53 protein-coding genes (1 of these 53 cut by a window edge) are annotated in these 54,628 nt (G+C 71.3%); 26 read left to right on the top strand and 27 right to left on the bottom strand.

Annotated elements, in window-relative coordinates:
* Positions 1-421: the 5' portion of a Maf family protein gene (locus GXW74_RS15000; RefSeq protein WP_338148244.1), read on the bottom strand. Its footprint begins 191 nt before the window's first position; the window shows 421 of its 612 coding nt (coding positions 1-421); its start codon is at positions 419-421; the stop codon falls past the left edge of the window.
* On the bottom strand, positions 418-1,320 hold the full coding sequence (locus GXW74_RS14995) for a pyruvate, water dikinase regulatory protein (RefSeq protein WP_211847327.1): 903 nt from the start codon (positions 1,318-1,320) through the stop codon (positions 418-420). Before GXW74_RS14995 ends, GXW74_RS15000 begins: the two co-directional genes overlap by 4 nt.
* Positions 1,321-1,620: 300 nt before the next feature.
* Between GXW74_RS14995 and hemE the strand changes: the two genes are divergently transcribed.
* Positions 1,621-2,679, top strand: coding sequence for a uroporphyrinogen decarboxylase (gene hemE / locus GXW74_RS14990; protein WP_211847326.1), 1,059 nt, complete (start codon positions 1,621-1,623; stop codon positions 2,677-2,679).
* A 371-nt stretch (positions 2,680-3,050) separates the two neighbouring features.
* Here hemE and dnaQ read toward each other — a convergent pair whose 3' ends face one another.
* The 3 genes from dnaQ to GXW74_RS14975 all read right to left on the bottom strand — a co-directional run bounded on the left by dnaQ (position 3,051) and on the right by GXW74_RS14975 (position 5,263).
* Positions 3,051-3,752, bottom strand: coding sequence for a DNA polymerase III subunit epsilon (dnaQ, locus tag GXW74_RS14985; RefSeq protein WP_211847325.1), 702 nt, complete (start codon positions 3,750-3,752; stop codon positions 3,051-3,053).
* Positions 3,753-3,818: 66 nt separating this feature from the next.
* The gene (gene coaE / locus GXW74_RS14980; RefSeq protein WP_211847324.1) at positions 3,819-4,421 is read right to left on the bottom strand and encodes a dephospho-CoA kinase; all 603 of its coding nucleotides are present in this window, start codon (positions 4,419-4,421) and stop codon (positions 3,819-3,821) included.
* Complete coding sequence (locus tag GXW74_RS14975) at positions 4,418-5,263, bottom strand: shikimate dehydrogenase (protein WP_456306984.1); 846 nt, start codon at positions 5,261-5,263, stop codon at positions 4,418-4,420. Before GXW74_RS14975 ends, coaE begins: the two co-directional genes overlap by 4 nt.
* A 121-nt stretch (positions 5,264-5,384) precedes the next feature.
* Here GXW74_RS14975 and GXW74_RS14970 point away from each other — a divergent pair, with 121 nt between their 5' ends.
* Positions 5,385-5,726 (top strand): hypothetical protein, encoded by a 342-nt coding sequence (locus tag GXW74_RS14970; protein ID WP_211847323.1) that lies wholly within the window; start codon positions 5,385-5,387, stop codon positions 5,724-5,726.
* 140 nt (positions 5,727-5,866) lie between these two features.
* On the opposite strand, the gene GXW74_RS14965 is transcribed toward GXW74_RS14970, so the two are convergent.
* Positions 5,867-7,117 carry an MFS transporter gene (locus GXW74_RS14965; protein ID WP_211847322.1) on the bottom strand — a complete coding sequence of 417 codons (1,251 nt, stop codon included), beginning with the start codon at positions 7,115-7,117 and terminating at the stop codon, positions 5,867-5,869.
* 81 nt (positions 7,118-7,198) lie between these two features.
* On the opposite strand from GXW74_RS14965, the gene GXW74_RS14960 reads away from it, so the two are divergent.
* The 3 genes from GXW74_RS14960 (at position 7,199) to GXW74_RS14950 (ending at position 12,212) form a co-directional block, all read left to right on the top strand.
* Positions 7,199-8,020, top strand: a complete 822-nt coding sequence (locus GXW74_RS14960; RefSeq protein ID WP_246523384.1) for an AraC family transcriptional regulator — start codon at positions 7,199-7,201, stop codon at positions 8,018-8,020.
* Between the two features lie 471 nt (positions 8,021-8,491).
* Positions 8,492-10,723, top strand: coding sequence for a polyribonucleotide nucleotidyltransferase (gene pnp / locus GXW74_RS14955; protein WP_211847320.1), 2,232 nt, complete (start codon positions 8,492-8,494; stop codon positions 10,721-10,723).
* A gap of 88 nt (positions 10,724-10,811) precedes the next feature.
* Positions 10,812-12,212 (top strand): NAD(P)H-dependent flavin oxidoreductase, encoded by a 1,401-nt coding sequence (locus GXW74_RS14950; RefSeq protein WP_211847319.1) that lies wholly within the window; start codon positions 10,812-10,814, stop codon positions 12,210-12,212.
* A gap of 99 nt (positions 12,213-12,311) precedes the next feature.
* Here the strand turns inward: GXW74_RS14950 and trpS are convergent, their stop codons facing one another.
* Both trpS and GXW74_RS14940 read right to left on the bottom strand, forming a co-directional pair.
* Positions 12,312-13,313: a tryptophan--tRNA ligase gene (gene trpS, locus GXW74_RS14945; protein WP_211847318.1), complete on the bottom strand. Its 1,002-nt coding sequence runs from the start codon at positions 13,311-13,313 to the stop codon at positions 12,312-12,314.
* 72 nt (positions 13,314-13,385) lie between these two features.
* Positions 13,386-14,069 carry a YggS family pyridoxal phosphate-dependent enzyme gene (locus tag GXW74_RS14940; protein WP_211847317.1) on the bottom strand — a complete coding sequence of 228 codons (684 nt, stop codon included), beginning with the start codon at positions 14,067-14,069 and terminating at the stop codon, positions 13,386-13,388.
* A 433-nt stretch (positions 14,070-14,502) separates the two neighbouring features.
* Here GXW74_RS14940 and GXW74_RS14935 point away from each other — a divergent pair, with 433 nt between their 5' ends.
* The 7 genes from GXW74_RS14935 (at position 14,503) to holA (ending at position 24,030) form a co-directional block, all read left to right on the top strand.
* Complete coding sequence (locus GXW74_RS14935) at positions 14,503-16,536, top strand: tetratricopeptide repeat protein (RefSeq protein ID WP_211847316.1); 2,034 nt, start codon at positions 14,503-14,505, stop codon at positions 16,534-16,536.
* Positions 16,529-17,188, top strand: a complete 660-nt coding sequence (locus tag GXW74_RS14930; protein ID WP_338148243.1) for a thiamine phosphate synthase — start codon at positions 16,529-16,531, stop codon at positions 17,186-17,188. The genes GXW74_RS14935 and GXW74_RS14930 overlap by 8 nt, the downstream gene beginning before the upstream one ends.
* A gap of 173 nt (positions 17,189-17,361) precedes the next feature.
* Entirely contained in the window at positions 17,362-18,747 is a 1,386-nt protein-coding gene (locus tag GXW74_RS14925) for a porin (RefSeq protein WP_211847315.1), read from the top strand.
* A gap of 112 nt (positions 18,748-18,859) precedes the next feature.
* A complete protein-coding gene (locus GXW74_RS14920) occupies positions 18,860-19,408 on the top strand; it encodes a DUF3576 domain-containing protein (RefSeq protein ID WP_246523382.1) in 549 nt (182 codons plus the stop codon).
* A gap of 348 nt (positions 19,409-19,756) precedes the next feature.
* The gene (leuS, locus tag GXW74_RS14915; RefSeq protein WP_211847314.1) at positions 19,757-22,363 is read left to right on the top strand and encodes a leucine--tRNA ligase; all 2,607 of its coding nucleotides are present in this window, start codon (positions 19,757-19,759) and stop codon (positions 22,361-22,363) included.
* Positions 22,364-22,475: 112 nt separating this feature from the next.
* Positions 22,476-22,997, top strand: a complete 522-nt coding sequence (gene lptE, locus GXW74_RS14910; protein WP_211847313.1) for an LPS assembly lipoprotein LptE — start codon at positions 22,476-22,478, stop codon at positions 22,995-22,997.
* Between the two features lie 7 nt (positions 22,998-23,004).
* The gene (gene holA, locus GXW74_RS14905) at positions 23,005-24,030 is read left to right on the top strand and encodes a DNA polymerase III subunit delta (protein ID WP_211847312.1); all 1,026 of its coding nucleotides are present in this window, start codon (positions 23,005-23,007) and stop codon (positions 24,028-24,030) included.
* Between the two features lie 238 nt (positions 24,031-24,268).
* On the opposite strand, the gene GXW74_RS14900 is transcribed toward holA, so the two are convergent.
* The 6 genes from GXW74_RS14900 to GXW74_RS14875 form a co-directional block, all read right to left on the bottom strand.
* Positions 24,269-25,123 carry a ParB/RepB/Spo0J family partition protein gene (locus tag GXW74_RS14900; RefSeq protein ID WP_246523380.1) on the bottom strand — a complete coding sequence of 285 codons (855 nt, stop codon included), beginning with the start codon at positions 25,121-25,123 and terminating at the stop codon, positions 24,269-24,271.
* A complete protein-coding gene (locus tag GXW74_RS14895) occupies positions 25,120-25,932 on the bottom strand; it encodes a ParA family protein (RefSeq protein ID WP_211847311.1) in 813 nt (270 codons plus the stop codon). Before GXW74_RS14895 ends, GXW74_RS14900 begins: the two co-directional genes overlap by 4 nt.
* Positions 25,919-26,527 (bottom strand): 16S rRNA (guanine(527)-N(7))-methyltransferase RsmG, encoded by a 609-nt coding sequence (rsmG, locus tag GXW74_RS14890; protein WP_338148242.1) that lies wholly within the window; start codon positions 26,525-26,527, stop codon positions 25,919-25,921. The genes GXW74_RS14895 and rsmG overlap by 14 nt, the downstream gene beginning before the upstream one ends.
* A complete protein-coding gene (mnmG, locus tag GXW74_RS14885; protein ID WP_211847310.1) occupies positions 26,524-28,392 on the bottom strand; it encodes a tRNA uridine-5-carboxymethylaminomethyl(34) synthesis enzyme MnmG in 1,869 nt (622 codons plus the stop codon). The genes rsmG and mnmG overlap by 4 nt, the downstream gene beginning before the upstream one ends.
* A gap of 91 nt (positions 28,393-28,483) precedes the next feature.
* On the bottom strand, positions 28,484-29,803 hold the full coding sequence (gene mnmE, locus GXW74_RS14880; protein WP_211847309.1) for a tRNA uridine-5-carboxymethylaminomethyl(34) synthesis GTPase MnmE: 1,320 nt from the start codon (positions 29,801-29,803) through the stop codon (positions 28,484-28,486).
* Positions 29,804-29,900: 97 nt separating this feature from the next.
* Entirely contained in the window at positions 29,901-30,254 is a 354-nt protein-coding gene (locus GXW74_RS14875; protein ID WP_408903877.1) for a (2Fe-2S) ferredoxin domain-containing protein, read from the bottom strand.
* A 139-nt stretch (positions 30,255-30,393) separates the two neighbouring features.
* Here GXW74_RS14875 and GXW74_RS14870 point away from each other — a divergent pair, with 139 nt between their 5' ends.
* Both GXW74_RS14870 and GXW74_RS14865 read left to right on the top strand, forming a co-directional pair.
* Positions 30,394-30,906, top strand: coding sequence for a methylated-DNA--[protein]-cysteine S-methyltransferase (locus GXW74_RS14870; RefSeq protein ID WP_211847307.1), 513 nt, complete (start codon positions 30,394-30,396; stop codon positions 30,904-30,906).
* Complete coding sequence (locus tag GXW74_RS14865) at positions 30,903-31,877, top strand: quinone oxidoreductase family protein (protein ID WP_211847306.1); 975 nt, start codon at positions 30,903-30,905, stop codon at positions 31,875-31,877. The genes GXW74_RS14870 and GXW74_RS14865 overlap by 4 nt, the downstream gene beginning before the upstream one ends.
* A 314-nt stretch (positions 31,878-32,191) precedes the next feature.
* On the opposite strand, the gene zigA is transcribed toward GXW74_RS14865, so the two are convergent.
* The 3 genes from zigA to GXW74_RS14850 form a co-directional block, all read right to left on the bottom strand.
* Positions 32,192-33,394, bottom strand: a complete 1,203-nt coding sequence (gene zigA, locus GXW74_RS14860) for a zinc metallochaperone GTPase ZigA (protein ID WP_211847305.1) — start codon at positions 33,392-33,394, stop codon at positions 32,192-32,194.
* Entirely contained in the window at positions 33,391-34,026 is a 636-nt protein-coding gene (locus GXW74_RS14855; RefSeq protein WP_211847304.1) for a DUF1826 domain-containing protein, read from the bottom strand. The genes zigA and GXW74_RS14855 overlap by 4 nt, the downstream gene beginning before the upstream one ends.
* Positions 34,027-34,095: 69 nt before the next feature.
* The gene (locus GXW74_RS14850) at positions 34,096-34,491 is read right to left on the bottom strand and encodes a zinc-ribbon domain-containing protein (RefSeq protein WP_211847303.1); all 396 of its coding nucleotides are present in this window, start codon (positions 34,489-34,491) and stop codon (positions 34,096-34,098) included.
* 80 nt (positions 34,492-34,571) lie between these two features.
* On the opposite strand from GXW74_RS14850, the gene GXW74_RS14845 reads away from it, so the two are divergent.
* From GXW74_RS14845 to GXW74_RS14830, 4 genes are read left to right on the top strand one after another with little or no spacing between them, the layout of a single operon-like run.
* Positions 34,572-35,246 (top strand): cell division ATP-binding protein FtsE, encoded by a 675-nt coding sequence (locus GXW74_RS14845; protein WP_211847302.1) that lies wholly within the window; start codon positions 34,572-34,574, stop codon positions 35,244-35,246.
* Entirely contained in the window at positions 35,239-36,096 is an 858-nt protein-coding gene (locus GXW74_RS14840; protein ID WP_211847301.1) for a cell division FtsX domain-containing protein, read from the top strand. The genes GXW74_RS14845 and GXW74_RS14840 overlap by 8 nt, the downstream gene beginning before the upstream one ends.
* A complete protein-coding gene (locus tag GXW74_RS14835; protein WP_338148241.1) occupies positions 36,093-36,728 on the top strand; it encodes a YdcF family protein in 636 nt (211 codons plus the stop codon). The genes GXW74_RS14840 and GXW74_RS14835 overlap by 4 nt, the downstream gene beginning before the upstream one ends.
* Complete coding sequence (locus GXW74_RS14830) at positions 36,725-37,459, top strand: lysophospholipid acyltransferase family protein (protein WP_211847300.1); 735 nt, start codon at positions 36,725-36,727, stop codon at positions 37,457-37,459. The genes GXW74_RS14835 and GXW74_RS14830 overlap by 4 nt, the downstream gene beginning before the upstream one ends.
* 198 nt (positions 37,460-37,657) lie before the next feature.
* On the opposite strand, the gene GXW74_RS14825 is transcribed toward GXW74_RS14830, so the two are convergent.
* On the bottom strand, positions 37,658-38,233 hold the full coding sequence (locus GXW74_RS14825) for a gamma-glutamylcyclotransferase (protein ID WP_211847299.1): 576 nt from the start codon (positions 38,231-38,233) through the stop codon (positions 37,658-37,660).
* Positions 38,234-38,292: 59 nt separating this feature from the next.
* On the opposite strand from GXW74_RS14825, the gene GXW74_RS14820 reads away from it, so the two are divergent.
* Both GXW74_RS14820 and GXW74_RS14815 read left to right on the top strand, forming a co-directional pair.
* Positions 38,293-39,420, top strand: coding sequence for a DUF2125 domain-containing protein (locus GXW74_RS14820; RefSeq protein WP_211847298.1), 1,128 nt, complete (start codon positions 38,293-38,295; stop codon positions 39,418-39,420).
* Between the two features lie 255 nt (positions 39,421-39,675).
* The gene (locus GXW74_RS14815; protein WP_211847297.1) at positions 39,676-39,900 is read left to right on the top strand and encodes a hypothetical protein; all 225 of its coding nucleotides are present in this window, start codon (positions 39,676-39,678) and stop codon (positions 39,898-39,900) included.
* A gap of 16 nt (positions 39,901-39,916) precedes the next feature.
* Here GXW74_RS14815 and metW read toward each other — a convergent pair whose 3' ends face one another.
* Both metW and metX read right to left on the bottom strand, forming a co-directional pair.
* The gene (gene metW / locus GXW74_RS14810) at positions 39,917-40,519 is read right to left on the bottom strand and encodes a methionine biosynthesis protein MetW (RefSeq protein WP_211847409.1); all 603 of its coding nucleotides are present in this window, start codon (positions 40,517-40,519) and stop codon (positions 39,917-39,919) included.
* 44 nt (positions 40,520-40,563) lie between these two features.
* Positions 40,564-41,718, bottom strand: coding sequence for a homoserine O-acetyltransferase MetX (metX, locus tag GXW74_RS14805; protein ID WP_211847296.1), 1,155 nt, complete (start codon positions 41,716-41,718; stop codon positions 40,564-40,566).
* A 100-nt stretch (positions 41,719-41,818) separates the two neighbouring features.
* Between metX and GXW74_RS14800 the strand changes: the two genes are divergently transcribed.
* The 3 genes from GXW74_RS14800 to GXW74_RS14790 are packed head-to-tail and all read left to right on the top strand — an operon-like array spanning position 41,819 to position 44,626.
* Positions 41,819-42,661 (top strand): chorismate mutase, encoded by an 843-nt coding sequence (locus GXW74_RS14800; protein ID WP_211847295.1) that lies wholly within the window; start codon positions 41,819-41,821, stop codon positions 42,659-42,661.
* Positions 42,658-43,746, top strand: a complete 1,089-nt coding sequence (gene hisC, locus GXW74_RS14795; protein WP_211847294.1) for a histidinol-phosphate transaminase — start codon at positions 42,658-42,660, stop codon at positions 43,744-43,746. Before GXW74_RS14800 ends, hisC begins: the two co-directional genes overlap by 4 nt.
* A complete protein-coding gene (locus tag GXW74_RS14790; protein WP_211847293.1) occupies positions 43,739-44,626 on the top strand; it encodes a prephenate/arogenate dehydrogenase family protein in 888 nt (295 codons plus the stop codon). Before hisC ends, GXW74_RS14790 begins: the two co-directional genes overlap by 8 nt.
* 4 nt (positions 44,627-44,630) lie before the next feature.
* Here GXW74_RS14790 and glpD read toward each other — a convergent pair whose 3' ends face one another.
* The 3 genes from glpD to accD all read right to left on the bottom strand — a co-directional run bounded on the left by glpD (position 44,631) and on the right by accD (position 48,514).
* Positions 44,631-46,115, bottom strand: coding sequence for a glycerol-3-phosphate dehydrogenase (gene glpD / locus GXW74_RS14785; RefSeq protein WP_211847408.1), 1,485 nt, complete (start codon positions 46,113-46,115; stop codon positions 44,631-44,633).
* A 172-nt stretch (positions 46,116-46,287) separates the two neighbouring features.
* Entirely contained in the window at positions 46,288-47,571 is a 1,284-nt protein-coding gene (locus GXW74_RS14780) for a bifunctional folylpolyglutamate synthase/dihydrofolate synthase (protein WP_211847292.1), read from the bottom strand.
* A 22-nt stretch (positions 47,572-47,593) separates the two neighbouring features.
* Positions 47,594-48,514 (bottom strand): acetyl-CoA carboxylase, carboxyltransferase subunit beta, encoded by a 921-nt coding sequence (gene accD / locus GXW74_RS14775; RefSeq protein ID WP_211847291.1) that lies wholly within the window; start codon positions 48,512-48,514, stop codon positions 47,594-47,596.
* A gap of 196 nt (positions 48,515-48,710) precedes the next feature.
* On the opposite strand from accD, the gene GXW74_RS14770 reads away from it, so the two are divergent.
* Entirely contained in the window at positions 48,711-48,992 is a 282-nt protein-coding gene (locus GXW74_RS14770; RefSeq protein ID WP_211847290.1) for an antibiotic biosynthesis monooxygenase family protein, read from the top strand.
* A 69-nt stretch (positions 48,993-49,061) separates the two neighbouring features.
* Here the strand turns inward: GXW74_RS14770 and GXW74_RS14765 are convergent, their stop codons facing one another.
* The 3 genes from GXW74_RS14765 to GXW74_RS14755 form a co-directional block, all read right to left on the bottom strand.
* Complete coding sequence (locus tag GXW74_RS14765) at positions 49,062-49,529, bottom strand: transcriptional repressor (protein ID WP_211847289.1); 468 nt, start codon at positions 49,527-49,529, stop codon at positions 49,062-49,064.
* A gap of 240 nt (positions 49,530-49,769) precedes the next feature.
* Complete coding sequence (gene katG / locus GXW74_RS14760; protein WP_211847288.1) at positions 49,770-51,980, bottom strand: catalase/peroxidase HPI; 2,211 nt, start codon at positions 51,978-51,980, stop codon at positions 49,770-49,772.
* On the bottom strand, positions 51,967-52,104 hold the full coding sequence (locus GXW74_RS14755) for a hypothetical protein (protein WP_211847287.1): 138 nt from the start codon (positions 52,102-52,104) through the stop codon (positions 51,967-51,969). The genes katG and GXW74_RS14755 overlap by 14 nt, the downstream gene beginning before the upstream one ends.
* A 186-nt stretch (positions 52,105-52,290) precedes the next feature.
* On the opposite strand from GXW74_RS14755, the gene GXW74_RS14750 reads away from it, so the two are divergent.
* Both GXW74_RS14750 and GXW74_RS14745 read left to right on the top strand, forming a co-directional pair.
* On the top strand, positions 52,291-53,241 hold the full coding sequence (locus GXW74_RS14750) for a LysR substrate-binding domain-containing protein (RefSeq protein WP_211847286.1): 951 nt from the start codon (positions 52,291-52,293) through the stop codon (positions 53,239-53,241).
* On the top strand, positions 53,238-54,050 hold the full coding sequence (locus tag GXW74_RS14745) for an EcsC family protein (RefSeq protein ID WP_211847285.1): 813 nt from the start codon (positions 53,238-53,240) through the stop codon (positions 54,048-54,050). The genes GXW74_RS14750 and GXW74_RS14745 overlap by 4 nt, the downstream gene beginning before the upstream one ends.
* 367 nt (positions 54,051-54,417) lie before the next feature.
* Here the strand turns inward: GXW74_RS14745 and GXW74_RS14740 are convergent.
* Positions 54,418-54,628 (bottom strand): transposase (locus tag GXW74_RS14740; protein WP_211847284.1); only part of this gene is annotated, 211 nt, incomplete at its 5' end.

Below are 54,628 nucleotides of genomic sequence, written 5' to 3'. Positions count from 1 at the left end.
AGAAGACGCGCATCGTCAGTCGCGGGACGGCGACGTGCTGCCAGACCCGACCGCCATGACGATGGCAGACCACAGCGGTCACCAGATCATGCGGCCTGCCACGCAGCGCCCGCAGGTGCGACCGCGCTGCGGCGACATCCGCCGGTTTGTCGAACCAGGCCCCCTCGCAGACCAGCAACTGGTCGCAGCCGATCACCAGCGCCTCGGGGTCGCGCCGCCCGATGCGCTCCGCCTTGGCATCGGCCAGCATCAACGCGGCCTCGGCCGGCGGAATGCCCTCCGCCTGCGCAGCTTCCTTGATCGCGGACTCGTCCACCGCCGCCGGCCGCGCCTCGAAGCGCAGCCCCGCGCCCTCCAGCACGGAACGGCGGGCCGAGGACGCGGAAGCGAGGATGATCCGCGGGACCTCCGCCTGGATCACGGTCCACGCCCCGGCGTACCGAGCACCGCGGCGGCAGGATCCTCCGGCGTGTGCGTCGGCGCTCCGTCCTTCCGGCGCGCGTGCCATGCCTCCATCAGTTGCAGCACCGTCGCCGCCGTCTCCTCGATGCTGCGCCTCGTCACGTCGATCACCGGCCAGCCACGGGAGCTGCAGAGCCGCCGCGCGGCGATGATCTCCGCCTTCACCGCCTCCGGATCGATATAGTCGCTGGCGTCGTGCCGCACTCCGGCGGCGCCGATGATCTTCAAGCGGTGGCGGCGAATGTCGATCAGCGCATTCGCCTCGATGTGCAACCCGACGACAGGGCAGGGCGGATCCTCGAGGGCCGTCGGCAGGGCCGCCCCCGGTACGAGCGGCACGTTCGCAGCCTTGATGCCGCGGTTCGCCAGATAGAAGCAGGTCGGTGTCTTCGACGACCGCGAAACTCCCACCAGCACCACATCCGCGTCCCGGATGCCGAGCGTGCCTTGCCCGTCATCGTGCGACAGCACGTAGTGCATGGCATCGATGCGGCGGAAGTAGTCGGCGTCCATCACGTGCTGCGCCGCCCGCTTCTCCTTGGCGCGAGCGCCGATCGCGCCCTGCAGCAGGTCCATCACCGGATCGAGAGGAGAGAAGCACTGCACGCCGACCCGCCCGCAGGTCTCCTCCAGCGCCAGGCGCAGGCTGGAATCGACCAGGGTATAGAGCACGGGTCCGGGTTCGTGCTCGATCCCTTCCAGCACCCGATCGAGTTGCAGGCGCGACCGCACCAGCGACCACCGGTGGTGGATCACATGATGATTGTCGAAGCGCGCAAGCGTCGCCCGCGCGATCGAATTGAGCGTTTCCCCGGTGGAATCCGAGACGAGGTGGAGGTTGATCTGTCGCTGCGGCATCGCCGGGGAGAATAGCGTGAATCACTGTGGATGACGGGGACTGAATCCACGCGCCGACAGGCCAGCGGGGATGAAGGACCCGGATGTCCGCGGCCGGCCGGACCGGGGACGATCCGCCGGCACCCCACCGGGAAGCCGTGGACATCGCCGCGCGGCCAAGGCCCGCCGCGGTGTCTGTGATCACCGGGCCTGTGGACAACGCCGTGGGTCGGAGGAGGATGGACTGCGTCCCCGCCATCCACAGGCCCAACCCCTATCCCAGCCTTCCTTGAATCCTGAATCTTTGCGAGAGGGAGGGCCATGGACAGTGATCGCGCCGCCGTGCCGGCCAAGCCTCTCCTGCGAGCCCTGGGCGGAGAGGCGGTCTGGCCGCCCCCGGCCTGGCTGATGCGCCAGGCGGGCCGCTACCTGCCGGAATACCGGGAGATCCGCGCGCGCGCCGGGGACTTCGTCACGCTGTGCACGACGCCCGAGCTTGCCGCCGAGGTCACCTTGCAGCCCATCCGCCGCTATGGGATGGAGGGCGCGATCCTCTTTTCCGATATCCTGATGGTGCCCTGGGCGCTCGGGCAGCCGTTGCGCTTCGCGGAAGGCGAGGGCCCCTTGCTCGAACCGCTGCGCAGTGCGGAGGCGATCGCCGCGCTGGATCCGTCCCGTCTGGTCAGCCGTGTTGCGCCGATCCTGGAAACGGTCGCCCGTGTCCGCGAAGGCCTCGCGGCCGAGGCACCGCGCACGGCGCTGATCGGCTTCGCCGGCGGCTGCTTCACGGTTGCGTGCTACATGCTCGAAGGTCGCGGCAGCAAGGAATTCGCGGCTGCGCGAGGCCTCGCCTATGCCGATCCGCCGCTGTTCGGGCGGCTGATCCGCACCTTGCAGGAAGCGACGACGGAATACCTCGTCGCCCAGGTCGAAGCAGGTGCCGAGGCACTGATGATCTTCGATTCCTGGGCGGGCATGCTCTCCCCCGGGCAGTTCCGCCGCTGGGTGATCGAACCCACCGCTGCCATCGTCCGGACCCTGCGCCGACGTTGCCCCGGCGTTCCGCTGATCGGCTTCCCGCGCTTCGCTGGACCGCTGCTGGCCGACTATGCGGCGCGGGCCGGCATCGATGCCACGGCCATGGACACCGCCATGGATCCGCGCTGGGCGGCCCAGGCGGTGCCTCCGGCCATGGCGCTGCAGGGCAATCTCGACCCGCTGGCGCTCGTGGCCGGAGGAGCGGCATTGGAAGCCGAGACGCGCTCGATCCTCGCGGCGATGCGAGGAAGGCCCTACGTGTTCAACCTCGGGCACGGAATCGTACCGCAGACCCCGCCGGAACACGTGACGGCGCTGATGCGGATACTGCGCTCGGCCTAGAGCAGATCCCGATCAGGTGGAATCACCTGATCGGGCAAAGATGCTCGCGAAAACAAGAGGCTGGAGCGGTTGCCGTGAGGCAAGGTGCGCGGCAGCCGCTTCCAGCAAGGCGACGGAAGCGCGTCGGTGCGGCCGCGGCGAGGAGGTTCCGCCCGGCTCGGATCCTCGCCGCCAGGCTCCAAGAGGACCTTGGAAACCGAGATCTGCGTGGAACCCTGGAAAGAAGAGCAGCCCTGATCGGGGGTGCGCGAAGTTTCGAACTGCTCCCTTCGGCTGACACGGCGCAATAGCCGGTATGACGACCGAATTCCGCCGAAGGTGCAGGAAGCCGAGTTTCTTGCCGGGTGTTCGAGGGGGAGGGCCCCGACGGTTCACCCATCCTTCCCTGGAGCGAAGGGCGGCTGCAGCCAGAGCGCCTCCTTCACCTTGCTGCCGACGAAGGCGGCATGCGCCACCGCGCGTTCCTCCGGCACCAGGATCGGGCGAGGTGTCCAGCTCACGGTCTCCGCGGCCAGCACTGGCCCCGCCGTCCGGATGGACGCCGCCAGTTCGAGTCCTGGCTGCTTGCCTCCCATCAGTTCCAGGTAGACCTGTGCAAGCAGCCTGCAGTCCAGGATCGCATTGTGCGAACTGCGCATCGAGTTGTCGATGCCGAGGCGCCGGCACAGTGCGTCCAGGCTGTTGGGCATGCCGGGGTAGCGTTCCTTGGCGATGGCCAGGCTGTCGACCATGCGGGTCCGGTCGAGCGGCGGGCGGCCGGCGCGGGTCAGTTCCGCATCGAGGAAGCCGAAATCGAAGGGCGCATTGTGGGCGATGATCGGGGCATCACCGAGGAAGGCGAGCATGTCTTCCGCGATCTCGGAGAATTTCGGCTTGCCGGCCAGGTCGCCATTGGTGAAGCCGTGGACTCGGGTGGCCTCGGCGGGAATGTCGCGCTCCGGGTCGACCAGGCAGTGGAAGGTGGCGCCGGTCGGCAGCAGGTTGACCAACTCGACAGCGGCGACTTCGATGACACGGTCGCCCTGGGAAGGTTCCAGGCCCGTGGTTTCGGTGTCCAAGACGATCTGGCGCATGCGGCGAAGCTAGCAGGAAACGGGCCGGGGCTCTGCCCCCGGACGCCATCGGGGCCCGGAAAGCCTTCAACGGATTGGAGCGGCGCCGCGCAACCGCAGCACCAGCCGACGGATCGCCGCCTGGGCGAAGTACCGGCTGATTCCCGCCTGCACCACGTGGTCGGCCCGGCGGCGCTTCTCGCGGTCGGGCATCTGGCGGGCACGGATGGCGGCGAGGCGTTCCTCCGTCATGCCGCCGCGCTGCAGGACTCGCACGCGTTGCACGGCGGGCGGCGCGGAGACGACGACGACCTGGTCCACCCGCTTCTCGCCCCCTGTTTCGAACAGCAGGGGCACATCGAGGACCACGATGCGGCGCCTGGCTCGCCGCGCTGCGGCGAGGAAGCGGCGTTCCTCGTCGCGGACCAGCGGATGGACGATGCTTTCGAGGCGCTTGAGCGCGGCATCATTGCCGAGCACGGCGCGGCGCAGCACTTCCCGGTTGACCCGTCCCTGCGTCACGGCGCCGGGAAAGGCCGCGCCGATCGGTCCGACCGCGCGGCCACCCGGGGCCTGCAAGGCATGCACCGCGGCGTCGGCGTCGAAGACCGGCACGCCGAGGCGGCGGAAGGTGGCGGAAGCGGTGGACTTGCCCATTCCGATCCCGCCGGTGAGGCCGAGAACGATCATGCCGCGGTCTTCGGGATATCGGTGGCGACGGTGGCACGGAGCGCCGCATCGACGCGCGGGGCGACCCCGAACCAGGCTTCGAAGCCCGGCCGCGCCTGGTGCAGCAGCATGCCGAGCCCGTCCACCGCGCGCAGGCCATGTGCCCGCGCCGCGGCGAGCAGCGGCGTCTCGAGCGGCACGTAGACGATGTCCGCCACCACGGAAGATGCCGCGAGCGGCGCCAGGTCGATCGCGAGCGGCGGCTGCCCCTGCATGCCGAGGGAGGTGGTGTTCACTAGCAACGCCGCGCCGCCAAGCGGCGCCTCGGCGGCGACGTCGATCGCGCCGCCAAGGTCGCGTGCCAGCGCCTCGGCCCGCGCGACGCTTCGGTTGACGAGCGTCACGCGCGGGCAGCCGGCATCGAGCAGCGCCGCCGCGACCGCCCGTGCCGCCCCGCCGGCCCCGAGGAGCACGGCAGGCCCGTCGGCGGCGGACCATCCCGGCGCCTGCTCCCGCACGCTCTCCAGGAAGCCGAAGCCGTCGGTGTTGGAACCTTCGATGCGGCCATCGCGGAAAACCAGCGTGTTCACCGCGCCGGCGCGGAGGGCGGAGGCGTCCACTGCATCGCAGGCGTCGAAGGCCGCCTGCTTGTGCGGGATGGTGACGTTGGCACCGCGGAAGCCGAGATCGGCGAGTGCCTGGACCGCCGAGGCGAAGTGCTCGGGATGAACGGGGAGCGGCAGGTAGGCCCCATCGATGCCGAGGGTTTCGAGCCAATAGCCATGCAGGCGGGGCGAGCGGGAATGCGAGACGGGCCAGCCGAGAACCCCGGCAAGGCGCGCGTGACCGGTGAGCAGACGCATGTGCGCAGAAAGCCGCGTTGGCGCCGAGGATGCAAGATCGACCTCCGAGCCGCCGGTCCCACGCGTCCTTGACACGGCGAGACACTCGCGGTGGGGCGGCTGACAGGCTACCACCCGCATCATGCACCGCCCCACGGACGACGCCGGTCGGGCTTCGAGGCTAGGCTTCGATGCACTGGTCACACTCTCACAGGACCTGCTCGACAGCCACGGCCTGGCCGAGCAGGGTCGCGCGGTCGAGGCCGCTGCCCGTCTCGCGGTGGAACGCCTGCCGGGTGCGGCAATGGTTCGCGTCCAGTGGCGTGGCCCGCAGCCGGGTGCGGCCGCGCCGCCTTTGGTCACCATCTTTCCGCTGGGCAGCGCGGCGCCGGCGGTCGGCCCGCCTTGGCGCGCCGTCGCCGAATTCGCCGAGGCGCTGGTGCGCGATGCGCTGCGCGCGCTCGCGGAACGCCGCGGAGGCTGAAGGACCTCAAGCCGGCTTGGCTTCCGGCGGACCCGCGGTGACGATCCTGGTTCCGCGCGCAGCCGCCATACCAGCCCTGCAGGCGATACCTTCGCGCCGTGCCGCCGACACGGCAGCGAGGGCAGCGAGGTTCGACGGCATCACTCGGCCGGCAGCGGGCCGCGGTTGCGCTCGCCGGCGCGTTCCGGCGCCATGGCCCAGAGCTCGGGCTTCAGCTCCTCCTGCCGGTCCGGAAAGGCGAAAGCGCAGACCAGAGTGACGCCGGCCACCGCGGCGAGCACGAGCATGGCGACGGCGAGCGAGCCGGTCGCCTCGTGCAGGAAGCCGACCAGCGGGGAAGCGACCGCGGCGCCGAGGAAGCCGATGGTGAAGCGGATGGAATAGAGCTTGGCCCGCAGTTCCGGCGCCACGTAGCGGGCGGTCATCGTCTCGTTCACCGTCACCTGGCCGAAGACGCAGGCGGCGACCAGGCCAGCCACCGGCAGCACCGCCCAGCCGTCGAGGAAGGACAGCGCTATCAACCCCGGCACCACCGCCAGGCCGAGCGGCATGAAGACACGCTTGAGCGTGCGGCTGTCGATCATCCGCCCCACGGTGAACTGCGTCACGCCGCCGCAGATGGTGGCGAGGAAGGCCAGCAGCCCGACCACCGGCAGGAGATCCGGACTGTTCGCCAGCCGCTCCTCCATCAGCTTCGGGATCAGCAGGGTGTAGGCATTGAACACCAGCCCCGAGACCGCGGCGATGGCGAGCAGGATGGTCACCGCGCGGCGCACGACGGCGCGCGGGATCTCCGGGAAGGGGCGCGCACCGCCGCCGGCCTTCACGGCGTCGAATTCGGGCTCCCGCAGGTAGAGCAGGCCGACCAGGAAGCAGGCGACGCCGGGGGCGATGAAAGCCCAGCGCCAGCCGAAGGTCGCCGCGACGAAGGCGGTGACGATCGGTGCCGTCGCCACGCCGAGATTGCCGAACACGCCGTTGATGCCCATGGCGCGGCCGACGCGCTCGCCGGCGGCCTCCACCAGCACGGCGGTGCCGATCGGATGGTAGATGGCCGAAAAGCAGCCCATCAGCCCAAGCGCCACGCCAACCCCGGCGGGGCTGTCCATCAGCCCCGCCATCGCCATGAAGAAGCCGGTGCCGAGGAAGAAGGCCGACATCAGCGCCTTGCGCCCGAACTTCGCGGCGAGCCAGCCCATCGGCAGCGCGCCAAGGCCATAGGTGACGAACATCGCCGTCCCGAGTGCCAGGATCGGTCCATAGTCCGCGCCGAAGCGGTCGCGTTCCTGTGTCACCATGGCAAGCACGGCGGTCGCCAGGATCAGCAGGCAGTAATGGGTGAAGCTGTGGGCGGCGTTGATGAACACCACCTGGCGCGTGGCCGGGGTCATGGCGGTTCCTCTTGCCGCTTCCGTCGCGGCCTGGAGGCAGACTAATCTGGCCCCATGGCGACGTCAGGCCAAATTCTGTCGTTGGACGGCCAGACTTCGGCCCCGCGGAGCGACCTGCCACAGGACCGCGTCGACCGGCCGCTGGCGGCCTTCGCGTGGGACTACGCGGAAGGGGAGGACATCCCGCCGCACAGCCACGACCGCGCACAGCTTCTCTACGCGACAGCCGGGATCATGCGGGTCACCACCGACGCGGCGCGCTTCACCGTGCCGCCCGCGCGGGCGCTCTGGCTGCCGGCAGGGCTGCCGCATGCGGTGGCGGTGCCAAGCGGCCTGGCGATGCGCGCGCTGTTCCTGCGGGCAGACGCCGCCCGGCGCGCGGGGCCCGAGCGCCCGGCGGTGCTCTCGGTGTCGCCACTGCTGCGGGAATTGATCCTCGCCGCCTGCGCCGAGCCGTTGGAATGGGACGAGCAGGGCCGCGGCGGGCACTTGGCTGCACTGATCCTGGAAGAGATCGCCCGTGCGCCAACCCTGCCCCTGTCGGTGCCGCAGCCGCGCGACCCCCGGCTGCTGCGCCTGGTCGCGGCGCTGGCGGCGGATCCGGCGAGCCCGCTGACACTCGAGGACTGGGCAGCCGAAACCGGTGCCAGCCCGCGCACCCTGCGCCGGCTGTTCCAGGCGGAGACCGGGTTGGGCTTCGCCCGCTGGCGGCAGGCGCTGCGCATGGCGGAAGCGGCGGCACTGCTGGCCAATGGAGTACCGCCGGCACGGGCCGCCGCTTCCGTGGGGTACGCCAGCGCGCCGGCATTCGGGGCGGCATTTCGCGCGGCGTTCGGGACGACGCCGGGCCGCGCCGGAGAGGGGCGCCGCCCCTCTCCGGACCTCACCCCGCCAAGGGCCTAAGGGCCCTTGGAACCCCCAAGCCAATAAAATCCCGGTGTCCAGAGGCCTTTCGGCCTTTGGCGGGAGGGGTCGGGGGAGGGCAGCGCCCTCCCCGGGGAGTTTCCGATGGCGTTTTCCCCGAAACCACGCCATATGGGCGCCCGGTGACGTCCGGCCGGATGCCGGCGCGCCAACCGCCGCGACCGCGGCGGGCCGACAGAGAAAGCCGCGGGACCCGGACCGGACCGAGCGGCGTTTCCGGCCACATGGGCGGCCTTCCCGTCGCGCGATGCGCGATGGGCCCACCCCATGCCGCCCGAGACGCCGACACACCGGCCCTTGGTCCTGGACCCCCGGTCCCGACCTGTTTCGCCCTCCGCGTCGCATCCCGGGGCCGAATTCGGCCCCATCGCGCCGTGCCATCGCCCGAAGGAAGGGCTGGCACGGTCCGCGCCGGGCCCAGGGGGGCACGGCGCCCAAGAGGACGACCGAATGTTCGACAATTACTTCCGCAAGGAAATCAACTGGGGCGGCAAGACGCTGGTGCTGGAGACGGGCAAGATCGCCCGCCAGGCCGACGGCGCCGTGCTGGCGCGGCTCGGCGACACCATCGTGCTCTGCACGGCGGTCGGCGCCCGTTCCGTGAAGCCCGGCCAGGACTTCTTCCCGCTGACCGTGAACTACCAGGAGAAGGCCTTCGCCGCGGGCAAGATCCCGGGTGGCTTCTTCAAGCGCGAGGGTCGGCCCTCCGAATTCGAGACCCTGGTCTCCCGCCTGATCGACCGCCCCATCCGCCCGCTGTTCCCGGATGGATTCCGCAACGAGGTGCAGGTCGTCGCGACGGTGCTGTCGCATGATCTCGAGAACGAGGCGGACATCGTCGCGATGGTGGGCTGCTCCGCCGCGCTGACGCTTTCGGGCATTCCGTTCTTCGGCCCGATCGCCGGCGCGCGCGTCGGCTACATCAACGGCCAGTACGTGCTGAACCCGACCGCGGAGGAGCGGAAGGGCAGCGCGCTCGACCTCGTCCTCGCCGGCACGGCCGAGGGCGTGCTGATGGTGGAATCCGAGGCCAGCGAGCTGACCGAGGAAGTCATGCTCGGTGCCGTGGAATACGGCCACAAGTCCTTCCAGCCGGTGATCCAGGCGATCATCGAGCTCGCCGAGGTCGCGGCGAAGGAGCCTTGGGCGCTGCCCGAGGAATCCGAGGCGACCAAGGCACTGAAGGCCCGCATCGCCGAGCTCGGCCGCGCCGACATGGCGGTCGCCTACACCGAGACGCAGAAGCTGCTCCGCCAGGAGAAGGTCGGCGCTGTGAAGAAGGCCGTGTTGGCGGCGCTCGAGGCCGAGGGCGCGGACGTCGCCGCGGCGAAGGGCCTGCTCAAGGAGCTCGAGGCCGACGTCGTCCGCAACAACATCCTCGACACCGGCAAGCGGATCGACGGGCGCGATACCCGCACGGTGCGCCCGATCGTGGCCGAGGTGGGCGTGCTGCCACGCGCGCACGGCTCGGCGCTGTTCACCCGCGGCGAGACGCAGGCGCTGTGCGTCGCCACGCTTGGCACCGGGCAGGATGAGCAGATCATCGACGCCCTCACGGGCGAATACCGTGAGGACTTCATGCTGCACTACAACTTCCCCCCCTACTCGGTGAACGAGACGGGCCGCATGGGCTCCCCGGGCCGCCGCGAAGTCGGCCACGGCAAGCTGGCATGGCGCGCGATCCACCCGCTGCTGCCGGAAAAGGAGAAGTTCCCCTACACCATCCGCGTGGTGTCCGAGATCACGGAGTCCAACGGCTCCTCCTCGATGGCGACGGTCTGCGGCACCTCGCTCTCGCTGATGGATGCCGGCGTGCCGCTGAAGCGCCCCTGCGCGGGCATCGCCATGGGCCTGATCAAGGAAGACCGCGGCTTCGCCGTGCTCTCCGACATCCTCGGCGACGAGGACCACCTCGGCGACATGGACTTCAAGGTGGCCGGCACGGATGCCGGCATCACCAGCCTGCAGATGGACATCAAGATCACGTCCATCACCTTCGAGATCATGAAGATCGCGCTGGAGCAGGCCAGGGACGGCCGTCTGCACATCCTGGGCGAGATGGCCAAGGGCCTGACCGGCCACCGCGGCGACGTGGCGGCGACGGCCCCGCGCATCACCGTGATCACCGTGCCGAAGGACAAGATCCGCGACGTGATCGGCTCGGGCGGCAAGGTGATCCGCGAGATCACCGAGCAGACCGGCACCAAGATCGACATCGAGGACGACGGCACCATCAAGGTGGCGGCGACCTCGGTCGAGGCGGCGCAGAGGGCGATCGACTGGATCCGCGGCATCGTGGCCGAGCCCGAGGTCGGCGTGATCTACAACGGCAAGGTGGTGAAGACCGCCGAGTTCGGCGCCTTCGTGAACTTCCTCGGCGCCAAGGACGGCCTGGTCCACATCTCCGAGCTGGCGAACGAGCGTGTCCAGAAGACCACCGACGTCGTCAAGGAAGGCGACCAGGTGAAGGTCAAGGTCATCGGCTTCGACGACCGCGGCAAGGTGAAGCTGTCCATGCGCGTGGTCGACCAGGCGACGGGCGCGGACATCACCGAGCAGGTCGGCGCCCGCCGTCCCCGTGAAGGTGGCGAGGATCGTCCGGAGCGCGGCGAACGCCGTGACCGTGGCGAGCGTCGCGACCGTGGCGAGCGCCGCGAGCGCGGCGGCGAGGCCGCCGAGTAACAACCGGACCCGGTGCGGCCGGGGCCCTGCACAGGGGCCCTGGCCGATGCCATATTCCCGTCATGAAGTTCCCTGGGAGCGCCGGTTCTTGAAGGCCATCAACGCGATCCGTATGGGGGGTGTGGACGTCCTGCCGCTGGTGGAAGGCGGCAAGGGCGTTTCCGTCTCCAACGGTTCATCCTGCGGGGCCTGGGCGGCCTCTGGCGGGGTCGGCACCTTCTCCGCGGTCAATGCCGATTCCTACGACGCGGACGGCAGGCCGATTCCTCAAGTCTATCACGGCAAGACCCGCCGCGACCGGCACGAGGAACTCGTGCGCTACGCGATCGACGGCGCCATCACCCAGGCGAAGAAGGCCTGGGACATGGCCGGCGGGAAGGGCCGCATCCACGCCAACATCCTGTGGGAGATGGGGGGCGCGGAGCGCGTCGCGCGCGGCATGCTGGAAGGGGCCAAGGGCCTCATTCACGGCATCACCTGCGGTGCCGGCATGCCCTATCGTCTCGCGGACATCGCCCGCGACTACGGGGTGCACTATTACCCCATCGTCTCCTCCGCCCGCGCCTTCAGCGCGCTATGGAAGCGCGCCTACCACAAGACGCGGGAATGGCTGGGCGGGGTCGTCTATGAGGACCCCTGGCTGGCCGGCGGCCATAACGGCCTGTCGAATTCCGAGGATCCGCGGAAGCCCGAGGATCCCTTCCCCCGCGTGCTGAAGCTGCGCCAGCAGATGCGCGAGTTCGGCCTCGGCGAAGTGCCGATCATCATGGCCGGCGGCGTCTGGTGGCTGGAGGAGTGGGAGGACTGGATCGACAGCCCGGAGCTTGGGCCGGTCGCCTTCCAGTTCGGCACCCGGCCGCTGGTGACGAAGGAGAGTCCGATCTCCGACGCCTGGAAGCAGCGGCTGCTGACCTTGCAGAAGGGCGATGTGCTGTTGCAGCCCTTCTCGCCGACCGGCTTCTATTCCTCCGCCGTGCGCAACGAATTCCTGCATGAGCTCGAGGACCGCAACGAGCGCCAGGTCGCCTACACCACCGAGCCGGTGGGCGAGCATCTGGCCGAATACGGCGTCGGCCCGCGCAAGCGGAAGGTGTACCTGGCGCCGCACGACCTGGCGCGGGTGAACCAGTGGGAGGCGGAAGGCTTCGTCGAGGCCATGCGCACCCCCGACAACACGCTGATCTTCGTGACGCCCGAGAAGTCGCAGGAGATCGTGCAGGACCAGATCGACTGCATGGGCTGCCTGTCGCAGTGCCGGTTCAGCAACTGGTCGCAGCACGAGCCGGAATTCTCGAACGGCAAGAAGGCGGACCCGCGGTCCTTCTGCATCCAGAAGACGCTGCAGGACATCAGCCATGACGGGGCGCTCGAGCGGAACCTGATGTTCGCCGGCCACAACGCCTATCGCTTCGGCCAGGACCCGTTCTATTCGAACGGCTTCATCCCGACCGTGAAGCAGCTGGTCGAGCGTATCCTCACCGGCCGCTGATACTCCCGGCGGGCGGCGTTTCCTCCGCCCGTCGGCCTCCAGAAGCCAAAGAAGGTTGGAGGTCCGGGGGAAGTTCCCTTCCCCCGGCCTTTCCTTTCGTCACCGCGCGGGCAGAAACCCGACGATATCCCGCGTCTTGGTGACGATCGGTTCCGCGATCGCGCTGGCGCGTTCCGCCCCCAGCCGCAGCGCCGCGTCGAGCGCCGCCGGGTCTTCAAGCAGCCGCCTCATCTCCGCCGCGATGGGCGAGAGGTGGTCGACCAGGGCCTCCGTCAGCGTGTTCTTGAAGGCGCCGAAGCCCTGCCCGCCGTGCTCGCGCAGCACGTTCTCCGGCAGGGTGCCGGTGATGGCGGCGAAGATCCCCACCAGGTTGCGCGCCTCCGGCCGCCCTTCGAGGCCGGCCAGGTGGTCCGGCAGCGGCTCCGGGTCGGTCTTCGCCCGCTTGATCTTCTGGGCGATGCTGTCGGCATCGTCGGTCAGGTTGATGCGCGACTGGTCCGAGGGATCCGACTTCGACATCTTCTTCGAGCCGTCGCGCAGCGACATGACGCGCGCGGCGACGCCCTGGATCAGCGGCTCGATGTTGGGGAAGAACTCCACGCCGTAGTCGTGGTTGAACTTCTGCGCGATGTCGTTGGCGAGTTCGAGGTGCTGCTTCTGGTCGTCGCCGACCGGCACCTTGGTCGCGTGATAGGCATGGATGTCGGCCGCCATCAGGTTCGGATAGACGTAGAGGCCGGACGACGCGGCCTCGCGGTCCTTGCCGGCCTTGTCCTTGAACTGCGTCATGCGGTTGAGCCAGCCGAGGCGGGCGACGCAGTTGAAGATCCAGGCGAGCTCCGCATGGGCGCGCACATGGGACTGGACGAACAGAGTGCAGCGCTTGGGGTCCAGGCCGCAGGCGATCAGCGCCGCGGCCATTTCCCGCGTCTGGCGCCGCAGGTCGGCCGGGTCCTGCCACTGGGTGATCGCATGCAGGTCGACCACGCAGTAGATCGCCTCGTGCGTGTCCTGCAGCGGCACCCAGTTGCGGATGGCGCCGAGATAGTTGCCGAGGGTGGGCACGCCCGAGGGCTGGATGCCGGAGAAGACGCGGCTCATCGCGAAGGCACCGTCCGGTTTCTGTGGGCGGGCGTGATCCCGCGCCAGGGCTGGCGCGTCAAGCGCCCCGGATCAGGCAGGCGCGGGGCGGTGGCCGAAGATGGCGGTGCCGATGCGGACCAGCGTGGCGCCTTCGGCGACCGCCGCCTCGAAATCCGCGCTCATCCCCATGGAGAGCTCGCGCAGGCCGTGCCTCGCGGCCAGTTCCCGCAGGTAGGCGAAATGCGGCCGCGGGTCCTGGTCGACCGGCGGGATGCACATCAGGCCGGTGACGGGCAGGCCGAAATCGTCCTGCGCGGCACGGATGAAGGCGTCGGCCTCGGCGCGGGGCACGCCGGATTTCTGCGTCTCGTCGCCGGTGTTGACCTGGATGAGGCAGTCCGGGCGGCGGCCTTCCTTCCTCATGGCCTCGGCGATGGCGGCGGCAAGCCTGGGGCGGTCGATGCTCTCGATGACGTCGGCGATGGCGACGGCGTCGCGTGCCTTGTTGGTCTGCAGCCCGCCGATGATGTGCAGGCGCATGGCCGGGTGGGCGGCGCGCAGGCCGGGAAACTTCGCCGCCGCCTCCTGCACGCGGTTCTCGCCGAACACGGTCTGGCCGGCGGCGAGGGCAGCGACCACGGCCTCCTGCGGGTGGGTCTTGGAGACGGCGACGAGGGTCACGCTGTCCGCCGGGCGGCCGGCGCGGGTGCAGGCCTCGGCGATCCGGGCGCGGATGGCTGCCAGGTTGGCGGCGATGTCGGGCAGATCGGGCATGGGGGCGGAGCCTAGCAGGCTGCGGGAGGGGCAGGAATGAGGGGGGGGCGCTTTGCCCGGTTCGGGCGAGGATGGACGAAGGGATCGGAGGGGCGTTGCCCCCTCCAGACCACCCCACCAAAGGCCTTTGGAAACCGATATTTGGCGACGGGCACGACTGTTGTGCCCCGCGCGCGGCAGCGGGCCTCGGTAAGCAGACCGCCAGCAGCGCACGGCGCCAAGTGCCGGCATTCCAAAGGGCACAGCCCTTTGGCGGGGTGAGGTCCGGAGAGGGGCAGAGCCTCTCTCCGTCCACAACCGAACCGCGCCTGCCAATTCCCGGCCAGCAACTCCACCTATGCGGCTGATTCCAGCCACCGGCGATCTGCTCTAAGACCTGCGCGCCCGCGGGATGCCAGCCCGCGCCATGCTGCGAAACCAGGAAGGCAACCAGGTGAGCCAACCCGCCGAACACCTCCGCGCCGTCGAGGCCGCTTTCCGCGCCGGCCGCCCCGCGGAGGCGGAGACCGCCGCCCGCGCCGCGTTGAAATCCGCCCCCGCCGACCCCGGCGTGCAGCATGTCGGCGGCATGGCGCTGCTGCGCCTGGGGCGGCTGCAGGATGCGCTGGCGCCGCTCGGCCGGGCGGCGGGGGCGGAGAATGCTCCTGTCTCCTGGGTGGTCGCGCTGGGCAACGCCCAGGCCATGGCCGGCCAGGCGGCGGAAGCCGAGGCGACCTTCCGCCGCGTGCTGGCCCGGGAACCGGCGAATGCTGTGGTATTGCTCAACCTCGGCATCCTGCTGAGCGGTCGTGGCGCGCTGGAGGAGGCGGAGAAGGCCATCGAGGCCTCCCTCGCCGCCCGGCCGGGCCATCCCGGCGCGCTGATCGCCCTGGGGAATGTGCGCACTCAAGCCGGGGACACGCTCGGCGCTGTGGTCGCCTACCGCGAAGCGGTCGCGGCGAAGCCCGATTTCGCGGAGGCGCAAGCCAATCTCGGCGGCGCGCTGGCGGATCTGGGCCAGGCGGCGGAGGCCGAGGCGACGCTGCGCCGGGCGCTGGCGCTGAACTCCGGCCTCGGCCTCGCGCGCCATCGGCTGGGGGATCTCCTGATCGGCCTCGGCCGGATGGAGGAAGCGCAGGCCGCGCTGCGTCAGGTGGTCACGCAGGACCCGCGCGCCGCGGCGGCGTGGAACAGCCTCGGCCTTGCGCTCCGCGCGCTCGGCCGCATGGCGGATGCGGCGAACGCCTTCCGCAGCGCCATCGCCGCGAAGCCGGACCTCGCCCAGGCGCATGCGAACCTCGCCCTGCTGCTGGCCTGGCTCGACGAGCCGGCGACCGAGGCGGCCGCCCGCGCGGTCGCCCTGGCACCGGGCGACGACCATGCGCATCTCGCGGCCGCGGTGGCGGCGGCGGCGCGCGGCGACGTGCCGGCGGCGCAGGCCGCCTCACGCCAGGCGGTCCGGCTGCGGCCCTTCGTCCACATTCCCGCGCGCGGCGCGGCCGAGGCGACCGTGCTGGTCCTGCAGGCGCTGGAGGACGGCCATTTCCAGCCCGCCCCCGGCGGCGCCAAGCTGCCCGAGGGCCACAACAACGCGGTCGAGCACCTCGACCCGGCGCGTTTCGCGCGCGTCGACCTCTATGTGGATGCGCTGGCCGAGGATCCCGGCCTGCTCGACCGCCTGCCGCGCTGCGACGTGGCCTACAACGCCATCACCGAGCCGGAGGGGATGCGGCGCAGCCTCGCCCTGGCGGCGACGGCGCTGGAGAAACTCGGCCTGCCGGTGATCAATGCGCCGGCCAGCGTGCCGCAGGCGGCGCGGGACCTCGCCCCCGCGCTGTTCGCGGGGATCGAGGGCTTGGTCATCCCGCGCGTGCTCCGCGTGACCGCCGCCCCCGACACGGCGGCGGCGGTGCGGGCGGCGATGGCGGAGGCGGGGGTCGATTTCCCGGTGATCGCACGACCGGCCGGCACGCATACCGGGCAGGGCATGGTGCTGCTGCGCGCCGAAGCGGAACTCGCCGCGCTGCCGGCCTCGACCGATCTCTTCATCACCGAGTTTGTCGACTTCCGCGACGCCGACGGGTTGTGGCGAAAGACGCGTCTGCTCTGCGTCGGCGGCCGCGTGCTGCCCGAGCACTGGGCGACCGCGGATGACTGGAACATCCACCATCGGAATTCGCGCGCCTACATGCGCGCGCATCCGGAGGAGCAGGCGCGGGAGATCGACTACCTCGAGCACTTCGAGAAGCGCTTCGGCGTGCCGCGGCTGATCGCGGTGGGGGAAATGGCGGATCGGCTCGGCCTCGATTTCTTCGGCATCGACGCGGCGCTGCTGCCCGACGACCGGCTGGTGGTCTTCGAGGCGAACCCCAGCATGCGCGCGATGTTCGCCGAGGCGCGCGAAGGCTTCGAGTACCTGCTGCCCGGCATCGGGCGGATCTCCGCGGCCTTCTGCGACCTGGTGCTGCGCCGGGCGCGGCGTGGGTGATGCGGGGCGCCTGATCGCGCTGCCCGGCGCAGGGGCGCGGCGCGTCCATCCACCGTGGCGGCGGGGGCGCCGGCTGCCGGGGTTATGGCTGTTCTCGGATCCGGTTCGCCTGCCGGACCCCTGTGAGGCGGCGGCGCGGCTGCCGCGCGGCGCCGGGGTGGTGGCGCGCGGCATGGCACCCGCGGCTCTGGGCCGGCTTCGCGCCGTGGCGCGGCGGCGTGGGCTCGCGCTGGTGGTGGCGGGTGACGGGCGGGCGGCGCTGGCCGCCGGGGCCGGGCTGCATCTGCCGGAACGGCGCGTGGCGCGTGGCCTGCTGCCCTTCCTGGCGGCGCGCCGGGCCGGGCTGCCGGGGGCGGTGCTGACAATGGCCGCGCATGGCGGCGCGGCCGGAGTTGCAAGGGTAAGGCGATTGCGGCCGGAGCTGGTATTCCTCTCGCCGCTGTTCCCGACGGCGAGCCACCCGGGCGCGCCGGCGCTTGGCCCCCTGCGCTGGCAGGCGGAGGTGCGGCGGTTGGGCGGTGTGGCGGTCGTGGCACTCGGCGGGGTGGCGGTGCGGACCCTTCGGAGGGTGCCGCGACGCGCCGCAGGGGTGGCGGCGATCGGCGGGCTGGCGCCACAGGCTGTGGCGCTCTCGCCACAGTGTCTCAGGTAAGTCGCGGCCCGGGCGTCTGCACGGTTGCCCGTCCCGGTGTGGGCGGGACATAGTCCGGGCAGGCCACGACACTGCCTTTCTGCCTGCTTGGCGGGAATTCGATGTCGGACCCTGTCCGGGGGGGCAGGTGGGCCCTGGGAACTGCCGGTTCGCCGGCCATGAGGAGGACTAGAATGCGCAAGATTCTGCTGGGGACGACCGCTGTTGTCGGCGCCGCCCTGCTGGCGCCGGCGGCGTTCGCCCAGACCGGTGTGACCACTGCTCCGGGTGCCACCCCGCTGTCCGGCGCGGCCGTGGTCGGGACGCAGGGCGTGACGGCCCCGACGCCCGCCATCGCGGCGGCGAGCGGCCTGACGGTTCGCCTGGGCGGCTTCTTCGACTTCAGCATGGCCGGCATCCAGGACGACTGGGACCGCGCGCGCAGCCGCAACGACGCCCAGGGCCTGACCGGCGCCGCGGCGAACCGCCAGGCGCGCCAGCGCTATGACTTCCGCAACGACCTCGAGCTGAACGTCTTCATCGACGGCCGTGCCGCCAACGGCATGACCTACGGTGCGGTGTTCGAGTTCCAGATGGACAACACCGCCACCGGCGCCGCCGACGGCACCACGGTGTCGATGGACGAGGCCTACCTCTACCTGTCCTTCCCGAACCTCGGCACGCTGCGCTTCGGCCAGGAAGACAGCGCGGCGAGCCTGCTGCAGGTCCGCGCCCCGTCGGCCGGCCTGGTCGCCTCGGACGGCGACTGGTACGACTTCATCGTCGGCACCGGCCTGTACTCGAACTACGTCCTGTCGGGCATCAACGACGGCAGCGACGCAACCAAGATCACCTACCTGTCGCCGCAGTTCGCCGGCTTCGACTTCGGCGTGTCCTACGCGGCGAACGGCGGTGAGGGCGAGCGCGAGAACCTGCCGGCCTCCGCGTCTGCGCAGCGCGACCGGACGGGGCTCGAGAACGAGCTCTCGGCGGCCATCCGCTACCGCGGCACCTTCGGCCCGGTGGGCGTGAACGCCGGCTTCGGCACCCAGTACGCCGACGCCCCGCGCCTCGCCTCGACCGGCGCGGTGCTCAACCCGCGCCCGCAGCAGGTCAACGCCTACACGGTCGGCCTGACGGTTTCCGCCTACGGCTTCGCCCTCGGCGGCGAGTATACCTGGGGCGCCTACAACGGCTCCTCGGTGGCCCGCAGCGCGTTGAACGCCGGTCTGGACGACAGCCAGCACTTCATCATCGGCGCGACCTACACGATGGGCCCGCTGCTGATCGGTGGTAACTTCGGCCAGGGCAAGCAGTCGAACGGCTCGCAGCGCGTCGCTGGCGTGATCCGCGACCTCGACGACCGCACCCACACCGCCTGGGGCATCGGCGCCGTCTACACCCTGGCGCCGGGTCTCGCGACCTACGTGATCTACCAGAACATCAACGACGAGAACATTCCGACCAGCGCCCCGTCCGACGCCCGCTACGGCGGCAGCGGCACCACGCTGGCCTCGTTCAACGGCAGCAACACCCGCACCATCAACGTGCTGATGGGCGGCATCCGCCTCGCCTTCTGATCCGTCAGAAAGCGTGACTTTCGGGGGCGGCAGGGGCAACCCTGCCGCCCTTCGTCTTTTCAGCGCCCCAATTCAGGCGCTACAAGGCCGTGCCATGACACGCGCCATCCCCATGACCATGCCCCGCCGCCGCCGCGTTGCGGTCTTCTGTGCCCTCGGCGTCTCCGCGCTGCTCGGGGCCTGTGGCTCGGACAATGTCCGGGAAGTCGGCCGGAACGAATACGCGGCCGGCAGCGGCCGCGAACGCGTGGCCGGGCGCCTGACCGGGCAGGATGACGGCATCGTCCTCTTCGGCACCTCCCGCACGCCGCGGGACGACACCGGCGGCGGCACCGGCCTCGGCGTGAACGCCTTCCTCTGGCGCGCCACGCTGGACACGCTGGCCTTCATGCCGTTGGCCTCAGCCGACCCCTTCGGCGGCGTCATCATCACCGACTGGTATTCGCCCCCGGGTGCCGGGAACGAGCGCTTCAAGGCCACCGCCTATGTCATGGGACGGCAGCTTCGTTCGGACGGGGTGCGTATTTCGGTGTTCCGCCAGGTGCGCCAGGGCAACAACTGGGTGGACGCGCTGGTGGCCCCGGCCACGGGCGCCGAGCTTGAGGACCGTGTTCTGGCCCGCGCGCGCGAGCTGCGGAGCCAGTCGACGGCGACGCGGTAGGGGAAGCCCGCCCGAGGGCGAGGGGCGGATCTGCCCAGCCGGCCACCACCCTCCGCCACAGGGGATGCGCTGGCCAGGCTGAACGCCTCTGCGCCCCTGGTCAGCCGCACCAGCGCCGGGAAGGTGGTCCGGCGCATCCAGTTTGCCAATGGAAGCTGGCGGCATGGCCGTGTGGCGCCCCTGCGCGGCCAGCCCGGAACGGCGGCGAGGCCCATGCTGGGACCCCGCAGGCGGGCCAGCGTGACGCGAAGGGCGGCGAGTGGCGCGTCGCGCCCTAGGAATCCGGCGCGGCGGGGCTTATGCATCCGTCTCCTTCCGCTTCCGCTTGGCACGAGACGCGCGCGCGCAATGAACGACATCCCAGCACCCCAGGACAAGGCGGTCCCCCGCTACGACTTCGCCGCCGCCGAGCCGCGTTGGCAGCAGGCATGGGAGGAGCGTGGCTGCTTCTCCGTGCCCGACGTGCCGCCGGCGGGCGCGCGCAAGTACTACGTGCTGGAGATGTTTCCCTACCCCAGTGGCAAGATCCACATGGGGCATGTGCGGAACTACACGCTGGGCGACGTGGTGGCGCGCTACAAGCGGGCGCGCGGACACTTGGTAATGCACCCGATGGGCTGGGACGCCTTCGGCCTGCCCGCCGAGAATGCGGCGCGCGAGCGCGGCGTGCACCCGGCCGCCTGGACCTACCAGAACATCGCCAACATGCGCGACGAGCTGAAGCGCATGGGCCTGTCGCTGGAATGGGCGCGCGAATTCGCCACCTGCGACCCCGAATACTACGGCCAGCAGCAGAGGCTGTTCCTGGACTTCTGGAAGGCCGGGCTGGTCGAGCGCAAGGAATCCTGGGTGAACTGGGATCCGGTGGACAGCACGGTGCTCGCGAACGAGCAGGTGATCGACGGACGCGGCTGGCGTTCCGGCGCGCTGGTCGAGAAGAAGAAGCTTTCCCAGTGGTTCCTCACGATCACGAAATTCGCGCCCGAGTTGCTGGAAGCGCTGAACACGCTGGATCGCTGGCCCGAGCGCGTGAAGCTCATGCAGTCCAACTGGATCGGGCGGAGCGAGGGCGCGCGGCTGAAATTCGCCCTGGCGCAGCCGGTGGACGGCATCCGCGATGTCGAGGTCTTCACGACGCGGCCGGACACGCTGTTCGGGATGTCCTTCCTCGCCGTCGCAGCGGAGCATCCGCTGGCCGCCGCGACCGCCACGCAGAATCCCGCCGCGGCCGAGTTCGTCGCGGAATGCCGCCGCATGGGCACCTCGGAAGCGGCGATCGAACAGGCCGAGAAGAAGGGCTTCGACACAGGTTTCCGCGTGAAGCACCCCTTCACTGGCCAGGAATACCCGGTGTGGATCGCCAATTTCGTGCTGATGGAATACGGCACCGGCGCGATCTTCGGTTGCCCGGCGCACGACCAGCGCGACCTTGAATTCGCGCGCAAGTACGGGCTCTCGGTCACGCCCGTCGTGCTGCCGCATGGCGCCGATCCGGCGCGCTTCAGCGTGGCCGACGTGGCCTTCACCGATGATGGCACGGCGTTCAACTCCGGCTTCCTCGATGGGCTGCCCGTCGCGCAGGCGAAGCGCAGCGCGATCGAGGAGCTGGAACGCCTCGGCGTCGGCACCGGCGTTGTGAACTGGCGCCTGCGCGACTGGGGTGTCTCCCGCCAGCGCTACTGGGGCTGCCCGATCCCGGTGATCCACTGCGACGATTGCGGCGCGGTGCCGGTGCCGGTGGGCGACCTGCCGGTGCGGCTGCCGGAGGACGTTGATTTCTCGAAGCCGGGCAATCCGCTCGACCACCATCCGACCTGGAAGCACGTCAACTGCCCGTCCTGCGGCAAGCCCGCGCGGCGGGAGACGGACACCTGCGATACCTTCGTCGACAGCTCCTGGTACTTCGCGCGCTTCTGCTCCCCGCGCGCCGAGACGCCGGTCACGAAGGCCGCGGTCGATGCTTGGCTGCCGGTGGACCAGTACATCGGTGGCATCGAGCACGCGATCCTGCACCTGCTCTATTCGCGCTTCTTCTCCCGCGCGATGAAGGCGACCGGGCATTTGAGCGTGGAGGAACCCTTCGCCGGCCTGTTCACCCAGGGCATGGTGCAGCACGAGAGCTACAAGGGCGCCGATGGCCGCTGGCTGTACCCCGAGGAAGTCGAGTTCGGCACCGCGGCGGACGGCACGCGCGTCGCCACGCTGAAGGGCGGCAACGAGCCTGTCAGCATCGGCCGCGTCGAGGCGATGTCGAAGTCGAAGCGCAACACCGTCGACCCGGGCGCGATCATCGCGAAGTACGGTGCCGACACGGCGCGCTGGTTCATCCTGAGCGACAATCCGCCGGACCGGGACATGGAGTGGACCGAATCCGGCGTCGCCGGCGCCTACCGCTTCACCCAGCGCGTCTTCCGCATGGTGGAGAACGCGCTGCCGTCCCTGCCGCCCGCCGGCACGGCGCCGGAGGCGGAGGGCAAGGCGCTGCGCCGCGCGACGCACCGGACCATCGCGGCGGTGACGGAGGCGCTGGAAACCTTTGCCTTCAATGTCGCGGTCGCGCGGCTCTATGAATTCGCCAATGCGATCGAGGCGGCGAAGGACGCGCCGGGCGGCGCGAAGCGGGAGGCGCTGGAGATGCTGGCGCGCCTGTCCGCGCCGATGATGCCGCACCTGGCGGAGGAGGCGTGGTCGATGCTGCGGCCGGACGATGCCGCGCTGGTGGCGCAGCTTCCGTGGCCTGAGGCCGACCCGGCCCTGCTGGTGGCGGAAAGCGTGACCCTCGCCGTGCAGGTGCTGGGCAAGCTGCGCGCGACCATCGAAGTGCCGGTCGGCGCCAGCGAGGAAGCGATCTTCGCCGCGGCGGAGGCGGAAGAGAACGTGCAGCGCGCTCTCGGCGGCAAGCCGATCCGCAAGCGCATCCATGTGCCGGGACGGGTGGTGAACCTTGTGGTCTAGGGCGCGCCGCGGAGCAGGGCGCCGCCCTGCTCCGGACCTTTCCCCACCGCGGGCCGAAAGGCCCTCGGGACCCGACATCTTCGAAGGCCTCGAGGCATTTGGCCGGACGGGTTTGGGCAGGACGGAGCCCTCGCCGCGCCGGGCGGTCCTCGGGCTGCTCCTGCTCTCGGGTTGCGGGTTCCGGCCCCTGCACGGTCCTCGCGCCCCCGGCGCCACGGCACCGGGTCTGGAGACCGTTCGCGTCGGCCTGATCGTCGAGCGCAACGGGCAGCTCCTGCGCCGCCAGCTCGAGGAGCGGCTCGGTTCGGGCACGGGCGCCCCCGCGCGCTACGACCTGCGCGTCGGCCTGGCCTATGGCGTCGAGCTGCAGGGCTTCGCCCGCGATGGCACCCCAAGCCGGGTGCGCGTTACCGCCACGGCGAACTGGTTCCTCTATGACACCGCGGCCCCGCCCCGGCTGGTCGCCAATGGCGTCGAACGCAGCTTCGATGCCTACAACGTGCCGGAGAACCAGTTCTTCGCGGCGGAGGCGGCACGCGAGGCGACGGAACGTCGGCTGGTGGAGCAGCTCGCGGACGACATGGTCCGGCGGCTCGCGGTCCGCTTCGAGGCTGAGCGGACGCAGGCAGGCTGAGCGGCCGATGGCCAAGCTCGACGCGCGCCGGATCGCGGGCTTTCTGGCGGATCCCGGTGCGGTGCGGATCGTACTGATCCACGGCGAGGATGGCGGCCTGGTGCGCGAGCGCGGCGAGGCGCTGACCCGCGCGGTCGCCGGCGATGATCCCTTCCGCCTGGTGGAGATCCCGCGCGAGATGGCGGCGAAGGACGCGACGCTGCTCGCGGGCGAAGCCGGGACGCCGGCGCTGACCGGCGGAGGCCGTCTGGTGCGGGTGCGGGACGCTACGGATGGCCTCGCCAACGCCGCCAAGGCGGTGCTGGCCGGCAGGGGGCCGGGGATCGTGCTGCTCGAGGCCGGGACGCTCGACGGCCGCAAGGGGCTGCGCGCGGCGCTGGAGAAGGCCGGGCCCGAGGCGGCGGTGATCGCCTGCTACGCGGAGACCGGCGCGGCGCTGGAAACCGCCATCACCGCGCTGCTGCGGGAATTCGGCGTCTCCGCCGAGCCCTTGGCGGTCGCCTGGATGGCGCAGCGCCTCGGCGAGGACCGGCTGCTGATGCGGCGGGAATGCGAGAAGCTGGCGCTGTATGTCGGCGCCGGCGGTCGCGTGACGGAGGAGGACGCGCTGGCCTCGCTGGCGGAAGGGTCGGCGCTCGACCTGGACGCGGCATTGCTGGCAGCGACCGAGGGCGATGCACCGCGGGCGGACCGCGCCCTGGACGCGGCCTTTGCCGAGGGCGCGCATGCCGTTCAGGTGGTGCGCGGGGCGCTGCGCCACGTGCAGCGGCTGGAAGTCGCGGCGCAGGCCGTGGCCAAGGGCGCTGCGCCACGGGACGCGCTGGAAGGGTTGCGGCCGCCGGTCTTCTTCAAGAGCCGCCCTGCCTTCGAGCGCGCGCTGCGGATCTGGAAGCCGGAGATGCTGGCGGCGGCCGGCAGCGCTCTGCTGGAGGCGGAGCGGCTGACCAAGACCACCGGGACGCCGGACGAGGCGGTGGCACGGGCGGCGATCCTGGGGCTGGCGAGAGAGGCGGTGCGGGGCAGGCGAGGGTGAAGGCGGAGGGGCGCCGCCCCTCCGGACCACCCCGCCGAGGGCCGAAAGGACCTCGGAAACCGCTACCGGCGGCATGCCTTGAGGGCCCGGAGCATCGCCAGGCATGATCGCGGCGATCGTCAGAGGATCTGCCATTCTTCGTCAGTGATTCTGACGAGGCTGAACGGCCCTCTTGCCGAAGGTCCAGGAAGCTGAGTTTCCTGGCGGGGGAGCCCGAGGGGGTGGCGCCCCCTCGGCATCACCCTTCGGGATCGAGCAGTTTGAGCACCCCGTCGAGCTGGTCGAGGTCTCGGTAGGCGATCGTGACCTGCCCCCCTTTTCCGGTGGCCTTGATCGCGACCTTGAGCCCGATCCGTTCCGTCAGCCGCCGTTCCAGTGCTGCCGTGTCGGGGTCCTGCCGGGCAGCGCGCCGTGTCGTGGGATCGCGCGGCTGGGCCGCTGCCAGCGCCTCCGTCTGCCGCACTGACAGCCCGCGCACTGCGACGAGCATGGCGAGCTTCTCCGGATCATCCGCGCCGAGCAGGGCGCGCGCGTGGCCGGCGGAGAGTGTCCCCTGCCGCAGCATCTCCCGAACGCGTGCCGGCAGGTTAAGCAGGCGGAGGGTGTTGGCGACATGGCTGCGGGATTTGCCGACGGCCTGGCCGAGGCCTTCGTGCTTGAGGCCGAATTCCTCGATCAGCCGGGAGTAGCCTTCGGCTTCCTCGAGGGCGTTGAGGTCCTCGCGCTGGAGGTTCTCGACCAGGCCGGCGGCCATGGCGGCGCGATCGTCGAGGTCGCGGATGACGACCGGCACGTCGTGCAGCTTCGCCTGCTGTGCGGCGCGCCAGCGGCGTTCCCCGCCGAGGATCTCGAAGCGCCCTGTCGCACCCGGCTTGGGCCGCACGAGGATCGGCTGAAGGATGCCGTGTTCCTGGATGGAGGCCGCGAGCTCGGCGAGCCCGGCCGGGTCGGGCGTGGAGCGGGCCTGGAATGGGCCGGGTTCGAGTGCCTCGATCGGCAGCGTGCGCGGCGCAGCATTTGCCGTCGTCGCCGGAGCCTGGTTGTCGCCCATCAGGGCGGAGAGGCCCATGCCGAGCCGCGCGGGCTTCTTCATGCGGCGGATTTCCTCGCCTTGCGTTCGCGCCGCAGCAGTTCGGCTGCCAGGTCCACATAGGCCTGCGCGCCGGCGGAGCGGTGGTCGTAGAGGATCACCGGCAGCCCGTGGGACGGTGCTTCCGAGATGCGGACATTGCGCGGGATGATGGTCGTGTAGACCTTGTCCCCGAAAAAGGCGCGAACGTCGGCGGCGACGAGCTCCGAGAGGTTGTTCCGCCGATCGAACATCGTCAGCACGATGCCTTCGAGTTCAAGCGTCGGGTTCAGCACGCGCTTTACCCGGTCCACCGTGCGGGTGATCTGGGAGACGCCTTCGAGGGCGAAGAATTCGGTCTGTAGCGGCACCAGGACGGCGTTCGCCGCGACCAGGGCATTCAGCGTCAGCAGGCCGAGCGAGGGCGGGCAGTCGATCAGGATGATCTCGATGCCCGCAAGGGCGTCCGCCTGGGTTTCCAGCGCCTCGCGCAGGCGGCGTTCGCGGTGCTCGAGGCCGACGAGTTCGATCTCCGCGCCGGCGAGTTCCGGGTCGGCCGGCAGGAGGGTGAGGTTCGGGATCTTCGTCGGCCGCAGCAGCTCCGCCAGGCGCCGTTCCCCGGTGAGCAGCGCGTAGGATCCGGCGCCGCGGTCCTGGCGGGAGATGCCGAGGCCGGTAGAGGCGTTGCCCTGCGGGTCCATGTCGATGAGCAGGACGCGGCGCTTGGCGGCCAGCGCCGTGCCGAGGTTGATGGCAGTCGTGGTCTTGCCGACGCCGCCCTTTTGGTTGGCGAGGGCGATGATGCGGGGATGCGCGCGCTCAATGGCCGGCACGGCTGATCTCGCTCAGGCGAAGGATGGTGGCCTCGGGGTCCGTGCGGCTTGCGAACCGCTCCACGGTGAAGTGCCAGTCCGCGGCGGCGCTCGTCAACTCCTGCTCGGCCGTGCGGCCCTTCGGGAAGATGGCGATGCCACCGGGGGCGAGGAACTCCGCGGCATGGACGAGGAGTGCGGCGAGCGGCGCAAGTGCCCGCGCCGTGACTGCGGCGAGCGGCGGGAGGGCGGCCTGCTCGATGCGTGTCGCATGCACTTTCACTTTCGTCAGCTTCAGCGTGCCGGCGGCCTCGATCAGGAAGGCGGCCTTGCGCTTGTCCGACTCGACAAGGTGGATTTCGCGCTCCGGCATGGCGGCGGCGAGTACCAGCCCCGGCAGGCCGGCCCCGGAACCGAGGTCCGCGATCGGGCCTTCGGTCGGCAGCAGCGGCAGAAGCTGCAGGCTGTCCGCGATGTGCCGGCGATCGATGTCGGCGGCCGTCTTCGCCGCCACGAGGTTGATCGTCGCGTTCCAGCGCAGCAACAGGTCGCGATAGGCGGCGAGCAGCGCCTCCCGCGCCGGATCCGGCCCCACGGGCGGGATGGGGTGTTTCACGTGGAACGCACCCCGTCCCGGCGGAGAGCGACGGCCAACGCCGCGATGGCGGCGGGCGTGATTCCGGGCAGGCGCCCGGCCGACCCCAACGTAGCCGGGCGCGCCGCTGTCAGGCGCTGACGCATCTCGGAGGACAGGCCGGGGACGGCGCCGAAATCGAGATGGTCGGGGATGGGCATGCGCTCCTCCCGCTCGAGCAGGCGCATCTCCGCCTCCTGCCGCCGGAGATAGGGGGCGTAGAGCGCCTCTGCCTCAAGCTGCGCGCGCAGCGCCGGGGCGAGGTCCCGCAGCCAGGGAAAGACGCCGTCGACCGCCGGCGCATCGATGCCGGGCAGCGCCAGCACTTCCAGTACCGAACGCCGCTTGCCGTCCTGGTTCACGGCGATCCCGGCGGCGGCCAGGGCGGCCGGTGTCGTGCCGTCCGACCGTGCACGGGCCAGGGCATCCGCCAGCGCCGCGGCAAAGGCCCGATGGCGGGCGGATCGTGCGGGCCCCACGCAACCCCAGGCGATGCCCTTCCCGGTCAGGCGCAGCCCGGCATTGTCGGCCCGCAACACCAGCCGATGCTCCGCCCGCGCGGTCAGCATGCGGTAAGGCTCCGACACGCCGTGCAGTGTCAGGTCGTCCGCCAGCACGCCGATATAGGCCTCGCCGCGCGTCAGCACCCGATCCGGTGCGCCCCCCGAAGCGCGCTGCGCCGCGTTCAGCCCGGCCATCAGTCCCTGCGCCGCCGCTTCCTCGTAGCCGGTCGTGCCGTTGATCTGCCCGGCCAGGAACAGCCGTGGCACGGCGCGGACCTCAAGCGACGGCGACAGTGCCCGAGGATCCACATGGTCGTATTCGATCGCATAGCCGGGGCGGACGATCCGCGCCCGCTGCAACCCGGGCATGGAGGCGATCATCGCCGCCTGCACATCCTCCGGCAGGCTGGTGGAGATGCCGTTCGGATAGACCGTGTCGTCGTCGAGCCCCTCGGGCTCCAGGAAGACCTGGTGGCGTTCGCGATCGGCGAAGCGGACGACCTTGTCCTCGATCGAGGGGCAATAGCGCGGGCCCACCCCCTGGATGCGGCCGCCATAGACGGCGCTGTGATGGAGATTGGCGCGGATGACCGCATGGGTCTCGGGCGTCGTCGTGGTGATGCCGCAAACGACCTGGCGGTTGGTGATCCGTTCGGTCATCCAGGAAAGCGGCTCGGGTGGGTCATCGCCCGGCTGCGCCTCCAGTTCCCCCCAGGCGATGGTCCGGCCGTCGAGCCGCGGCGGGGTGCCGGTCTTCAGGCGGGCCAAGGGCAGGCCCAGCCGCTCGAAGGCCAGGGCCAGCCCGACCGCCGGCGCATCGCCGACACGGCCGGCGGGGATGCGCGTCTCGCCGATATGGATCTCGCCGCGCAGGAAGGTACCGGTCGTCACCACCAGCGCCCCGCAGGCGATCCGCCGCCCGTCGCCGGTGACGACCGCCACCACCCCGCGGTCCGGCGCGGTTTCGATCCCCTCCGCGGCAGCGGCGAGGATGGTGAGGCCGTCCTGCGCTTCCAGCAGGCCCCGCACTGCCGCGCGGTAGAGCCTCCGGTCAGCCTGCGCCCGCGGTCCGCGCACCGCCGGGCCCTTGGATCGGTTCAGCATCTTCACATGAATGGCGGCGGCATCGGCGGCACGGGCCATGATGCCGTCCAGGGCATCGACCTCCCGCACCAAATGGCCCTTGCCGACGCCGCCGATCGCCGGGTTGCAGGACATCTCGCCGATGGTCTCGACCTTGTGGGTCAGCAGCAGGGTGCGGGCGCCGCAGCGGGCGGCTGCGGCCGCAGCCTCGCAGCCGGCATGGCCGCCACCGACGACGACGACATCGAAGATGAAATCCATGGTGCGGCGGTATAAGGCAGACGGAAGGCGCGGGGGAGAGAACTCCCCCGCGAACCCCCTCCTTCTTTGCGACTCCGCCTTCGCAGACGGGCTATTTGCCGATGCAGAAGTCGCGGAAGATGACGTCGAGGACGTCCTCGACGCCGACCCGGCCGGTCAGGCGGCCAAGGGCGCGAAGGGCGGCGCGGAGCGCCTCCGACGCCAGTTCGGGCAGCAGCGCGGTCTCCGCTTCGGCGAGCCAGGCCGAGGCCTCGGTCAGCGCCGCACGATGCCGCGGCCGGGTCAGGACGGCGGCATCGGCCGCGCCGGCGAGGCGCCGGGCTTCCGCCTCCAGCCGCGTGCGCAGCGCCTCGAGTCCGGCGCCGGTCCGCGCGGAAACAGGCAAGGGCGCCACGCCGCCGATCTTTCCCGGAGCCGGGGCCAGGTCGACCTTGTTTGCCAGTACCACCGCGCCGGGTGTCACCCAGGCCAGGGTCTCCGCGTCCGGCGCGGTATCGGCGGCGAAGACGGCCAGCACCAGGTCGGCCTCCTCCGCCCGCCGGTGGGCGCGGCGGATGCCTTCCTGCTCGATTTCGTCGGCTGCCTCGCGGAGCCCGGCGGTATCGGCCAGCGTCACCGGCACGCCGGCGAGCGCCAGCCGCACCTCCACCACGTCCCGCGTCGTGCCGGCGCGGGCGGAGACGATCGCCGCATCCCGTCCCGCCAGGGCGTTCAGCAGGGACGACTTCCCCGCATTCGGCGCGCCCAGGATCGCGACCAGCACGCCTTCCCGCAGCCGCTCTCCCCGTCCGCCATCGGCCAGGTGCGCGACGATTTCGGCCCGGAGCGTCGCGGCGCCGTCGCGCGCCCGGTCGCCGAGGTCGGTCGGCAGGTCGTCCTCGGCGAATTCGATCGCCGCTTCCTGGTGCGCCAGCAGCCGGGTCAGCCGTTCCGACCAGGCGCCATAGAGCTTCGCCAGCGCGCCATCCGCCTGGCGCAGAGCCTGCCGCCGCTGTGCTTCTGTCTCGGCCGCGATCAGGTCGGCGATCCCCTCGGCGGCTGTCAGGTCCAACCGGCCGTTCAGGAAGGCGCGGCGGGTGAATTCCCCCGCCTCCGCCGGCCGAGCCCCCAGCGCCGCCAGGGCGCCGCCCACCGCGGCGATGACTGCCGGCCCGCCATGCAGGTGCAGTTCGGCCGAATCCTCCCCCGTGTAGGATTTTGGCCCGGGGAACCAGAGCACCAGGGCCTGGTCCAATGCGTCGCCGGTGGTGGGGTCCCGCAGCCATCGCAGGCTTGCCATTCGCGCGGTGGGCAGCCCGCCGGCCAGCCGGGCGATGATGCCCCGACTCTCCGCTCCGGAGACGCGCAGCACGGCGATGGCGCCGCGTCCGCCGCCGCTTGCCAGTGCGAAGATGGTGTCGGCCGCGGTCATTGCGTCGCACCTGGCCGATGGCCGGGTGCCCGGCCAGAAGAAGGAGGGGGTTCGGGGGAGTTCTCTCCCCCGACCTTCTGTTCCACGTGAAACACCCTTACCCCTTCGCCGGCACCACGTCCTTCTCGGTCAGCATCAACCGCCTGACCCGCCCCCCGCCGATGACGTGGACCTGCAGGATCTCCTCCACGTCATCGACGTTGGTCGGCCGGTACCAGATCCCCTCCGGGTAGATGACCATCGCCGGGCCGAATTCGCAGCGTTCCAGGCAGCCGGCGCTGTTGACGCGGATGTTCGGGATCTTCAGCTCCTTCGCGCGCGCCTTCATGTAGTCGCGCAGCTTCTCGGACCCGCGTGCCGCGCAGCAGCCGCGCGGATGGTTGTCGGGCCGCCGGTTGGTGCAGACGAAGACGTGTGCGGCGTAGAAGAGCGGCGGGTCGGCGTCGGTCACGCGGGCGGCTCCGGATGCAGGCTGCGGCAGCATGTAGCGGCCGTGCCCTGCCGCTCCAAGACGCACCCATGCGCGGGAATGAACACCAACGGCCGCCGCGCTTGACGGGACCCGCGGCCCGGTGTGGTGTCGCCGACCGATGCCGCAGCTATCCCTCCACACACCGCTCGGCGACCTCACTGTTTCAGAGGAGGACGGCGCCATCGTCGCCCTCGACTGGGGTCGTGGGCGAGACCAGGTCGAGACTCCGCTGCTCCGGCAGGCGCGGGACCAGCTTCACGACTATTTCGACGGGGCGCGGGCCGAATTCGATCTCCCCCTCGCCCCGCATGGTACGGCGTTCCAGCGCAAGGTCTGGGATGCGCTCTGCACCATCCCGTCCGGCGAGACGCGTTCCTACCTCGATATCGCGAAGCAGGTCGGCTGCCGCGCCCCGCGCGCCATTGGCCAGGCCAACGGTGCCAACCCCATCCCGATCCTGATTCCCTGCCACCGGGTGGTGGCGGCGGACGGCTCCCTCGGCGGCTATTCGGGCGGCGAGGGAGAGGCTACCAAGCGGTATCTCCTCGACCTCGAGCGCCGGGCGCTGGGGGACGGGCCACTCTTCACGGCCGCCAGCACGCGGGCCAAGCGACGGACCAGGACTTCATGACCCACGCCATCCGCATCCACGAGACCGGCGGCCCCGAGAAGATGGTCTGGGAGGACATCCCCCTCCCCGCGCCCAAGCCCGGGGAGGCGCTGGTCCGCCACAAGGCCGTCGGCCTGAATTTCATCGACGTCTATTTCCGCACCGGCCTCTACAAGGCGCCCTCCCTGCCCGCGATCATCGGCATGGAGGGTTCGGGCATCGTCGAGGCGGTCGGCGAAGGCGTCACCGAGGTCGCGCCGGGCGACCGGGTCGCCTATGCCACCGCCCCGATCGGTGCCTATGCCGAGGCGCGCTGCATCAAGGCCGACCGCCTGGTGAAGCTGCCCGAAGCCATTCCCTTCGAGCAGGGCGCCGCGATGATGCTGCAGGGCATGACCGCTGCCTTCCTCATCAAGAAGTGCTACCCGGTGCAGTCTGGCCAGACGGTGCTGGTGCATGCGGCGGCCGGCGGTGTCGGCCTGATCATGTGCCAGTGGCTGAAGCACCTCGGCTGCACCGTGATCGGTGTGGTCAGCACCGAGGAGAAGGCCGCGCTGGCCAAGGCCCATGGCGCCGCTCACGTGCTGCTGACAAAGGACGACGTGCCGGCCCGGGTGAAGGACATCACCGGCGGCGCCATGCTGCCCGTGGTCTTCGACAGCGTCGGGCGTGACACCTTCAATACCTCGCTCGATTGCCTGGCGCCCTTCGGGATGATGGTGTCCTACGGCAATGCCTCGGGCCCGGTGGCGATCCCCGACCTCGGCATCCTGGCGGCCAAGGGTTCGCTCTATGTCACGCGCCCCACGCTCGCGACCTACACCGCGAAGCGCGAGGATCTGATCGACCGCGCCAACGACCTTTTCGAGGTGGTCGGTTCCGGCGCCGTGAAGATCCGTGTCAACCAGACCTTCGCGCTGAAGGACGCGGCAGACGCCCATCGCGCGCTTGAAGCGCGTCAGACGACCGGCAGCACCGTTCTCCTGCCCTGATGCCGGGGCCCTGGGGGCGGAGGAAAGTCGGAGGGGCGCGCTCCTCCAGAGGCCACTCCGCCGCGGGTTCCCATTGCCGATGCCTTGCATCTGAACCGGCCCTGATCGGCCGAACGGCTTCTCGAAACCACCATCCGGCGCCGCGCTCTGCGGTTGGGATTGGTGCCGAAACCCGCGCCCGCGCGCGCCGGAACACCAGCGGTGCCCAGCACCAGGCAATGGTTCCCAAAGGCCTTTCGGCCTTTGGTGGGGTGGCCCGGAGGGGCAAAGCCCCTTCGGCCTGCATGCCGCCGGCGAGGCGCCCCTAACCTAACCTAACCTTCCCGCCAGCCCGGAAACGGATCCGCCAGCTTCGCCCAACCCTCCGCCCCCGCCGTCATCTCCGCCTCCGTCAGCAGGCAGGCGTCGAGGTCCTGCCGCAACCCGGCCTCGTCCATCCCCACCCCGATGAAGACGATCTCCTGCCGCCGATCCCCCCAGGGTTCCTGCCATTGGGACGCGACCATGGCACGCCAGTCGGGATCGTCCGGCCACTGGCTCCGCGGCTGCGCCGCCCACCAGAACCCGGCCGGCTCGTGCTGCCCGATGCGCCCGGCGAGCTGCCATTCCCCCGCCCAGGCGAGCCGCGTCGCCAGCCAGAAGAATCCCTTCGCCCGCACCACTCCTGGCAGGTCGCCCTCGATCAGCCGCTTGAACCGCGCCGGATGCAGCGGTCGCCGTGCACGCCAGACGAAGGACCGGATGCCGAATTCCTCGCTCTCCGGCAAATGGTGTCCCGACAGCGCCTGGATCCAGCCCGCGGCCTGGCGCGCCGCGTCGAAGTCGAACAGCCCGGTGTCGAGCACACGCGAAAGCGGTACCTGCCCGCGGATGCTCGCCACGATCTCGGCGCGCGGATTGAAGGTCGCGATGATGCCGCCGAGCCGGCGCAGCTCCTCCTCCGGCACCAGGTCCGCCTTGTTCAGCACGATGACGTCGGCGAACTCCACCTGTTCGACCAGGAGATCGACCAGCAGCCGCGTATCGCCCTCCCCCGTCGTCTCGCCGCGCTTCACCAGGGTGTCGGCCGAGGCGTAGTCCTCGAGCCAGGCCTTGGCATCCACCACCGTCACCATGGTGTCGAGCCGTGCGAGGTCGGCAAGCGAGAAGCCATCTTCGGTACGGAAGTCGAAGGTGGCGGCGACGGGCATGGGCTCGCTGATGCCGGTGCTCTCGATCAGCAATGCGTCGAAGCGGCCTTCCCGCGCGAGCGCCGCAACCTCCTGCATCAGATCCTCGCGCAGGGTGCAGCAGATGCAGCCGTTGGACATTTCCACCAGTCGCTCCTCGGTGCGGGAGAGCGTGCCGGCATTGCCGATCAGCGCCGCGTCGATGTTCACCTCGCTCATGTCGTTGACGATGACGGCGACGCGCCGCCGCTCGCGGTTCGCCAGCACGTGGTTGAGCAGCGTGGTCTTCCCGGCGCCGAGGAAGCCCGAGAGCACCGTCACCGGCAGGCGATGGTCGGTCCTGGTCATTGGAAGATCCCGGCTTCGTCGATGCAGAGCAGGAGCCGTGCCCGCCGCGGTTCGGGCAGGCGGGAGACCGGCGGAGAGCGGTGCAGGCAGCCGGTGGGCGGTGGCGGGTCGTGGCGGCTGCCCTTGAGCAGCGCCACCGAGCAAGGCGGCGCCTGGTGTGGCGTGCGACAGTCCGGCCCGCACATCGTCCATTGCGTGCCGGCGCCGCGATAGGTGCAGAGAAGGCGCAGCCCGACCGCATCCGTGTGGAAGCGGCGGCAGGCATCATGCGTCACGCCATCCAGCCGGACGCGCACGCGGTCCTGCCCGGTCATGGAGGCGAAGATCCGTGCGAGCAGTGTCATGTCTGCCGCCAGCTCGACCGGCACAGGCAGGCCGAGCGCGGCGAGCACGCCGTCCACGGCCGCCTTGGGGCTGTCCTCGCGGGCAGCGCGGAAGGGGGCGGCGGCCAGCAGCGGCGCGGTCAGCCGGCGCCACCCCGCCGGCTCCGGTCGCAGCCAGAGGGCGAGGGCGACCTCGGGGCGCAGGATCTCGAGCAGCACTGCCTGATCGTCGCTTGCGGTGGCGCAGGCGGCCGTGCCCACCCAGGTCGGCCCGGAGTCGGGCGGAAACACCTCGCAGAGAAAGGACATGCGGCAGGCTCCAGGAGAGAATGCAATGTTATAATATTGCATTCTCAGCCCCGCCAAAACCCCCCCTCTTCAGCCAAGCCCGATCGCGCCGAAGAGGCGCGTCGCCGGCGGCCACGCCGTCATGACCGAGCTGCGGAACATCACCAGTGCGACCGCGGCGCCCACCACGACGACCAGCGACGCCACCCAGGCCCTGATCAGCGCGCGATCCGTCTTCGGCTCGGCGGCGATCGGTGGCCGTGGCCCCATGGGCGGCAGCGGGACCGCCGTCGGCGCGGGTTCGGCGTCGCGCGCCGGGGACGGCAGAGCTGGCGGCGGCCGAGGCGCCTCGGCGGCGGGCGGTTCCGCATGCGGCAGCGGGAACACCGCCGCGCAGCGCGAACAGCGCAACGTACGCGCGGCCCCGGCGAGCAGCCGGTCCGGCACATCATATTCGGTTGAGCAGGAAGGGCAGGCGATGCGCATCGAGCACGCATCCTCGACCGCCGCGCCGCTGACGGCAAGCAGCGGTTGAGGCGCGACGCCGGGGCGGGCACAACAGGCCGATGGTGCGATTCAGCCGCGTGGCCCTGGCCTACCCGGATCCGCGCGGACGCGGCGGAACCGAAGTGCTGCGCGACATTTCCTTCACCCTGGGCGAAGGGTCCTTCACCTGGATCCTCGGCCCTTCCGGCGCGGGCAAGACCTCGGTGCTGCGCCTGATGCAGGCTGCGTTGCGCCCGACCCAGGGGGAGGTGGAACTGCTCGGCATCCCGCTCTCCGGCGCGCGTCGGCGGGACCTGCCGCCGCTGCGCCGCCGCATCGGCGTGGTCCATCAGGAATTCCGCCTGCTCGCGCATCTTTCGGCCTGGGACAACATCGCGCTGCCGCTGCGCCTCGCCGGCACCGCGGAGTCGACCGTCCGCAACGACGTCGCCGAGCTGCTCGACTGGATGGGACTCGCCGGCAAGGAGGAACGCCGGCCGGCGGAGCTCTCGGGCGGCGAACAGCAGCGCCTGACCATCGCCCGCGCCGTGGTGACGCGCCCTGCCCTGCTGGTGGCGGACGAGCCGACCTCGGAGCTCGACGCCCGCCAGGCTCGCCGCACCCTCGCCCTGCTTGCCGAGATGAACCGCCAGGGCACGATCGTGGTGGTCGCCACGCATTCCGAGGATCTCCCCGCGCGCCACCCGGCGCGCATGCTGGCGCTCGAGGGCGGGCGGCTGGTGTCGGATGGCTGAACCCCGGCGCCGCTTGGCCCGCGACCCGCTCGGCCTGCGCAAAGCGCTGGCGGACCGGCTGCTGATCGGCATGGTGGCGGCGATGGCGCTGCTTGCCGCGCTGGCCCTGGCGGGGCGGGGCGGCGCCGAGCGGCTGGCGCAGCGCTGGCGGGAGGGCGCCCAGGCCGCGGTGACGGTGCAGATCCCGCAGCCGGATGTGGCGCGGATGGAACGGGCGCTCGCCATTCTTCGCGCCATGCCGGAGGTGGCCGGTGCCGAAGCGGTGGACCCCGCCCGCATGGCAGAGCTGCTGCGCCCCTGGCTGGGCGGCGCGCAGTCGCTGCCGCTGCCCGGCGTGATCGAGCTGCGCCTCGCTGATCTCTCCGCCGATCCCGTGCTGATCGGCGATCGCGTGGCCGAGGAAGTGCCCGGCGCGGTCACGGAAGCGCACGGCATCTGGGTCGCGCACCTCTCGGCGCTGGCCGCCGCGGTGCAGGGCGTGGCGCTGGCGGTGCTCGCACTCGTCGCCGCCGTCAGCGCGGCGGTGGTGGCGGTGGCGGTGCGCGCGGGTCTCTCGGCGCGACGCGACGCGGTGCTGGTGCTGCATGGCCTCGGCGCCACGGATGCCGAGGTCGCCGGGCGCTTCGCCCGCCGCGCCGCCTATCTCGCCGGCGTGGGCGGTGCCCTGGGCACGGCGCTCGCGTTGCCGGCGCTGGCGGGGCTGGTGCGGCTCGCGGGGCCGTTGGCCGGGGCGACATCCTGGCATGCCCTGCCCTGGCTCGACCTCGCCGCCGTGCCGCTGGCGGCGGCCGCCGTCGGCTGGGTCGCCACCCAGGCCTCGGTGAGGCTGTGGCTGCGGCGCCTGCCGTGAGCGACACGCCGCCGTCGCGTAGCCGCCCCGCGCGGCGTGTCGCCATCGGGGCTGCGGCGCTCCTGTCCCTTGCCCTGGTGGTGGGTTTCGCCGCCTTTCTCGTCGCCGTGCTCGATCCGCCGGCGCCTTCGGCGGCGGAGACCGACGGCATCGTGGTGCTGACCGGCGGCAGCGAGCGCGTTGCCACGGGCTTCCGCCTGCTCGCCGAGGGTAGCGCGCGACGCATGCTGATCTCCGGCGCGCATCCGGAGGCCGGTCTCGCCGAGATCGCCACCGCGGCCGGCGTCGACCCCGCGCGCTTCGCCGGGCGCGTCACCATCGGCCACGCCGCCGCCAGCACCCGCGGCAACGCCGCCGAGGCCGCCGCCTGGGTCCGTGGGGAAGAAGCGCGCTCGCTGCGTATCGTCACCGCCGGCTACCACATGCCGCGCGCCATGCTGGAGCTGCGCCGCGCCCTGCCGAGGACGGAACTGGTGCCGCACCCGGTGCCCTCCGCCGTGCTGCGGGCGCCGGGCGCGTTGCGACGACCGGCGGTATGGGCCCTTCTGCTCGGCGAGTACGGGCGCTACCTGCTGGCGCGGGCGGGGCTCTCGGGCCTCGTCGCGACCAGACGGGAGATGCGCGACCTGTGACCTTCCTGCGTTCCGCCGTGTTCAACGCGCTGTTCCTCGGCGGCAGCGCGATGATGGCGATAGCCGCGCTGCCGCTGCTGCTGGCGCCGCCGTCCTGGATGATCGCCTATGTCCGCGCCTGGGCGCGCGGCGTGGTCGCGCTGTTGCGCGCGGTCTGCGGCATCCGGCTGGAGGTGTCGGGGCTCGAGCACATCCCGCCGCAGGGGGCGATCATCGCCGCCAAGCACCAATCGGCCTTCGACACGGTGGTGTGGCTGATGCTGCTGCCGGCACCGGTCTACGTGCTGAAGCAGGAGCTGCTGTCGATCCCGGTCTGGGGCCTGCTGGCGCGTCGTTGCGGGCATGTGGCGGTGGATCGGAAGGGCGGCGCCTCCGCGCTGAAGGCCATGGTGCGGGCGGCGCAGGCGGCGCTCGGCGCGGGCCGGCCGGTGGTGATCTTCCCCGAGGGCACGCGCACCGCCCCCGGGGAACGCGTGCCGTACCAGCCGGGCGTGGCCGCGCTGGCGCTGGCGACCGGCGCGCCGCTGGTGCCGGTTGCCACGGATAGCGGGCTCACCTGGGGCCGCCGGGCATTCCACAAGCGACGGGGCTGCATCCACGTCTCCGTGCTGCCGCCGCTACCGTCCGGACTGCCGCGGGGGGCCATGATGGCAAGGCTGCAGGAAGTGATCGAACGCGAAAGCGATCGTTTGGCCTCCTTATCCGGCCTTGTGGATAAGTCTGGGGAATAGCCCTGCGGAAAAATTCAATGGATGGGTCAGGAGGGCCACCCAATCCATTGAAACAGCATCGTTTTCTACGGCCTCTCAACTGCTGTGGATAAGCCGCCGCAGACATGTGCGTTGTGGTTGCGGAACAAGAGGGGGCTGACGAGCCTCAGCGACCCATCGCCGCCCGACGCGCTGGGATGTGCGCCGCCCCGGCGAGGATCACTCCGCCGGCAAGAGCGCGGCGATCCGGTCGAGCCCGGCATCGCGCACACCCATCTGATTCAGGTGTCGCAACGTGTTGAGCAGGTAGTCGCGGTTCGGACCCATCTGCCCATGCCCCGCCGCGATCGCCGCGGCTGCGCGGTCGGGCGGAAGGCGGCCGACATAGAGCCGGCAACCGCGGTTCGCGACATAGGCCGCGGCGCGCACCATCCGTCCGGAATCAAGCAGGCGCAGCGGCAGCATGCGGCGGAAATAGACCTGCTCCGCCCCATCCGGCAGCTCGCGGTCGTCGAGATAGGCGAGCACCTCGGCCGCCTCCGTGGCCGCCACACGAAAGGCAAGGCCGCGGCAGGCGCCGCCGCGATCGAGCCCGAGCACGAGGCCTGGCCGTTCGGGCGTGCCGCGGTAGCGGTGCGACCACAGGCAGAAGCGGCGATGAAAGCCGCGCAGCAGCGCCGGATGCGCCGCCGCATGCACGAAGCCCGGCCGCCAGATCAGCGAACCATAGGCGAAAACGTAGAGGTGCCCGTCGGCATCGAGGATGTCGTGCCGCTCGGCGATGTGATGGTGCATGCGGGGCCCCGCCCCGCGTGGCGTCGCGCCACGGCGGGCGCGGCGCTATACCGTCGCGCGTGACCGCCGCCAAGACGCCGCCCCCCCGCCCCCGAAGGCTCTTCCGCCGCACCGCGCTCGGGCTGGTCTCCACCCTGGCCGCGCTGCTGCTGGCGCATGGTCTCGCCTGGCGCTGGATGACCGGGGCCCTCGCCGTCGGCTTCTCGGACTGGGCGACGATGCGCCGCGCCCAGGGATGGGAGATCGAACACGAACTGCCCTATCGCGGCGGCTGGCCTTTCGCTGCCCGCCTGACCGTCCCCGGACTGCGCGTTGCCGGCCGCAGCGCCGCCCTGCCGGATGACTTCGGGTTCGATGCACCGGAGTTCGTGCTGCAGATCGCCCCGCCGCGCCTCGATCGCCTGGTGTTGACGATGCCGGGCGAACTGCGGCTGCGGCTGGGCAATGCCGAGATCCTGCTCGGTGCGGAGCGGCTGGAAGCGACGCTGGCTCTCGAGCCGGGTCTGCCGCCGCGCGCGCTGGATGTGCTGGCCGAGCGCCTGCGCGCGACGACACCCGAGGGACCCTTCGAGGCGCAGCGCGTCGCGGCTGCGCTGTCGGCCCGGAGCGGCATGGCCGATGCGGAGCCGATCGTCATGTTGGAGGCGGCGGCCGAGGGCGTGATGCTGCCGCCTGCCCCGGCCTCCCCGGCGCTGGCGGCCTTCGGGCGGCATGTCGAGCAGGCGCGGCTGGAAGCGGTGCTGACCGGCCCCTTGCCCTTGCCCGGCGCGCTGCCCGCCTACGGGCCGGCGGCGGTCGCCGCGGCCTGGCGCGATGCCGGCGGTGCGGTCGAGCTGCGCCGCATGTCGCTGCGCTGGGGGACCCTGGTGGGCGAGGGGGAAATGAGGGTGACGCTCGATCCCGCCCTGCAGCCTGCGGCGGCGGGCACGCTGCGGCTGAGCGACGCGCCGGCGGCGCTGGAATCGATGGCCGCGGCGGGCGTCATCACGCGCGGCGCCGCACGCACCGCGCAGGGCATCGCCACGCTGCTCGGGCGCGTGCCCGAAGGCGGTCGCGTACCGCAGGTGGAGTTGCCGCTGATGGTCGCCAACGGCACCGTCGCCCTCGCACGCATTCCGCTGCTGCGCCTTGCGCCGCTCGCCTGGCCCGATGCCGCCGTGCCGCAGCGGGCGATGTCGCCGCGCTGAATCGCGCGCGGCATGCGCAAGCGCGCCGGTTGTCGGCACGGCCTCCATATCGTCCACCCCACGAAAAACTAACGCAGCGTGAGCGCAATCTGTCGTTTTTCGCGCACAGCGCGAGAGCGGCGTGAAAAGGACGTCAAACCTTGACTTCAGCCCGTCAGAGCCCTGTCGACTCCCGCCAGAGCAGCGTTAAAGGTTGAGGGCTTTCACCCCTCCGTGACGTGGGTGCGGGGCGGCGGAGCGCAACGAGAGACGGCCATGGATGAGGCGATGTTGACAGAGGAGCCGGATGCAGAATGCACGGACCGCAGTGCGATCCTGATGATGCTGACCTACGTGGCGGCAGAATGCAGGAGGCTCGGTTCGGAGGAAGCGGCGCGGCATGCCTGCATGGCCGCGACGCTGGTGCAGGGTGTGAAACTCCACTGCGCGACGGATTGCGTGCCGCGCGGTGACGAACAGCGGCTCGCGCCGCTGCACTGACGGCGTCCGCGCCGCGCTATCCGGCGCGGCGCAGCAGGAACAGCGCCTGTTCGCCGAACAGGTTCGCCAGCCGCACGGAGCGGCGCCACGGGGCCTTGAGGCCCCGCTCATCCACCGCCAGCCACTTCTCCACGCGATACCCTTCCATCTCGCACAGCGCGATGAAGTCGAGGATCGTGCAGGGGTGGATGTTCGGCGTCTCGTACCAGGGGCGGTTCCAGGTCTCGGTGTCGGGCATGCGCCCGCGCGTCAGCAGCCGCCAGCGCAATTCCCAGTGGCCGAAATTGGGGAAGGAGACGATGGCGTGGGCGCCGATGCGCAGCATCTGGCGCAGCACCTCGCGCGGGCGTTCCACCGCCTGCAGCGTGCGCGACAGCACCACGTAGTCGAAGCCGCCATCCGGATAGAAGGCGAGGTCGTTGTCGGCATCGCCGTGGATGACCGCGAGGCCGGAGGAGACGGCCTTGGTGACCTCCGCCATGTCGATCTCGATGCCGCGGGCATCGGCCTGCTTCTCGCGCGTGAGGTGTTCGATCAGCGCGCCGTCGCCGCAGCCGATGTCGAGCACCTTGGCGCCGTGGGGGATCATCTCCGCGATCAGGCGGAGGTCGAGGCGCATGTTCTTGGCGACGTAGCGGATGTCGGTGGGGGCTTCGGGCATGCTCAGACCCCCGCCTTCTCGGCCGCCCCACGCAGGAACCCGCCCAGCGCCGCGTGGAACTCCGGTTCCTCCAGCAGGAAGGCGTCGTGCCCCTTGTCGGAGGCGATCTCCACGAAGGACACGCTGGCCCCCGCCGCGTTCAGCGCGCGCACGATGGCGCGGCTCTCGCTGGTCGGGAACAGCCAGTCGCTGCTGAAGGACGCCAGGAAGAAGCGCGTCGCCGTGCCGCGGAAGGCGGCCGAGAGGTCGCCCTCGTGCTCCGCCGCCAGGTCGAAGAAATCCATCGCCCGCGTGATGGTCAGGTAGGAATTCGCGTCGAAGCGCTGCACGAAGGTCGAGCCCTGGTAGCGCAGGTAGGACTCCACCTCGAACACGTCCTCGAGGAACGTCAGCGCGCTCGCCCCGCGCAGCCGCCGCCCGAATTTCCGCGTCAGCGCCTGCTCCGACAGGTAGGTGATATGCGCGACCATCCGCGCCACCGCGAGGCCGCGCGCGGGGATGCGCCCTTCCTCCCAGTACCGCCCGCCCATCCAGTCCGGGTCGCCATGGATCGCCTGTCGGCCGACCTCGTGGAAGGCGATGTTCTGCGCCGAGTGATGCGCGGCACAGGCGATCGGCGCCGCGGCCAGGACGGCATCCGGATAGGTCGCCGCCCATTCCAGCACCTGCATCCCGCCCATCGACCCGCCGATCACCGCGAGCCAGCGCGCAATGCCGAGATGCTCCATCAGCCGCTTCTGCGCGCGGACCATGTCGCGGATGGTCACGGAGGGAAAATCCGTCCCCCAGGGGCGGCCGAGGCCGCGCCCTTCCGCATCCGTCATCTCGCTCCGCGGCCCGGTCGATCCCATGCAGCCGCCGAGCACATTGGCGCAGACCAGGAAGTACCGGTCGGTGTCGAGCGGCTTGCCGGGGCCGACGATGCTCTCCCACCAGCCGGGCTTGCCGGTGACGGGGTGCGGCTCGGCCAGGTACTGGTCCCCGGTCAGCGCATGGCAGACCAGCACGGCGTTGCTGCGCTCGGCGTTCAGCGTGCCATAGGTGCGGTAGGCGACGGTGAGCGGTACGACCACGGCGCCACAATCCAGCGGCAATCCGTCGGGAAAGACGGCGTGCTGGTGCGCGACCTCCGGGAAGGGGGCGATGGCCTGTGACATGGCCGGGCAGGATTAGGCCCCGCGCGCCGCCGCCGCAACGGGCGAGCGCCACCGCGAGTGCTTGGCGGGCAGGGCCGCGCCGTCTATTGGGTCCGACCGCATGCCCGACATCCCCCCGACCGCCCCCGCCGAGGCCGAGATCGCCGCCCTTCGCGCCGAGATCGACGCGATCGACGACGCCATGCACGACCTGCTGATGCGGCGTTCGGCGGTCGTTGCGCGCCTGGCCGGCAGCCGCGCCAAGGGCAGCGGATCTCCCGTCCGTCCGGGGCGGGAGGCGGCGGTGCTGCGCCGGCTGCTGGCGCGCCATGCCGGGCCGCTCCCGCGCGCCCGCGTGGTGCGGATCTGGCGCGAGGTCTTCATGGCGAGCATCGCCATCCAGGGCGAGTTTTCCGTCGCGGTGCACGCCCCCAACCCGCAATCCGGCCATGCCCGCCTTGCGCGCGAGCATTTCGGCCCGATCGCCGCCATCCGCGTCCACCCCACCCCGGCGCGTGCCCTGGCGGCGTTGAGCGGGGGCGAGGTTTCGGTCGCGGTGCTGCCCGCGCCGGCGGAGACCGACGGGGAGGAAGCCGCCTGGTGGGCGCATCTCGACGTGCCGCGGCTGCAGGTGGTGGCGCGGCTGCCTTTCGTCACCGACCCCGGGGGACCGGGGGCGCTGGTGGTGGGGCCGGTGCCGGCGGACGCCTCGGGCGAGGACCGCACCCTGCTTCTGGTCGAGGCCGAGCCCAGCGCCGCCCGCGGGCGCATCGCCCAGGCGCTGGCCGATGCCGGCCTGCCCGCGGCGGCGCTGCTGGTGACGCGCGCCGGCGAGGAGACGCTCGCGCTCGCCGAGATCGAAGGCTTCCTGCACCCGGAGGATGCGCGCCTGGCCGCGCTGCCCTGGGCGCGGCGCACCATCCTCGGCGCCTATGCGGTGCCGGTCGTCGGAGACACGCCATGACCGTGATGCCCCGTCCCTCGATCCTGTCCGTCGAACCCTATGTCGGCGGCGAGTCCAAGATCCCGGGCGTGAACCGCATCGTGAAGCTGTCCTCCAATGAGGGCGCCTTCGGCCCGCCGCCCGGCGCGATCGAGGCGATCCGCGCCATGGCGGGCGAGGCGCACCGCTACCCGGATGGCGGCGCCAAGGCGATCCGTGAGGCGATCGGCGCGCGCTTCGGGCTCGACCCCGCGCGCATCGTCGTCGGCAACGGGTCGGACGAGCTGCTGGCGCTGCTGATCCTCGCCTATGGCGGGGAGGGCACCGAGCTGGTGATGAGCGCGCACGGCTTCCTGATGTACGAGATCACCGGCCGCTGGGCCGGCTGCCGGATCATCAAGGTGCCGGAGAAGAACCTGACGACCGACGTGGACGGCATGCTCGCCGCCGTCGGGCCGCGCACGCGGCTGGTCTTCCTCGCCAACCCGAACAATCCGACCGGCTCCATCCTGCCGCAATCCGAGGTGGATCGGCTGCGTGCCGGGCTGCGCGACGACATCCTGCTGGTGCTGGATTCCGCCTACGCCGAATACGTCACCCGGCCGGACTACGACGCCGGAGCGAAGCTGGTGGATGCCTCCGGCAACACCGTGATGACGCGCACCTTCTCGAAGATCTTCGGCATGGGCGGCATGCGACTCGGCTGGTGCTATGCGCCGGCCGCGGTGGTCGATGTGCTGAGCCGGGTGCGCGGGCCGTTCAACGTGAATGCGGCGGCGATGGCGGCCGGCATCGCGGCGCTGGCCGAGAAGGGCTGGGTCGAGACCTCGGTCGCGCACAACACCGAATGGCGCGGCAAGGTGTCCGCCGGGCTGACCGCGGCCGGCATCAAGGTCTGGCCGAGCGAAGGGAATTTCGTGCTTGCCGATTTCGGCGACGCGGCCAGGGCGAAGGCGGCGGACGAGGCGATGAAGCAGCGCGGGCTGATCGTGCGCGCCATGGCGTCCTACGGCCTCGGTTCCTGCCTGCGCATCACCATCGGCAACGCCGAGGAATGCTCCATGGTGATCGAGGCGCTGACCGCCTTCATGGCGCAGAATGGTTGAGCCCGTCTTCAACCGCCTCTGCCTGATCGGCATCGGGCTGATCGGGTCGTCCATCGCGCGTGTCGCGCGCAAGCGCGGGGACATCGCGCGCACCGTCGTCGCCACCGCGCGGCGGCCGGAGACTCTCGCCCGGGTGCGCGAGCTCGGCATCGTCGATGTGGTGGAGGATGACGTCGCCAAGGCGGTGGAGGGCTGCGACGGGGTGATCCTCTGCGTGCCGGTCGGTGCCTATGCGAGCGTGATGCAGGCGATCGCGCCGCATCTCGCGCCGGGCTGCGTGCTGACCGACGTGGGGTCCACCAAGGGCAGCGTGGTGCGGGACCTGACGCCGCTGGTGCCGGCGGGCGTCCGTCTCGTGCCCGCGCACCCGATGGCGGGCACCGAGCATTCCGGCCCGGATGCCGGCTTCGCCGAGCTGTTCCAGGGCCGCTACTGCATCGTCACGCCGCTGCCGGACAGCGACCCCGACGCGGTCGCCAAGGTGCGGGAGTTCTGGCGGCGCTGCGGCTCGATGACCGAGACGATGGACCCGGCGACGCATGACCGCGTGGTCGCCATCGTCTCCCACCTGCCGCACCTGATCGCCTTCACCATCTGCGGCACGGCCGACGACCTGGCGGAGGAGACGAAGGAGGCGGTGCTGAAATTCGCCGCTGCCGGCTTCCGCGACTTCACGCGTATCGCGGCGAGCGACGTGGACATGTGGCGCGACGTGTTCCTCAACAACCGCGAGGCGCTGCTCGAGATGCTGGCGCGCTTCAGCGAGGACGCGCACGCGCTGGGCCGCGCGGTGCGCTACGGGCAGGCGGAATTCATCGAGGATCGCATCCGCCGCGGGCGGAAGATCCGCAGGGAGCTGATCGAGCGGAAGCAGGCGTAGCGGGTCAGAGCCGCGCCGCCACCGCCTGCCGCTCCTCCGCGCTCATGTGCAGCCCAAGACGCGACCGCCGCCACAGCACGTCCTCCGCGCTGCGCGCCCATTCCTGGCCGACGAGCCAGTCGATCTCACGCTCCGTCAGCCCGGCGCCGTAGTCGCGCCCGAGGTCATCCATCTTCGTCGCCCCGGCCAACAGCGCATCCACCTCGCTGCCATAGGCCCGCAGCAGCCGCCGCAGCATCGCCGGCGGCACCCACGCATACCGCCGCGCCGCCTCGGCCGCGAAGGCATCGAATCCAGCGGCGCCGACATCGCCACCCGGCAGCGCCGCGGTCGCCGTCCAACTCGTCCCCGCCGGACGTCCTAGCGCATCGGCAACCTTCTCCACCGCCTCCTCCGCCAGCCGCCGGTAGGTGGTGATCTTCCCGCCCAGCACCGACAGCACCGGCGGCCGCCCCTTGCCGTCATCCAGTTCCAGCACGTAGTCCCGCGTCACTTTCGACGCGTCCGACGCACCGTCGTCGTAGAGCGGCCGCACGCCGCTGTAGGTCCACACCACCTCGCCCGGCATCGGCGCGCGGCGGAACTGCTTCGCCACCGCGCCGCAGAGATAGGCGATCTCCTCCGGCGAGGCCTTCGCGTCCCGCGCATCGCCCTCGTAGGGAATGTCGGTGGTGCCGATCAGCGAGAACCGCCCCTGGTAAGGGATGACGAACACCACCCGCCGGTCGTCGTTCTGCAGCAGGTAGGCCTGCTCCCCGGCCTGCAGCGCGGGCACGACGATGTGGCTGCCCTTGATCAGCCGCACCCGGCCGCGCGGCTTCACGCCCGCAAGGCCCAGTGCCTCCAGCGCCCAGGGGCCGGCGGCATTCACCAGCGCCCGCGCCCGCACCTGCCGCGAAGGCTGGCCGAGCCCGCCGATCTCGCAGGACCAGCCGTCCGCCTCGCGCCGCGCGGAGAGCAGCGCCGTGCGCACATGCACCTCCGCACCGCGCGCCACCGCGTCGCGCGCGTTCAGCACGACCAGGCGCGAATCCTCCACCCAGCAATCGGAATAGACGAAGGCGTGCGTCTGTTCCGGCTTCAGCGCCGCGCCGTAGGGGTGGGAGCGGCAGTCGATCGCCTCGTGGCCCGGCAGGCTGACCCGCCGCGCCAGATGGTCATACAGGAACAGCCCCGCGCGGATCATCCAGCGCGGCCGCATCTCCGGCCGGTGCGGCAGCACGAAGCGCATCGGCCAGACGATGTGCGGGGCGATGCGCAGCATCACCTCGCGCTCGGCCAGGGCCTCCCGCACCAGGCGGAACTCGTAGTGCTCGAGGTAGCGCAGCCCGCCATGGATCAGCTTCGTGGAGGCCGAGGAGGTCGCGCCGGCCAGATCGCCGCGCTCCACGAGGCAGACGGAAAAGCCCCGCCCGGCCGCGTCCCGCGCGATGCCGGCGCCGTTGATGCCGCCGCCCACCACCAGCAGGTCGAAATCCGCTGTCTGCATCCGCTCAGTCACGCTCCGGCGTGGGCGAGGCTGGCGGCGGCACGCGGCACGGCGGCCGGGGGGGGGGCGGATCGGCGGCGCGCAGGACAGGGACGCGCCGTTGGCGCCGATCCCTCACCGGCGCAGCGTGGTGGCGGCAAGGCATCCCGCATCGTGCCACGCGTCACGGGCCTCAGGCGAGAGCGATGGCCTCCGCCTTCAGCACCTCGCCCGCCAGATAGAGGCTGCCGCAGATCAGCACGCGGCCGGGCGGCTCCTCCCGCCCGATGCGCGCCAGCGCCTCGGCCACCGTGGGGCCGGGCCGGGCGACGCCGCCGCTGGCGGCGACGATGTCCTCGACCGGCATCGCCAGGTGCTGGCCGGGCTCGGCCACGGCGGTCAGCGAGGTCGCGAAGGGGATCAGCGGGCGGAGGAATTCCCCGCTCGCCTTGCCCTGCTTCATGCCGACGACGAGGTGCAGCGGCCGGTCGCGCCAGGACGGCAGGTGCGACGCCAGCGCCAGCCCCGCCCCCGCATTGTGCCCGCCGTCGAGCCACAGCTCGAAACCCGCCGGCAGGGTCGCCGCCAGGGCGCCGCGCAGGCGTTGCAGCCGCGCCGGCCATTCCGCGGCGGCGACGCCGCGCGCCACGGCGATGTCGGTCAGCCAGGACGGGTTCCAGGCGCGCAGCGCGGCGATGGCGATGCCGGCATTCTCCGCCTGGTGCGGGCCGGGCAGGGCGGCCGGCGGCAGGTCGAGCGCGCCGCGCGCATCGGCGTAGCGCAGCCCGCCCCCCTCGGTGGCATCGCAGCGCCAGTCGCGCCCGCGCACCAGCAGCGGCGCGCCGCGCTCGGCGGCGATGCGGGCGATCGCCTCGGCGGCTTCCGGGGCTTGCTGGCCGGTGGCGCAGGGCACACCCGGCTTGATGATGCCGGCCTTCTCCACGGCGATGCCGCCCAGCGTGTCGCCGAGGAATTCCATGTGGTCCATCGACACGCTGGTGATCGCCGTCGCCGCCGGCCGTGCCACGACATTGGTGGCGTCGTACAACCCGCCGAGGCCGACCTCCAGCACCAGCAGATCCGCCGGCACGCGGCTGAACAGCAGCAGGGCGGCGGCGGTGGTGATCTCGAAGACGGTGATGGGTTCGCCGGCGTTCCTCGCCTCGGCCTCCTCCAGCGCCGCGGTCAGCTCGGCGTCGGAGACCAACGTGCCGGCCAGCCGCACGCGCTCGTGGAAATGCACCAGATGGGGGGAGGTGAAGACGTGCACGCGTTGCCCTGCCGCCTCCCCGATCGCGCGCAGGAAGGCGCAGGTGCTGCCCTTGCCATTGGTGCCGGCGACATGCACCACGGGCGGCAGGTGCCGCTCCGGGTGGCCGAGCGCGGCCAGCGCGCGCTCCATCCGCTCGAGGCTGAGGTCGATCAGCTTCGGATGCAGCGCGTGCAGGCGCTCGACGATCGCCTCGGCGCGGGACATGGCTTCGGGGGGTCCGTTGCGGTCAGGGCTGGGCGGGTGCGGCGGGTTCCTCGGCGGGCGGTGCCTCGGGCTCCGGCTCCACCGCGGCGGCGGGTGCGACCAGCGGCACGCGCAGCAGGCCGAGCACGCGCGCGAGGACGCCGCGCATCTCCCCCCGCTTCACCACCATGTCGAGGATGCCGTGCTCCAGCAGGTACTCCGCCCGCTGAAAACCCTCGGGCAGCTTCTCGCGCACCGTCTGCTCGATCACCCGCGCGCCGGCGAAGCCGATCATCGCCCCCGGCTCGGCGATATGGATGTCGCCCAGCATGGCGAAGGAGGCGGTGACGCCGCCCGTCGTCGGGTCGCACATCACGACGATGAAGGGCAGGCCGGCTTCCTTCACCAGCCGCGTCGCGATGACGGTGCGCGGCATCTGCATGAGCGAGATCGCGCCTTCCTGCATGCGCGCCCCGCCCGAGGCGGTGAAGACGACCAGCGGGCTGTCCTGCAGCACGGCGAGCTTGGCGGCGGTGACGATCGCCTCCCCCACCCCGGCGCCCATCGACCCGCCCATGAAGGCGAATTCGAAGGCGGCGACGACAGCCCGCTCGCCCTCGATGGTGCCGTGCGCGACGGCGACGGCGTCATCCATCGCCGACTTTACCTGCGCTTCCCTCAGCCGGTCGGAGTAGCGACGCTGGTCGCGGAAGCGCAGCGGGTCGGCCGGCGCCTTCGGCAGCTCGATGCGGGAGAAGCCGGCATCGAGCGTGCATTCCAGCCGGCGCACCGCGGAGATGCGCATGTGGTGGCCGCAATGCGGGCAGACATGCAGGGCCGCTTCCAGGTCGCGGCGGAAGATCATCTGCTCGCAGGCGGGGCATTTGTGCCAGAGATTCTCCGGCACCTCCCGCTTGAAGAGGCCCGAGATCTTCGGCAGGGCCCAGTCGGAAATCCAGTTCATCGCATCCCCTCGGCGTCGGCGCCGACGGGAGGGGAGTAGGCGCTGGCAGGGGCGTGGCGCAAGGGGCGCCAACCTAGCCGGCGCCTTCGTTGCGGCATGATTGACAACGAAGCACCAAATTGACGGCATAGGTTTATGGCTGCAACCGCCCCGCCGGACACCCGACTTCCCGCCGCAGGCTTCGGCGGAATCGGTCATGCTCATCAACGTCCTCGAGGTGCCCGCCGGCGGGCTGGAGGAAGCGATCCGCTCCTGGGAAGCGGCGCGCGACCTGCTGGCGCGCCAGCCGGGCCATGTCTCGACACGCCTGCACCAGGCCATGGCGCCGGGGGCACGATTCCAGTTCGTCAATGTCGCCTTGTGGGAGAGCCCCGAGGCCTTCGCCGAGGCCATGCGGCGCATGCAGGCGGACCTGCGCACCCCGCCGCCGGCCGGACCGGCCTTCTTCCCGGCGCTCTATCGCGTCGTCCGCGAATAGGACGGAACCCGGTCGCGATGCGCCGGCACGGACGGGCGAAGGCAGGCCGGCGACCCGGCTGCGGGAGGATCACCGGCCCGGCGCCCGTCGCGGCCTCCCGCGCCGCGCCGGTGCCGTCTCGCCGGCCGGCGCCCGGATCCGCAGCAGCACCTCCACCCGGCCGGGCTGGTCGGCGATGGCCTGGCGGATGATGGCCGACAAAGTCTCGGGCGAGACATCGAGATCGACGACCGTGTCGGTCGCCTCGTCCACCAGATGGGAATGTGGATGCGGCACGGTGTCGTAGACCGCCCCGCCACCCATCGACGGCACCCGGCCGAGCAGGCCCTTGCCCGCCAGCGCCTCGAGCAGATCGGCCACCTCCGCCCGGCCAAGTGCTAGCCCCCCCGCGACGGCAAGGCGCTGCGCCCCGGCGGCGTCGACGTGGGTCTCCTCGGCGGTGCGCAGCAACGTCAGCAGGCGCGGCAGCGGCCCGTCGGCGGCGAGGCCCGCCCGGCGCACCTCTCCCCGCGCCGCGGCATCCGCGGTGCTGGCCATCCTTCTCCTCCCCCGGGGTCTCGCGCCCCTTGATGCCCGGGCAGCTAGCGCCCTGGCCGCACCCAGCCGGGCAGCGGGTCCCCGCCCTCCGGCCCCCGCCCGCGGCCCCGGCCATATGTGCCGGGAGCCGCCGCCACAGTGTCCGGAATGACCACAGGCGTGAATGGCTGCGATCGTACCCGGACCTCACCTCCCGACGCGGCTGAAGCGCTGCCGCGTCGGGACGCCGTTCCGCCGACGTCAGGCCAGGTCGAAGCGATCCGCGTTCATCACCTTGGTCCAGGCGGCCACGAAGTCGTTCACGAACTTCGCCTGGTTGTCGGCCTGCGCATAGACTTCCGACAGGGCGCGGAGCTGCGAGTTCGACCCGAACACCAGGTCGACGCGCGTGCCCGTCCATTTCACGGTGCCCGTCGCGCGGTCGCGGCCCTGGAATTCCTCCGCCGTGTCGTCCGTCGGCGCCCAGGCCGTGCCCATGTCGAGAAGATTGACGAAGAAGTCGTTCGTCAGCGTGCCCGGACGGCTGGTGAAGACGCCGTGCGGCGACCCGCCGTGATTCGCGCCCAACACGCGCAGGCCACCGACCAGCACCGTCATCTCCGGCGCGGTCAGCGTCAGGAGCTGCGCCTTGTCGATGAGCTGCTCCTCGGCCGAGACCGTGTAGCGGGCCTTTCGGTAGTTGCGGAACCCGTCCGCCTCCGGTTCGAGCACCGCGAAGGAGGCCGCGTCGGTCTGCTCCGCCGTCGCATCCGTCCGGCCCGGCGCGAAGGGCACCTTGACGTCATGGCCGGCGGCCGTCGCCGCCTGCTCGATCGCCGCGCCGCCGGCGAGCACGATCAGGTCGGCGAGCGAGACCTGCTTGCCGTCGGTCGCGGAGGCGTTGAACTCCTTCTGGATGCCCTCGAGCTTCGCCAGCACCGTGGCGAGCTGCGCCGGCTGGTTCACTTCCCAATCCTTCTGCGGCGCGAGGCGGATGCGCGCGCCGTTCGCTCCGCCGCGGCGGTCCGACCCGCGGAAAGTCGACGCCGAGGCCCAGGCGGTGGCAACGAGCTGCGAAACCGACAGGCCGGAGGCGAGGATCTTCGCCTTCAGCGCCGCGACGTCCGCCTCCTCCACCAGCTTGTGCGTGACCGGCGGGACGGGGTCCTGCCAGATCAGGTCCTCCTTCGGGACCATCGCGCCGAGGTAGCGGGACTTCGGCCCCATGTCGCGATGCGTCAGCTTGAACCAGGCGCGGGCGAAGGCGTCGGCGAACTGGTCCGGGTTCTTGTGGAAGCGCTCGGAGATCTTCCGGTATTCCGGATCCATCTTCATCGCCATGTCCGCCGTGGTCATCATCGGCGGGTGGCGCCTGGTCGGGTCATGCGCGTCGGGCACCAGCGTCGCCGCGGCGGGGTCCTTGGGCTTCCACTGATGCGCGCCGGCCGGGCTCTTCGTCAGCTCCCATTCGTAGCCCAGCAGCATGTCGAAGTAGGAATTGTCCCACTTGGTCGGCGTCGGGGTCCAGGCGCCCTCGATGCCGCTGGTGATGGCGTCCCCGCCCTTGCCGCTGCCGAAGCTGCTCTTCCAGCCGAGGCCCATCTGCTCCATCGGCGCGGCTTCCGGCTCGCGGCCGACAAGCCCCGCATCGCCGGCGCCGTGGCACTTGCCGAAGGTGTGTCCGCCGGCGGTGAGCGCCACCGTCTCCTCGTCGTTCATCGCCATGCGCGAGAAGGTCTCGCGGATGTCGCGGCCCGAGGCGACCGGGTCCGGATTCCCGTTCGGCCCTTCCGGGTTGACGTAGATGAGGCCCATCTGCACGGCCGCGAGCGGATTCTCGAGCTGGCGGTCGCCCGTGTAGCGCATGTCGCCGAGCCAGGTGTCCTCGGAGCCCCAGTAGATGTCCTCCTCGGGCTCCCAGATGTCGACGCGGCCGAAGCCGAAGCCGAAGGGCTTCAGGCCCATGGATTCCATCGCGCAGGTGCCGGCGAAGACCAGCAGGTCGGCCCAGGAGATGCTGTTGCCGTACTTCTGCTTGATCGGCCACAGCAGGCGCCGCGCCTTGTCGAGGTTCGCATTGTCGGGCCAGGAATTCTCCGGCGCGAAGCGCTGCGCGCCGGTCGATCCGCCGCCGCGGCCGTCCGCCGTGCGGTAGGTGCCAGCGGCGTGCCAGGACATGCGGATGAACAGCGGGCCGTAGTGGCCGTAATCCGCCGGCCACCAATCCTGCGAGACCGTCATCAGCGCGATGAGGTCCTTCTTCAGCGCATCGAGGTCGAGCTTCCTGAACTCCGCGGCATAGTCGAACGCCGCGCCCATCGGATTGGACTTGGCCGATTGCTGGCTCAGGATGCGCAGGTTGAGCTGGTTCGGCCACCAGTCGCGGTTGGACCGGGTCGTGAAGCGCGCAGCCGTCGGCCTTCCGTGCATCACCGGGCACTTGCCCGCGGTCGCGACGTCATTTCCGTCCATGTTCTTCTCCGATCGTGACTGCGTTGATGGAACTGGTCCGTGGATCGAGACCGCGAAGCCCCGGGAAGCGACCCGGGCCCATCACCGGCGCGACGACCAGGCGCAAGGCAAGCGGCATGGTCATGCGCGGTTCCTCCTCCAGCGGTTCCGGTTGAAGCCTATGCGCCGCGCCAACGATCACGGAAGTGACAGTTTCCGAAGATCACGATAGGCATTGCCAATCATTGTGCTTTGCCGTGGGATGGCGTCACTTCTCTTGCGCGGCGGCAAGGTGCCGCTGCGGTGCAGCATCGGTCCCGACGATCCCGCGATGAACCTCCGCGATCTTCGCTATCTCCTCGCCGTCGCCGAACACCGGCATTTCGGCAAGGCCGCCGAGAGCTGCCGCGTCAGCCAGCCCACGCTCTCCGTCCAGCTCCGCAAACTGGAGGAGGAACTCGGCATCGTGCTGTTCGAGCGCAACAGCAAGCAGGTGGTGCCGACGCCGATCTGCGAGCTGCTGCTCTCCCACGCCCGCGTCGCGGTGGCGGAAATCGACGCGATGGCCGCGCTCGCGCGCAGCGCGATGGACCCGCTCCGGGGCACGCTGCGTCTCGGCATCATCCCGACGCTCGGCCCCTACCTGTTGCCGCTGGTGCTCGCGCCGCTGCAGGAGGCGCTGCCGGATCTTGAGATCGAACCGTGGGAGGACGTCACCGCGACCCTGCTCGAGCGCCTGCGCGGGCACGAGCTGGATGCCGCGCTGATCGCCACCGAGCCGGACGGCACGGACTTGGTGACCCGGCCGCTGTTCACCGAGCCCTTCCTCGCGGCCCTGCCGCCCGATCATCCGCTCGCCGCCCAGAAGCGCATCGGGGAGGACGACCTCGCCCCCGACGTGCTGGTGCTGGCGGACGGGCACTGCCTGCGCGACCAGGCGCTCGCGGCCTGCGGCCTGGCGGGGCCGCTCGGCGGCTCGCTGCGCGCGGCAAGCCTGGCGACGCTGATCAACATGGTCGCCGCCGGCTACGGCACCACGCTCATTCCGGGCCTGGCCGCCGGCGCCGCTCAGGATTCCGGCATCGTGCTGCGGCCACTGCGGCAGAAGGCGTCGCGCACCGTGCGCATCGCCTGGCGTGCCGCCTTCCCGCGCCGCGCCGCGGTGGAGGCGGTGGCGCGGGTGATCGCCGAGCGGCTCGCGCCCTATGCCGCCGCGGCCGAACGCGACGACGCGGCCCTGGACCGGGCGCGAGGCCAGGGCCATCTGGCACGGCACGCATGAGCCTGACACTGACCACCCCAGGGCTGAACGACGCCGCGCGGCGCGACCTGCGTGCCGCCTTCATGGCGCTGGAGCGCCCCTCCCTCGCCGCGCGCCTCGCGGCCGTGGCCGGCGTGCCGGTGGAGGCGCTCCGCGCGCGCCTGCCCAGGAGCGTGCAGGGCGGCGTGGATGGCGCGGTGCGCACGGCGCTGACCACTGCGATGACCGCCGCGCTGCGCTCCGGCCCGGCGACGACGCCGCTGCCGGTCCCCTCGGCTTGGTTCCACCGCGGGCTCGCGGCGGCGAGCGGCGCGCTGGGCGGCGCCTTCGGCCTGCCGGGCACGCTGGTCGAACTGCCGGTTTCCACCACCATCCTGCTGCGCCAGGTCGCCGCCATCGGCGCGGAGGAAGGCGAGGACCTGGGGACGCCCGAGGCAGCGGCGGAATGCCTGAAGGTCTTCGCCCTCGGCGGCACCTCGCCCTCCGATGACGCGGCGGAGAGCGGCTACTTCGCGGTGCGCCTGGCGCTGGCGGAGGCGCTGAAGGGCGCCGCCGGGCGCACCATCTTGCCGGGCTTCGTCGCGGCGGTGGCCTCGCGCTTCGTCGGGCCGATCGGGCTGAAGCTGTCGGCGCAGGCGGCGCCGGTGCTTGGCGCGGCGGCGGGGGCGGCGGTGAACCTGGCCTTCCTGGAACATTTCCGCGGCGTGGCGCGCGGGCATTTCACGCTGCGGCGGCTGGAACGGGCGCATGGGGCGCAGCATGTGCGGGCGGCGTGGGATGCGCTGGCGGCGTGCCGCGATGCGCCATTCGTGGAGCGGGCGCGACGGTAGGACGGGACGATGTCCTGGTCCCGTGGCGCCTGAAGGCCGGAGTGGCCTTGCCCCTCCGGGCCACCCCACCAAAGGCCGAAAGGCCCTTGGAAACCGTCACCTGGTGTTGGGCAGGGCAGGAGTTCCGCGGCGACGAAGGATGCGCCGCGCCGGGAGGCCGGGATTCCTCCCGCGCGCCGTGCCCGAAGCGCGCTTCGTCCTGCCGGTGCGGCAGTCAAGCCCGGCACCAGGCACCGGCCGGTCCAGGGTGCCCAGCACCCTGGCGGGGTGAGGTTCGGAGAGGGGCAGGGCCCCTCTCCGATCCACAGCGCCACAACTTCGCACGCATGGGGGCCGCCCCTCCGAGTCCTTGCTTATACCAAGCGCACTATGGATTGACCTGTCGCGCCCACTCGAAGTCGGTGAGGGAGCGGATGCGTCCGGTCTCGGCGATGAGGCTATTCCAGGCGGTGCAGCAGGCCTCGACGATGGCCCGCGTGCCGGGGAACAGCCGCCCCGACAGGTAGCGGTCGCGCAGATACTGCCAGACCTTCTCGATGGCGTTCAGCTCGGGCGAGTAGGGCGGCAGGTGGACGAGG

This window comes from Neoroseomonas eburnea (assembly GCF_018129005.1).
GTDB classification, from domain to species: domain Bacteria; phylum Pseudomonadota; class Alphaproteobacteria; order Acetobacterales; family Acetobacteraceae; genus Neoroseomonas; species Neoroseomonas eburnea.
The sequence above is the reverse complement of the archived record's forward strand: the minus strand, read 5'-3'. Positions and strand labels throughout refer to the sequence as shown.

Bases quoted from the DNA above. Each gene is read 5' to 3' on its own strand.
- hisC (WP_211847294.1), top strand. From the start codon at position 42,658: ATGACCGTGATGCCCCGTCCCTCGATCCTGTCCGTCGAACCCTATGTC.
- mnmG (WP_211847310.1), bottom strand. From the start codon at position 28,392: ATGGATTTCATCTTCGATGTCGTCGTCGTCGGTGGCGGCCATGCCGGC.
- GXW74_RS14920 (WP_246523382.1), top strand. From the start codon at position 18,860: ATGACCATGCCCCGCCGCCGCCGCGTTGCGGTCTTCTGTGCCCTCGGC.
- GXW74_RS14925 (WP_211847315.1), top strand. From the start codon at position 17,362: ATGCGCAAGATTCTGCTGGGGACGACCGCTGTTGTCGGCGCCGCCCTG.
- GXW74_RS14845 (WP_211847302.1), top strand. From the start codon at position 34,572: ATGGTGCGATTCAGCCGCGTGGCCCTGGCCTACCCGGATCCGCGCGGA.
- GXW74_RS14745 (WP_211847285.1), top strand. From the start codon at position 53,238: ATGAGCCTGACACTGACCACCCCAGGGCTGAACGACGCCGCGCGGCGC.
- GXW74_RS14970 (WP_211847323.1), top strand. From the start codon at position 5,385: ATGCACCGCCCCACGGACGACGCCGGTCGGGCTTCGAGGCTAGGCTTC.
- zigA (WP_211847305.1), bottom strand. From the start codon at position 33,394: ATGACCAGGACCGACCATCGCCTGCCGGTGACGGTGCTCTCGGGCTTC.
- GXW74_RS14840 (WP_211847301.1), top strand. From the start codon at position 35,239: ATGGCTGAACCCCGGCGCCGCTTGGCCCGCGACCCGCTCGGCCTGCGC.
- GXW74_RS14965 (WP_211847322.1), bottom strand. From the start codon at position 7,117: ATGACCCCGGCCACGCGCCAGGTGGTGTTCATCAACGCCGCCCACAGC.
- mnmE (WP_211847309.1), bottom strand. From the start codon at position 29,803: ATGACCGCGGCCGACACCATCTTCGCACTGGCAAGCGGCGGCGGACGC.
- accD (WP_211847291.1), bottom strand. From the start codon at position 48,514: ATGAACTGGATTTCCGACTGGGCCCTGCCGAAGATCTCGGGCCTCTTC.
- GXW74_RS14815 (WP_211847297.1), top strand. From the start codon at position 39,676: ATGGATGAGGCGATGTTGACAGAGGAGCCGGATGCAGAATGCACGGAC.
- GXW74_RS14850 (WP_211847303.1), bottom strand. From the start codon at position 34,491: ATGCGCATCGCCTGCCCTTCCTGCTCAACCGAATATGATGTGCCGGAC.
- holA (WP_211847312.1), top strand. From the start codon at position 23,005: ATGGCCAAGCTCGACGCGCGCCGGATCGCGGGCTTTCTGGCGGATCCC.
- GXW74_RS14770 (WP_211847290.1), top strand. From the start codon at position 48,711: ATGCTCATCAACGTCCTCGAGGTGCCCGCCGGCGGGCTGGAGGAAGCG.
- GXW74_RS14780 (WP_211847292.1), bottom strand. From the start codon at position 47,571: ATGTCCCGCGCCGAGGCGATCGTCGAGCGCCTGCACGCGCTGCATCCG.
- GXW74_RS14855 (WP_211847304.1), bottom strand. From the start codon at position 34,026: ATGTCCTTTCTCTGCGAGGTGTTTCCGCCCGACTCCGGGCCGACCTGG.
- hemE (WP_211847326.1), top strand. From the start codon at position 1,621: ATGGACAGTGATCGCGCCGCCGTGCCGGCCAAGCCTCTCCTGCGAGCC.
- coaE (WP_211847324.1), bottom strand. From the start codon at position 4,421: ATGATCGTTCTCGGCCTCACCGGCGGGATCGGAATGGGCAAGTCCACC.
- GXW74_RS14755 (WP_211847287.1), bottom strand. From the start codon at position 52,104: ATGACCATGCCGCTTGCCTTGCGCCTGGTCGTCGCGCCGGTGATGGGC.
- katG (WP_211847288.1), bottom strand. From the start codon at position 51,980: ATGGACGGAAATGACGTCGCGACCGCGGGCAAGTGCCCGGTGATGCAC.
- dnaQ (WP_211847325.1), bottom strand. From the start codon at position 3,752: ATGCGCCAGATCGTCTTGGACACCGAAACCACGGGCCTGGAACCTTCC.
- trpS (WP_211847318.1), bottom strand. From the start codon at position 13,313: ATGAGCCGCGTCTTCTCCGGCATCCAGCCCTCGGGCGTGCCCACCCTC.
- metW (WP_211847409.1), bottom strand. From the start codon at position 40,519: ATGCGCCTCGACCTCCGCCTGATCGCGGAGATGATCCCCCACGGCGCC.
- GXW74_RS14825 (WP_211847299.1), bottom strand. From the start codon at position 38,233: ATGCACCATCACATCGCCGAGCGGCACGACATCCTCGATGCCGACGGG.
- GXW74_RS14995 (WP_211847327.1), bottom strand. From the start codon at position 1,320: ATGCCGCAGCGACAGATCAACCTCCACCTCGTCTCGGATTCCACCGGG.
- GXW74_RS14800 (WP_211847295.1), top strand. From the start codon at position 41,819: ATGCCCGACATCCCCCCGACCGCCCCCGCCGAGGCCGAGATCGCCGCC.
- GXW74_RS14765 (WP_211847289.1), bottom strand. From the start codon at position 49,529: ATGGCCAGCACCGCGGATGCCGCGGCGCGGGGAGAGGTGCGCCGGGCG.
- GXW74_RS14750 (WP_211847286.1), top strand. From the start codon at position 52,291: ATGAACCTCCGCGATCTTCGCTATCTCCTCGCCGTCGCCGAACACCGG.
- GXW74_RS14975 (WP_456306984.1), bottom strand. From the start codon at position 5,263: ATGCGTCTGCTCACCGGTCACGCGCGCCTTGCCGGGGTTCTCGGCTGG.
- leuS (WP_211847314.1), top strand. From the start codon at position 19,757: ATGAACGACATCCCAGCACCCCAGGACAAGGCGGTCCCCCGCTACGAC.
- GXW74_RS14870 (WP_211847307.1), top strand. From the start codon at position 30,394: ATGCCGCAGCTATCCCTCCACACACCGCTCGGCGACCTCACTGTTTCA.
- glpD (WP_211847408.1), bottom strand. From the start codon at position 46,115: ATGCAGACAGCGGATTTCGACCTGCTGGTGGTGGGCGGCGGCATCAAC.
- GXW74_RS14900 (WP_246523380.1), bottom strand. From the start codon at position 25,123: ATGAAGAAGCCCGCGCGGCTCGGCATGGGCCTCTCCGCCCTGATGGGC.
- metX (WP_211847296.1), bottom strand. From the start codon at position 41,718: ATGTCACAGGCCATCGCCCCCTTCCCGGAGGTCGCGCACCAGCACGCC.
- GXW74_RS14940 (WP_211847317.1), bottom strand. From the start codon at position 14,069: ATGCCCGATCTGCCCGACATCGCCGCCAACCTGGCAGCCATCCGCGCC.
- pnp (WP_211847320.1), top strand. From the start codon at position 8,492: ATGTTCGACAATTACTTCCGCAAGGAAATCAACTGGGGCGGCAAGACG.
- GXW74_RS14790 (WP_211847293.1), top strand. From the start codon at position 43,739: ATGGTTGAGCCCGTCTTCAACCGCCTCTGCCTGATCGGCATCGGGCTG.
- GXW74_RS14865 (WP_211847306.1), top strand. From the start codon at position 30,903: ATGACCCACGCCATCCGCATCCACGAGACCGGCGGCCCCGAGAAGATG.